Here is a 57,415-nt window from a genome sequence, read left to right as displayed (position 1 = left end):
TCAAAAAACAGAACTTAGTCTGAGACTAAATTCTGTTGATTTTATGCAGTTTTCTCAGAGTAACTTCTGGAAGAACGGGAACTAGAACTTACTTTGAGAATTTACCTTATTTTAGAGCTCTCTCAACACAATTTATAAAGCTGCTCTCATGCGGGCCTGTGCATTCTCAACATTTCTTACAGAACGAGGTAAAAATGCACGGATATCATCTTCCTTATAGCCAACTTGGAGTCTTTTCTCATCAATTAATATTGGACTTTTTAAAATGCGAGGATTAGAGGTAATCAAATCGATTACTTCGTTCACACTTAACTCCTCAATATCAAAATCTAAACTTTTTGCATAACGATTTTTCGATGAAACAATGCTTGCAATCCCATTTTCAGTCTTTGTTAAGATGTTAAGAATTTCTTCTTTTGTAATTGCCTCTTTTCCCAAATTGTGTTCATTATAGGATAGTTGATGTGCATTCAACCAATTCTTTGCTTTTTTACAAGAGGTACAACTAGATACTGTATAAATTTTTATCATGTAGTCACTCCTTTGCTACATTTTATTAAGCACATTATATTACATTATACCATATAAATACTCAGTCTGTAGACCTATTTTTTAGAAAAACTCAAAATTTATTGGCGAAAATTCGGAAATCCCAACTAAAATTCCTCAAAATATAGGTTTCTTTCGTGGTTATTCTCCTAAAAAAGAGAAAAGGGAGAAATCTTTTCCTCCCATTTCAACATCCTAGTCTTCTAACTCAATGCCACCATCTAGATCAAGTACAACATCTTGTATATCTTCAACAGCAATCGTCTTTTCTTCTGCTTCCACTACTTCTTGTTCTTCATCCGCTTCAATCAAACCATAGTGAATACGAATCTTACGGTCGATTTCATCAAAGATTGCTGGATTGTCTGCCAAGAATTTCTTAGCATTTTCAGAGCCTTGTCCGATTTTTTCTCCATTATAAGAATACCAGGCACCTGCTTTTTGAATAATACCAAGGTTGCTACCGATCTCGATCAATTCACCTGTGCGAGAAATTCCCTCTCCATACATGATTTCAACGACAGCTTCCTTAAACGGAGGAGCTACCTTATTCTTCACAATCTTGACCTTGGTTTCCTTACCAACGTTTTGATCTTTTTGATCACCAGTACCTTTGATCTGCGTATTTCCGCGGACATCCATACGAACAGATGCATAGAACTTAAGAGCACGTCCACCAGGTGTTGTTTCAGGGTTACCAAACATCACCCCAACTTTTTCACGTAACTGGTTGATAAAGATAGCAATTGTCTTGGTCTTGTTGATAGAAGCTGACAACTTACGCATAGCCTGACTCATCATGCGTGCTTGCAAACCTACGTGACTATCACCAATATCACCATCAATTTCTGCACGAGGTACAAGAGCTGCCACAGAGTCAACGACAACTAAGTCAACCGCGCCAGAGTCAATCAACTTGCCTGCAATCTCTAGACCTTGTTCCCCTGAGTCTGGTTGAGACAAAAGTAATTCATCAATATTTACCCCTAGGGCTGCTGCATAGGCTGGATCCAAAGCATGTTCTGCATCAATAAAGGCTGCAATTCCACCTTCTTTCTGTGCTTGAGCCACAGCATGAAGAGCAACTGTTGTCTTACCTGAACTTTCTGGACCATAAATTTCAATGATACGCCCCTTCGGATAGCCACCCGCTCCAAGCGCAATGTCGATTGACAAGCTACCTGAACTCATGACTTGAACTTTTTGCTCAGCACGCTCACCAAGACGCATGACAGCCCCCTTACCAAAATCTTTTTCAATTGATTTTAGGGCATCATCCAGCGCTTTTTTACGCTCATCGCCAAATTTCTTTGTAATATCTTCTAATTTTTTTCCTGGTTTCTTAGCCAATGATTTTCTCCTCTTTTCTTAGTCAAACTATTATAGCAAATATCTGCTATTTCACAAAGTGTTTCGTACAAAATCTAACGCCTGTAAACAAGCAAGTTGACGGAGGTATGGCCATGAATAACCTCCTAAATCTACCTCTTTTTTGGAAATACCCGAGGTACTGGCCAAGGCTAGATATACTTTAGCAAGTACGTTGTCTACTGTTGATTCTGGCTTGACCACCACCGACACTACTAGCCCTAAATCAGCTTGTAGTTCCTCCCGAATACGACTTGCTTCTTCTGATAACCTGCCCGATTCTGTCCCTAGCTGACCGATGACTTTCCCTCCGCTAAAATACGGCTGATCAGCCAAAGCCAGACTCAATTCTGCTTGTAATAAACCACCTGTTCCATGCTCTAGGATGCCCAAAGATTGTTTCTCTTCCTCTAAAAGAGTCGCTACGGTTTTAACCAAACTATTATCATCCCCATATGCATAGAAAAAATCTCTCAAATGGTCACGTTGCAATATCTCTTCTTCCAACTGATTCAAACGCACGTTCGCTTCTTCCTGACTATCTGCCTTCGTAGATAAACGAAGCGTCACCTCTCCAACTTTTGCATAAGGCGCAAGAGTCGGGTCTGTCTGCTTGTCAATCAAGTCAGCCAAAACAGTTACCAACTGGCTTTCGCCAATGCCAAAAAAGCGTAGGACACGCGAGTAAAGTTGCTGCTGAGATTGAGTCAAAAAAGGTAACAGACTCTCAGAAAACATAGCCTTGAGTTCACTTGGTGGTCCGGGCAAAACAATATAGGTCACACCATCTTGCTCAATCATACCACCAACAGCTAAACCAGCTGGGTTCTGTAGCGCCTGACTTCCCTCCACAATCTGTGCTTGACGCTCATTATTAGGTGTGCGAACTCGACCTGGTCGACTGGCAAAGAAACGGTCTAATTTTGCCATCGCTAGTTCGTCAACAACCAACTCCTTTTGCAAAAATGTTGCTAAAGTTTGCTTAGTCAAGTCGTCTTCAGTTGGACCTAAACCACCACATAAAATGATCAAGTCGCTCCGCTGACTGGCTACTTCCAGTACAGACAAAAGCCGCTGTTCATTATCTCCAACAGCTGTGTGGAAATAAACATCAATTCCCAGCTCTGCACATTTCTCCGAAAGGAACTGAGCATTGGTATTAACGATTTGGCCTGTCAAAATCTCCGTCCCAACGGCGATTAGTTCTGCTTTCATATTCCTCCTCTGTCTAGGGTGCGATTGCTCGCTCATCTAATTAGTTCGTAAGGGATTTCGAAAATCGCAAGATTCTTCGTGTTCATTCAACAGACCTGCTGCCTGCAAATAAGAATAAACACATACAGGACCTACAAATTTGAAACCTCGCTTTTTCAAATCTTTTGAAATTCGCTCAGACAAGTCGTTCTTGGTCGGCAATTCTCGGAAGGACTTGACAGGGTTGTCAATTGTTGCACCGTTCACCCATTCCCAAAGATACGTATCAAACGTACCGAATTCCTCCTGTACTCGAAGAAAAGCCTGGGCATTGGCGCGGGTAGCGTACAACTTAGCCTTGTGACGAATGATATCTGGATTGCTCAGAAGACCGTCTAACTCGCTATCGGTCATAGCCGCAACCTTTTGAATATCATAGTTGAAAAAAGCAGAGCGAAAAGCCTGGCGTTTGTTGAGAACAATTTCCCAGGAAAGTCCAGCTTGGTAGGATTCCAAGCAAAGCAACTCGAACAGGGCCTGCTCATCGTGAAGTGGCTTACCCCATTCATCATCATGGTAAGCAATATAAAGTGGATTATTTAGATTAACCCAAGCACAACGGGACATAGAAACTCCTTTTCACATACAGTTTACTTAATACTTTTAGCTACTTAATTCAGCAAGCATCGTACTGGTAGGGTAATCGAACACGGCTACGATACTTTGCAAAAAGATAAAGACTTCCTAGATGCCAAAGCATCTAGGAAGCTTTCCTATTTTGCTTTGTATCGCTTAACGCCTTAATATCCTATCACTTCATCAACATTTTGAGTGCTGACTTGATGTAGTTTTCGGCGGTGTCGTTGGTTCCTTCAAAGAATTTCTTGATTTTCTTGAGTTCAGCTGGGCGGTAACCGAGCGCTTCCATGGCTTCCATAGCTTCTTCGAGGGCGATATTTTCACTGGATGGTGCTACTTGTTGGACAGGACCAGCTTCTTCGCTGATAACAAACTTGCCTTCCAGATCCAAAATCATCTGCTGGGCTGTTTTCTTGCCAATCTTTGGAAACTTGGTCAGGTAGGTAATGTTTTTCTGCTCAATGGCACGAACAAGTCCATCATTATCATCGACAGCAATAATAGCCAGAGCCGTTGTTGGACCAATTCCTGATACTGAAATCAGACTCAGAAAGACGGATTTTTCATTCTCAGTCGCAAATCCGTAGAGCAAATGAGCATCTTCACGAATTACCTGATGAGTGTAGACAGTTACTTCTTGCTGGACTTGTCCTGAATAGGCGTAGGGATTCGCAACCTGCAAGATGTAGCCTACTCCATGCGTTTCTACCACAATATATTTTGCAGTTATTTTCGTTAAAATTCCTTTGATATAGTCGTACATATGATTCCTTCATTGATGATAATTTATGCCCCTTCATTGTATCATAAAAGCCTTGCTATTAATAGCGAGGCTAAAGATTCAATATCCTATGGAGAGGTTGCCTGCGCAATGAATGAGCATCGGATAACAAAGATTACCTGTTCTGTGATAGAGATAGCCCAGGTAAATACCCGAACAAATCTGGGGAATCGTACTGATAATTTCTGAATCATCCATAGATCGAGCATGACCTAAGCCAAAAATGAGACCTTGCAAGACAAAAGCCAACCATGGATTCAATATATTTTTCAGACTATCCTGTAAAAATTTCCGATAAAAAAGTTCTTCAACAATCGGACCGACGATTCCCACTATTAGCAAAAAGATCGGAAGTGGGACGATTTGGTTTATCTTATCAACTGCTGTAACATTGCCTATACCTTCTGAGATATGGAGTGATTTCATTAGCAAGTATTGGAGAAAACTTCCTCCATACATGACCAAAAAGTCTGCAATATAAAACAAAGGGAATTGATAAAGCAGTTTCCAGCTCCGCATTTTTCCAAAATCAGTCCAAATAAGCTCTTTATAGTAGTATATGCCAAGTGCAAATAGCAAGACAAAACTAGCAAGCTGGTAGTAAAGACTATAAGTCGGACTAAGCCCTAAATAACGGTGAAGCTTGACCAGCAGATTGAGTACGCCAAGAACAATAAATACAATAAACAGTCTATCCTTTCGGATCATACGATGACCTCGCTTTATAAAGATTTGGTCAACATGAATTCTTGGATAAGGAAACCGACAAGGAGAAAAACGATGAGGAAGGGGAACAAGAGCGTGGCATTACCACCGACAAATATACCAAGACTGAATAGTATTAGGAGAATCAGGTAATTTATCCAGACCCGCCTTTTCTTAGCCTTGACTTGTAAGCCAATCAGTTGGTCAAAAGATAGGTGATAACGTTGGGCAATGCTGACTAGACTGGCACTATCAGGTAAGGTGCGACCTTTTTCCCAGTTTAAGACTGTTTGCCGTGACACTCCGATTGCTTTTGCCAAGGTTTCTTGAGATTCCTGTCGTTTTGTTCGCTCCATGTGAATAAGCTGTCCAAGATGAGTCATGTTTCCTCCTTTACTTTACAAGTTGGCGGTAAAAATAGCTAGTTCAAATGCTTTTACACGGGTGTTAAATTCCTTAATACTTCCCCAATTCTCGCAAACTCGTGTGATTTTCTTGAATGCGACGGAACATTTTTTCCATGTCCGACTTGCTAAAATGCACTAAAACTGGACGACCGTGCGGGCAGTTATAGGGATTTTGGCAGTAAGACAATTGTCTCAATAAATCACGCGCCGAATAATCATCCAAAGCATGGTTGGCCTTGATTGACCGTTTACATGACATCATGATGGCCAGTTCTGCCCGATACTGCTTGATAGACACCTGATCCGTCAAGAGCAACATGTCACACATCTCATAGATGCCAGACTCAATCTCCTCTTCCTTCATCCAAATAGGATGTTCACGCAGAATAAATTGATTAGCTCCATATTCTTCTAAGTTGACACCAACTTGACGAAGAGCATCCATTTTGTGGACAAGGTTAAGGGCATCATTCTGCGGAAATTCAAAAATATACGGCACCAATAACTGTTGAGCTGAATTGTCAACCTGTCCAATTTTCTCACGATAGTATTCGTATTTGACCCTCTCTTGTGCTGCATGCTGGTCAATGATATAAAGTCCTGTCTTACCTTGCGCAAATAAATACGTCCCATGCATTTGACCAAAATATTCTAACTCTGGAAATGTCGATGTTTCCTCCCGGTCTAATTTATCTGCCAGTTTTGCCAATTCTTTTGCACTTAGATTAGGATGCTCCTGATCTCCTGATTCCACCGACTGACGTTCTGCAAATTGAACGGATGTCGGTTTATTTTCGACAGGCGACTCAACAATCTCTTGCCTATCCTCTTCGAGAGGTTTGACATCCTCAGCGACCACATCTGGTTTTAAGAAGAAGTCTTGCTTAATCGTATCATAATAGATTTTTGGCTCTTTGAGTGGTAAGGTGCCTTGCTCTACTTTTACTTTTGGTCGAGTACTTGACTTAGCTAAATTCTCAAGAGCATCTGGTATCAAGTCCTGCTCTTTAAGCGCTTGACTAATCGCCTCTCGAATCAAGGTCATAAGTTCTTTTTCCTTGGAGATGCGAACTTCCTGCTTGGTCGGATGCACATTGACATCAGCAAGATAAGGGTCAATTTCTATAGAAATGACTGCCAGCGGAAAGCGTCCAACCATCAACTTACTACCATAACCTTCCAAAATCGCTCGATTCAGCAAAAAATTCTTGATATAGCGACCATTGATGAAAATGGAAATGTAGTTGCGGTTGGCACGAGTCAACTCTGGCAAGGAAACGTAACCTGAAATCTGAAAATCCAGGTCTTCTGCCTCAATTTCAACCATTTTTTTGGCAGAAGCAATCCCATAAATCCCTGAAATTGCCTGACGAAGTTTCCCTGTCCCTGCAGTTCTAATTAATTCTCGTCCTTCGTTTACTAAGGCAAAAGCTATTTCCGGATGAGCTAGACTCAATCGATTTACAACATCAACAATATGTGATAATTCAGCCTGTTGACTGCGAACGTATTTGAGACGAGCAGGGGTATTGTAAAATAAATCCGAAACAGTAATCTGCGTACCAACTGGACGACTAACGGGCTCCTCTTTCTCGATGACACCACCTTTGGCCTCCAAATGAAGTCCGTGTGTAGAGTCTGCCGTAGCTGTCTCAATAACCATATGACTGACAGAAGCAATGGAAGGAAGAGCTTCTCCACGAAAACCGAGGGTACGAATACGAAACAAATCCGATTGACTTTTTATCTTACTGGTGGCGTGACGGCGGAGGGCAAGCGCTACTTCATCAGGGGCAATCCCCTCACCGTTATCCGTGATTTGAATCATTTTAAGGCCAGCCTCTTCAACACTAATTTCAATCTGACTAGCCCCTGCGTCAATGGAATTTTCCACCAACTCCTTAACCACACTGGCCGGTCGCTCAATGACCTCACCAGCCGCAATCTGGTTGGCTAGTATTTCTGGTAGTTCAATAATATGTGACATCATTTCTCCTACATTTCTTTAATAATTTTTCCCGAATGCTTATTTTTCCATTATACCACATATCCACTTTCCCTCCTTTTCCCAGATAGGCTAAAGAAAAAATGACTGCCTGAGCAATCATTCATTCTTTTGATATAAAGTAAAATGTGTAGTCGATTCTACGGGACTGTAATAAAGTTCAATATAATCTTTCATTTCATTCGACATAGCAATGCCTTTATTTACAACAATGTAAATTGCCTCATTTTTATTAAGATCATACATTAAATTATTTTTGTTTGTTTCATTATTTAGATATGGTTTAGCTGCTATAATTCTTGTGGATGATACACGTCGACTTTCTAAATAGATTGAGGCACTATTATCCCATGTAAATATTTTATCCGAAGATTTGGTTGTTTCTGCTATAATAGATGCAATTTGTTCTCTTTCAACCCTAACATCTTTCTGCAAATAATAGCTATAAAGTGGTTGTACAACCATTACAATTGAAATAAGAAGAGGCAAGAAAAAATGTTGCCTTAAATAGCTAGAAACTGTTTCAGTCTGTTCTGGTATGAGTTGTAATGCACCTAGTACAAAACCATAGGGTAAAAGTAGTAGTAACTGATTCCAATGAAAATCTGGAGACCCTATGATGAGAAGTAATTGTATTAAAAAAGTAAGTAATAAAATGGTTTTCATGTGAGTGTAACTTTTTTTCCAAAAGGAGAAAATTGTTTGCAAAATATTTTTCAAAAACCCTGAAAGAATCATGAAACACCCAACAATTACTAAAGTCCACCTTATGTCTTCATTGAAAAAATCTAACTGTAGATTATATAGAAAAGTCTGTTGGATAGCCGTTCCTAAAATTTGTGACTCAAAGGCGTAATATCCAACTAAATAAATGATAAAGAGAAAGCCAAATATTGTCGCTAAAAACTGATAGATTCCCCGTGACAATTGATGTTTTTGACTGTTGAATACCAGTAAAACTACTCCTGCTATCAACCAAAAAATCAAACTTTTCGGATAAATAAGAAATACTAGCGCCGCATCAGCTCCATATAAAATAAACCACTCATCCTTCATAGCATCATCAAAATAACGTATCAAAAACCAAATACTTGTTACTATAAAAGGAAGAGCAAACATACCAGCATACAGACCACCAAAATTGATCGTTAGTAATAGTAAATAAAACCAATTGCTATAACTCGTTGATAGTTTTTCTGACTGGGTAATGTATGCGATTATTTGATAAAAGTAAATTCCGGAGAGTACTAAAGCAATAAATTGTAACCCTACAAGTATCCATGTTGTTCCAAAAGAGCTCCCTAGAGAAACCAATAAGTAGTATAGTACCCCCTTAGTTCCAAAAAAATTCTCATATGGAATTTGTCCCATCTGCATAGCCATTCCAGCATATAGATTTTGACTTTGTAAATTATTTGCAAAGGAGGACAAAAATGGATTGGCGACGCTGGTCAAAGCTAAAACCAAACTCCAAATCACAACCAACCACATTTTAGGTCTCGGCAATTTCTTTCCTGTTTTTTCTTGAATATTTATCGATTCAATCCTATTCTTTCGTCTTTGCCTACGAGAAAGAGTTGAATTGACAGTTAAGTCATCAATTTCATTTTCGGTCATAATTCGCTCCTTGATTTCACTTCCTCCATTATAACAGAAAGCGCTTTGCATGTCATTTCTTATCGGGAGATCTAAACATATTCACTCCATGCTAATTCGCAAAAAATTAGGCTCTTTGGCGTTTTTTGTTCCTTTGAGAAGCTTTTTTCTACAATGTTCAACCGTTCTATTTGAAAAGTTGCTTATTTTATAAACTTCCGACGAACTTCCGATATAAAGTAAAGGGAACCTGTGATAATCAAAATCCCTTGCCCTTCAGATTGCCACTTCTCAATAAATTGTTGATAATCCGCAACAAAGTCTCGATCTTGTTGATTCTCCTCAGACAAGGCACCGTCATAAGCAAAGCTAGTCAAAATAAGGGGAACATGAGGCAGTCTTTTCTCTAACAATCCCAACATTTCTTTAAAGTCCTTACGCCGAAGGGCTGAAAAGAGAATAGTAACAGGTTCTTCTTGTTCTTGAATAAATTCAACCAGACATTCGATAGCGGGGACATTGTGGGCTCCGTCCAAATAGATTTTTGGCCCTTGAGCAACCAATTCCAAACGACCAGGCCAGCTGGTTTGGGCAAGGGCTTGTTGAATCAACTGAGGTTGAATGTCTTTTTGGATATTGGTCATATAGAGTAGAAAAGTTTGTAGGGCTACGGCCGCATTCTCTTCTTGGTGATGGCCAGCCAGACCCAGAACCAATTCTGACAGATCAATATCCGCATTGCTGAACTGTCTTGCTTTATAGGTGAATTCCTGACCAAATTGGTAGACAGGTGCTTGTTTGTCAAGGGCAATTTGGCGACAGATAGCTGTGGTTTCTGGAGAAAGTGGTCCAAGGACGACAGGCACGTTTTCTTTGATAATCCCTGCTTTCTGCTCTGCTATTTCCCTTAAAGTCGAGCCTAGTAAATCCTGATGGTCCATGCCGATGGAGGTGATAACGCTTAGAGCTGGTGCCACGACATTGGTCGTATCCAAAAGCCCTCCGATGCCCACCTCTACTAGTGCCACATCGGGTTGATGAGCTTCGAAATAGAGGAACATAATAAGCACCATGACCTCAAAATAGCGAAAAGGCTCATAACGAGTGGCGACTTCCTGCTCCAAATCGTAGACTTTCTGTAAATAGTGCTGAAAATCATGGTCTGAAATGGGCTGGCTGTCAATACAAATCCTGTCGTGTACACTCACCATGTGGGGGGATACAAAACTTCCGACACGCAAGCCATGTGCCTGAAATAGCTGGCGCATAAAGGCAATAGTCGATCCCTTGCCATTGGTTCCAGCGACATGAATGACCGGAACTGCAAACTGGAGATTCCCTAGCAGTTCTAGGGAATACTCAATCTTTTCCATCTTGTAATGAAAAACCTGACCTTGTTTGGTGTTTAACCAATTTTCTAACATAGCCACCTCCTACATACTGTCTAGTATAACAAAAAAGCTAACTACGTAGTTAGCTTTTTATGACATTTTTTACAATCCCCACCAGCCAAGCCAACCAGTACCAAACACACAGATTGATTTAAAAACTGTAATCACTAGCTATCTCCTTTAAACTTTTTTTTATTATAGTTTAATGGAAGCTAGGTAAAGTTAACAGGACATTTTTGTCCTAAAGTCGTGAATCCTCTTCCCAGTCTTCTTTAATTTTGTGAACTAGATGATCATTTCCAATGAGCTTCGCAAAAAGGGTAGCCTCTTTAAAGTAACTCTGTGCGGCATCTCGGTTCTTATTAACGTGGAGCTCGTATTTCCACTTCAATAAGTTTAAGATAGGTTTCTTTTGAAAATCTTGAGTTAAAACCATTATTTTATCTAAAGCATCAAAAAGAGACGGGATTTTCTCATAGTCTTCTCGATCTCCTAAAATCCCTATTGAGATTAATATAACATCCCTTAGAATAAATAACTCTTCTGAATCCATTACCTCCTGTTGATTAGGCAGATGGGTAACAAGTGAGGAAAAATAGTGATAGATTGTTGCGTCAGTTTCCCTATTTCTAATATGCTCAAGGTATAGTCGAATGATTAACAAGTCATTTATCGAATACTTTTCTTTACGATGAACTTGGTCAAAATAATCATCCAAAATCTCTTTTCCAAATTGATTAGACCGTGTTTCAAATACATCAATTGTCGACTGAAAAGCATCAATAGCTATTTGTTCTTCTTCTGGGAGCTCATCGTAATATTCATCATAAATGATTGTCAACATTTGATTACGTTGCTCTACCAAAAATTGGTCTCCATAGGTAGGAGTTCGTAATACCTCATATTTTAGACGCGAATAGCGTTCCGGAAGTTGAACATAATCCGGCATAAGCTCATATAAACCCATATTCAACCTGCTCGCTATAAAACCTATCTTTGAAAAAGTTGGTTTGCATTGTCCCGCTTCTATACGACTCAATTGACGAACAGATAATTCTAGTTCATCTTCACAGAATTCTTCACGCGTAATGGCTAATTTCTCCCGTAAATATCTCACACGTTGCCCAAATTCCTTATCGTTCACCCGCTATCCTCCTAAGTATTTTTTGTATATTATAACAAATTCGTTAATAAATTCACAATATATTTTTTTGCGCTTATAAATATGATACCGTTAACAATATGAATAGAACGAACAATGTGCACATAAAAATAGAGGCTGAGATATAAACTCCACCTCTAACTAAAATTTAGCTCCACAATCTCCTGTAAATTGGTGATCTTTTTGTTCTCTTTTATCCCGTCAATCTGCAAGTTGATACTGTGTATTCCCGCATGAATAGCTGTCTCCACATCAAGCAGACGGTCACCAATATAGTAAGTATGTTCCTTTTCCAGACCGTACTTGTCTATGAGAAATAGCAGAGCTTCTGGACTTGGTTTGCGAGCAAAACCAGAATCGCTGGTCAAGATTTCTGTGAAATGGTGACGGACACCCAAATCCTCCAAAACCTGAAAAGCATTGTCACTTTTGTGTGTATAAACGAAATTTTGAATTCCTTTCTCTGCTGTCCAATCCAGAATTTCACGCGCGTCAGCCATCAAGGGAATCTGTGTATTCTTTTCTTTCAAGGACGTCGCTCGTACACGGTTGAGTTCATCGCTATCCAGACCATACTTATCTGCATCACGCACCAGCAAGTCTTTAACAGAATAGCGGAGAATATATTTTCTCACCTCTTCACGGTCAAAAGGAAGTTCAAATTGCTCATAGGTTTCCTGAATTCCAGCCAAAATCGCTTCATACGAATCCAGAAGTGTTCCATCCAAATCCCAAATAAATGTCGGTGTCATCTTATCTCCATTCAAATGCTTGATAGGGCTTGTCCAATTGGTAGCCCATTTTTTCTGCGAGTTTCAAGGAAGTCAGAGTATGGGCATCCCAGCTAGGATAGAGACCACGCACTAGACAGACTAATATCAATTTGGCAACACAAACTGCTGCCAAACCCATCCTTCGATAGTCTTTTCTAGTATCAACCTCTATCTCAATCCCCCCTGAATAACTGGCATAAGACGAAGCACCAGAAACAACTTGCCCCTTGTGCACGATGACATAGCCTAGCCCCAACTCCAAAAACTGTGTCACATCCGCATAATTGCCAACCAAATCACGTGACCATTCCTCCTGTAAACAAGTCTGGTAAAGCTCTGAATGAATCGGATATAATTCAAAATCAGCTGACAAATTCTCTACCAAAGACTGTAAATACCCGAGGTCAAAGGCTGTATCTTTCTTCGTTGCATAACGGGTAAAGGCCCTAATCCTGTCTCCGTATGTCCCTTCAATCAAGTCAGACCAGGCTTGGGTTTGGGGGACTAAAATAATATCCTTTCCCTCACACATTTTTAGCAAGTCTAGATTTGGTTTTCCGGCCAAAAAACCAAAGAAGCTCTGCCGTCCATAAAGAGCTAGAGCTGACTGGGGCGACTGACTATCATCAACATAAACTTGCCCCATTGTGCCTTCTAAACAGGTCCAAATAAGGGTTTCAGGCCAGTCTCCAAATAAGCTAGCTACTCGTCTCATCTGCTCTGCCATTATTTTTCCCTATATGGATAGCCCAAATGCTCGTAGGCTTTGGCGGTCGCGACCCGCCCCGTCCGGGTCCGCATGAGGAAACCTTGCTGAATTAGGTAGGGTTCATACATATCTTCCACTGTTTCGCGCTCTTCAGCGATATTGACCGATAGGGTGTTGAGGCCGACAGGACCACCGTCATACATCTCAATCATGGTACGGAGAATCTTTTGATCCACATAGTCCAACCCCTCACGGTCCACATCTAACATCGTTAAAGCCTTATCAGTGATCGTTTCATCAATCAACCCATCTCCCATAATCTGGGCAAAATCCCGTACCCGCTTAAGAAGGCGATTAGCGATACGAGGGGTCCCCCTTGACCGACGAGCCAGCTCAATCGCTGCTTCGTGAGTAATCTCCATCTCAAAAATATCTGCTGTGCGTTCGACTATCTCAGTCAAATCAGCCAACTCATAATACTCCATGTGACTAGAAATACCAAAACGAGCCCGCAGTGGATTGGATAACATCCCTGCACGTGTGGTAGCACCAATCAAAGTAAAGGGTGGTAAGTCCAGGTGTACTGAGCGATTAGCTTCTCCAGATCCAATCATAATATCAATGTAAAAATCCTCCATGGCACTATAAAGAATTTCCTCAACCGCCATTGGCATACGATGAATTTCGTCGATAAAGAGAACATCTCCCGGTTCCAAATCATTGAGTAATGCAACCAAATCGCCAGCTTTCTCAATAACAGGACCGCTGGTCTGCTTGATATTAACTCCCAACTCATTGGCAATAACAAAAGCCATGGTGGTCTTACCCAACCCTGGAGGTCCAAAAAGAAGAGTATGGTCTAAGGCTTCATCCCGTAATTTGGCAGCTTCAATAAAAATCTTCAGCTGATCCTTGACCTTATCTTGTCCAATATATTCATTTAATTTTTGCGGACGTAAGGTACGCTCAACGTATTCCTCGTCCTGCATCGGTTCCATATCTAAAATTCTTGTCATACCTCTATTATAACATAGCAAATTGACTGATAGGAAAAACTTATATCCCTCTTTAAAAAAACAAAATTTTCAAGCAGAGGTATCTATGTTACTATTAATGAAATACTTCACAAAGGAGGTGCACATTCTGGATTGGACCTTTATTCGAGAATCTGTTCCACTCTATCAAGAGGCATTCATTCTAACGATCAGACTCGCATTCTTCGGGATTATAGGCGCTTTGGGCTTGGGTTTGATTATTAGTATCATCCGTTATTATCGTATTCCAGTTTTTCAACAGATTTCTACAGCTTATGTTGAATTGTCTCGAAATACCCCCTTGGTCATTCAACTTTTCTTCCTCTACTATGGTTTACCGCGATTAGGAATTGTACTTGATGCAGAAGTTTGTGCAATTGCTGGATTAATTTTTCTTGGTGGTTCTTACATGGCAGAATCTTTCCGCAGTGGCTTTGAAGCTATCAAGAAAAGTCAGATAGAAATCGGAGCTAGTTTGGGACTAACAAATTGGCAAATTTTCCTATATATTTTGCTACCTCAATCACTAGCTATCGCCTTGCCTTCATTTAGTGCTAATATTATCTTTCTCATCAAAGAAACTTCCGTCTTCTCCATTATTGCCTTGGCGGACCTCATGTATGTCGCTCAAGATTTGATTGGACTACAATACGAAACAGACGAAGCGCTCTTTCTCCTAGTGAGTTCCTATTTAATCATCTTGCTACCGCTTTCGCTCTTCTTCTATTATCTTGAAAGGAGGATTCGCCATGCAGGATATGGGCATTAAAGTCTTACTAGAGGGGAATAATTTACAACGGCTATTAGTCGGACTGAGTGTCACACTCTGGATTTCCTTTCTCTCTATCGGTATTTCCACCATTGCTGGACTAGTATTTGGCATCATCATGACTTCAAAAATTAAGCTGATTGTATGGATGTCACGGATTTATTTAGAAACCATTCGAATTGTACCCCAGCTGGTTCTACTCTTTCTTTTCTACTTTGGATTAGCACGGGGATTCAATATCAATATTTCAGGTGAATTGGCCGCGATTATTGTATTCTCACTATGGGGTACAGCTGAAATGGGAGATTTGGTCCGAGGAGCCATCACTTCTCTACCTAAACACCAATTCGACAGTGGGCTAGCTCTTGGTTTGAGTAAAGGGAGTCTTTATCGGTATGTGATTATTCCACAAGTTCTACGAAGACTACTCCCACAGGCAATTAACTTGGTCACCCGCATGATCAAAACCAGCTCTTTGGTTATCCTCATTGGCGTAGTAGAAGTCAATAAAATCGGACAACAGATTATTGATTTTTACAGGACTAGCTCCCCAAGCGTGTCCTTATGGATTTACGGTGTGATTTTCTGTATTTACTTTATGATTTGTTTCCCAATATCTGCATTTTCTCGCTATCTTGAATCGATTTGGAAGGAGTGAAGTCGTGAGCCATCCTGTCTTAGAATTACAAAATATTACTAAAAGCTTTGGTCAACAAACTATTCTCAATCATCTTTCCTTATCCGTTAAGGAAGGAGAAGTCGTCGTCATCCTAGGACCTTCTGGTTGTGGAAAGAGTACACTACTCCGTTGCATCAACAAACTTGAAGGCATTCAAGAGGGCGATATTTTATTAGATGGCCAATCTATTCTGTCTGGATCACTTTCTCTACAGGATATTCGTCAAAAAATTGGCATGGTCTTTCAAGATTATGAACTCTTTCCCCATATGGATGTCTTACAAAATCTGACCCTTGCTCCTGTCAAAGCCCTAAAACGCAACAAAGAAGAGGTCCAAGCAGAAGCCGAGACCTTGCTCAAACGGGTAGGACTAGAGCATAAAAAACATAGCTATGCCAGAGAATTATCTGGCGGGCAAAAGCAACGGGTAGCTATCATTCGTTCCCTCCTGATGCATCCTGAAATTTTATTATTTGATGAAGTCACTGCTTCTCTTGACCCAGAAATGGTTCGGGAAGTCTTGGTTCTTATCAATGATTTGGCAAAAGAAGGACGGACCATGCTGATTGTGACGCATGAAATGGAATTCGCACGCGCCATTGCTGATCGCATCATTTTCATGGACAAGGGAGAAATTATCGAAGAAAATACCGCTCAGAATTTCTTCCAACATCCACAAACACAACGGGCTCAAGCCTTTCTAACAACTTTTGACTTTAATCATTTTTAAAAGGAGAATTTTATGAAAATTTTTAAACCTATTTTTGCTATTTTTAGTGTCTTAGCTGCAGTTATTTTAGTTGCCTGCAGCAACGCAAGCGGTTCTTCAACTAGTTCCAGCAGTCCAACAAGCGGTGCAACCGCACGTACTCTTGAAGAAATCAAAGAAAGTGGAACAGTCAAAATCGGTGTTTTCAGTGACAAGAAACCATTTGGCTATGTGGATGCAAATGGTGAATACCAAGGATATGACGTCTATCTAGGCAACCGCTTGGCAAAAGAATTGGGCGTTGAGGTAGAGTACGTCCCTGTCGAAGCCGCAAACCGTGTGGAGTATCTCACTTCTGCCAAGGTTGACATCATCCTAGCCAACTTCACAGTAACAGATGAGCGAAAAGAACAAGTAGACTTCGCCCTTCCTTACATGAAAGTATCCCTCGGTATTGTATCTCCAAGCTCTGCTGTCATCACTGATCCAGAACAACTCAATGGTAAAACCCTCATCGTCAGCAAAGGTACCACAGCTGAACTTTATTTCGAAGAGAATTACCCAGAAGTCAAACTTCAAAAATACAACCAATACAGCGAAGCCTATGCTGCCCTCTTAGACGGACGTGGCGATGCCATGAGTACAGACAATACTGAAGTTCTCGCATGGGCCTTGGAAAACAAAGGTTTCGAGGTTGGTGTAAAAGCGCTAGGAGATGTAGACACTATCGCTCCTGCCGTCCAAAAAGGAAACACCGAATTACTTGATTTCATCAACCAAACAATTGAAAAACTTGGTGAGGAAGAATTCTTCCATAAAGCCTACCAAGAAACTCTTCAACCAGTGTATGGTGATGCTGCTCAAGCTGATGATCTTGTTGTAGAAGGTGGAGTTGTTAAATAATATTTGAAGAATAATAAGGTGCAGAGTTAGTCTGCATCTTTTTTTGATAAAAATGAAAACAGCCGACTTTTGCCGACTGCTCTCAGGAGATTATATGATACCTAGCTCTTGTCGCTTGCGACTTAGAGCTAGAGACACCTTTAGGTGAAAAGTATTTCTGTTATTTCTAGCTTGGATATAGTATAACTCGCCAAGCTTAAGGAAAACTAAAATGAATAGTTGAGCTTATTTTTTTTATTTACGCTCCTGTCTTATATCCTTTTCTAGTTTTTTATTTTAAGATACAGTCTGCTACTCTTCACTTTTCCATTTTTGAATCAATACACGATTAGTAAAATGCATTATACCAATTGCGACCAAAGCTTTTTCCTGCATTATAAATACTACCAAAAGCACGAGTTGCATAATCTACTAACTTATCAACATCAACTTTAAAATTATAACTACCGCCACTTACATAGTGTAAATCAGTATCACTTAGACATAGGAACTGATTTTCCAGTTTTCCAAAATTATTCATTGCTTATTTTCCTTTCTTACCTAAACATTGCATTGTAAACATAGCGACCAAAGTCTTTCCCAGCAGAATAAACTGGTCCTAACACCAGTGTTGCTAGGCAATATACAAGAATAACCCCTGCAACAAAAGTAACTATTTTTACAACAGGAGATTGTTGATCATAAAGCTGATTCAGCTTTTGAAACCCCAAATCAATCGACTGCAGCATATTCCCCATCTAGTAGCCTCTTCGTTTCGCTTTCGCTTCAAAAGCACCATCTAATGCTCCAAAAATATAGGTTCCAGCAATTGCAACACCACTTGCTATTGCAACTCCTAAAAAGATGCTACCTCCTGAAGATTCTTGTAGTTGTTCATCCATTACCAATGGATACTTCATTTCTAATTCACCAAACATCTATTTTTTCCTCCTTATTATTTGTAATATATCTGTGTTGGTTTTCAATCAGATTACAATTTGCTCTCTGAACTATCTTACTCGACAACTGGAGGCCCGTTAATTGACATTGAATTGATGAATTGTATTTTCAAGCAAATAGTTGGTATGTTACGCCCTTGCACATTACATACATACCTCAGTATATCCTTCCCCTCCTTTCCATTCATTGTGACATGTGAAGGATAGCTCCCTCACTTTACTTATTCGTAAACAAACCACAATTTTTCCTTAATATCATTTATTACTACTCAATGAGAATGAAATTCACTAACTTCAAAGCGCGGAATCTTTCACGACTAGTATAAAAAAGGGTATGTCTATCAATCTGATAGACATACCCTTCTTCTATTCCTTACCTAAAAATTCATCTATGAAATATTGAAAATACGTCTTCTTACCTGTAATCACGACAAACTGGCCTTCCATTCCATACCTCAATTGTTCAGCCATTTCTGTTGATATCCTGGTTTCTGCTTCAACTTTGAAAAAATTACCAGCTTCCGTTTGAATGGCAGTACTTGCAATTTCTGATATGTTGGACTGCAGTGCTAGTCGTTTCTCTCCCTTCCCTTGTAATGAAAACTGGATATTATCCTTTAATGAGATACTTGCAATATCTTTCGAAGGAATATATGCTGTAATCTTCATTTTCTTAGCTTCCGTTAGAACGGGATAAACATATGCAATAATTGTTCCTTCTGGAATCATCATTGAGCCCTCAACTTCTGTATTTAAATGAACAACCCCTGCCTGATCAGCAATAATTTTTGTCTTATCCATTGCTTGTTTTTGAACCGTAAGTGTTGCTTCTAGTTCTCTTAATTGAGAAGACAACAAGGTCATTTCCTGACCAACCTTGGTTAAATATTGAGCTTCCAATGATGCCGACTGACTATCCAAACTATTCGTATACGATTGTTGTACTCCTGCACCAGCATATTGCAATTTATAACTGGCCAGTTGAGTCTCTACTTGACTGATTTGATTATCGATTTGAGCGACGAATGATTCTTGACTGGCAACTGCATCCTCTGATTGTGCTAACTGATACTGTGCATAGATTGAATAGCCAACATTCTCCTCATCAATGACACCATCAGACTGAATGGCCCATTTCAATTCTCTATAGTCTGCTAAGGCTTTCTCCGTTTGATGCATTACTTTTTCCAATTCCAATTGTGATTGTTTTGCGGCTTGATTTTGAGATGCAATCGTTGCATTTTGTTGATCAATCGTACTTGCCAATGTTTCTAATTGATTGCAATAATCCTTAAACATTTGAGAATAACCATATTGATCTTCTTTCTCAAATTGATTACTTCCCGATTCCAAACTCTTCTTCAAGACATTGAGTTGAGAAATCTGATTTTTCAAAACAGCTATGTTTTCTTTGACCTTGTCTTCTTGGATTTGCTCATTCTCTGATTGATATTCTACTAATAAATCTCCAACTGAAATCTCTTGATTTTCGAATAAATGATTCCTCAGAATCTGATGATTACTGGTTGAGTGAATCTGTGCCAATCGTTGTACAGGTTCTACGGTTGCTCTTGTTGAAATGGTCATTTCTTTTTTAGCAACGATTGAAAAAAGAATGAGAAACAAAAACAATACACAACTAGGAATAATCACTCTACTGGCTACATTATGATAACGTCTGTTGTAAAATTCCGCACTTTCTAACAGATGATGGTCCATCTCTCACTCTCCTAACTATTTACTAAATATTCATAGAACCCTTGCTTGTCTAACAATTCCTTATGACTCCCTTGTTCTACAATTCTTCCCTTATCTAGCACAACAATATGTTCAGTACGCTCTGCAATGGTTAAACGATGAGCAATAAAAATCAGTGTTTTGTCCAATGACAATAGGTTGTCCACAATACGCTTCTCTGTCAAAATATCCAGACTACTGGTTGCCTCATCCAAAATCATAATAGGGGCATCCGTAAGAAGGGCACGCGCCAAGGCAATTCGCTGCCTTTGTCCACCGGAAATTCCAGCTCCATCAGAAGTCAATTCCGTTTGGTAATTCAGTGGCATTTTTTCAATATCTTCTCTAATACATGCCATTTCAACAGCCCACAAAATATCTTCTTGACTTGTTCCCTCTTTTGCACCTAGCAATAGATTTTCGAGAATTGTCCCATTAAAAACATAGGGTTGCTGTGGAAGATAATTGATATGCTGACGAAGTGTTTGCTTATCGATTTGATTAATGTTGACATTATTTAATCGAATCTCACCCTTGTAAGGATCATAAAAATCCACCATCATTTTAGCCAACGTCGTCTTCCCAGAACCAGAAACTCCAACAAAGGACACCTTTTCCCCTCGTTTAATTTTCAAATTAATATCTGTCAAAACATCCCTACCATAGCCATATTTATAATGCACTTTGTTGCATTCAATATCCCCCGAAAGTAACGAAAGGTCCGTCACAGATTTCTTTTCAGCAAATTCCGATTCAACCAAATAGACCTCGTTCAAGCGGGTATTGGCAACTTGAGCTGTCTGTAGTTTAGTTTGTAAATTGATGATATTTTCCAATGGATTCGTGAAATAGACCAATAAGGTATTGAAGGTAATCAGCTGCCCCAAAGTCATTTTCTGATCCATAATAAGACAAGCTCCTAACCAAAGAATAGCTACATTTAATACGAGTTGGGCCAAGCGCTTTAACACTTTTTGCTGCCCTTCGGCCTTGTTGTATGCAAATGATTTTTGTAAATAATCTACAAATTCTCTATCAATTTTCTGATAACGTTGTTTCTCACTTGTCAATGATTTTATGGTTTCAATACCATTGATATCTTCAATGATAGACGAAGAAAGAATTGCATTACTTTCCATCACTTCTTGATTCATCTTTTCAAATGGTTTCATAAACGCAAAAATGATTAGAGTATAGATTGGCAATGCCAATAAGGAAATAAAGAAAAGATAGACATTCTGACTAAATAGCACTACCGAAACAACCACAACAATCGATACATCTAAAAATATTGATAGTATGGTACTAGCTAAAGCATCAATAATAGAATTGGCATCTGTAAATCGTGAAACAATTTCCCCAGTTCGCCGAGTAGCAAAAAATGACATTGGTAGATGAAAAACATGTCTAATATAAGACAAAATCACATCAATAGAGAGTCGTTGCCCAAGAATAATTAATAAATACTCTTGGGCATAAGATAACAATTGTTGCAGGGCATAAACAACCACCAAACCGACTGAAATGACACCTAATGTTGTTTTCATCTGATTTGGAACATAAGTGTCAATAATGGATTGTAAATAATAGGAGCCCACAATGTTGATGAAAGTAACCAAGAGCGTTGCGAGAACAATATTTGTAATCAATCCCTTTTGTTTAGTCAACAATGGAATGAAAGAAAGTAACCCATGACTCTTCTCTTTATGAGGTTGATATTCCGGTTTGGGAGCCATGAATAGCGAAACTCCTGTCCACTCCTTTTCAAATTGTTCATGGGATAACTTTGTTAATTTCACTGATGGATCCGGGTCTGCAATATAGATATATTTCTTATCTGCCCCAATGACAACATAATAATGTAGTAACGTGCCATCTTTTACCACATGGGCAATGAAAGGATAGACCGCTTCCCTCATCGAAAACAAAGACATATCTGCCTTAATCGCACGCGTCTCAAACCCTAGCTCTTCAGCAACCTTTACTAAACCAAATGCTGTCGTGCCTTCCATAGTTGTCTTTGCCATTTCTCGCAAACTTGCTAAAGAATGATGAGAACGATAATATTCCAAGATCATAGCAAGCGCTGCTACACCACAGTCTCGTGTATCTACTTGTGCTCTATAATGACGTTTTCCAAATTTCATACCTATTCCCTTTTTCACCACAATTTTTGAGAAGAGCCTCCTCAATTAATTTATTCGTAAAAAAGAAAGTGGAAAATGAAACAAACACTACTAGTTTTATTTGCTGAACTAGGATTAAGCCCAACAGAAGCAATAATCAAGATGAGGATATATTCGTCTTTTGTAGTATCTTAGCCACTGACACATTTCCACCCTGGATTAATAACTTTGGGTGACCAATAACGTTATTGTCAACTAGTCAACTCATTTCTAATGTATGATTTTAAAAATAAAAATGAGAGGGAGCTGAGCAAAAAGTCCAAAATAAACAAAACTGCATGAAATCTTTCGCCTAAAAACGTTGATTTCATGCGGTTTATTATTTATAAAAGTTAAAAAATATTAGTTGGATTTCGAATTTTCCCAGCCCCTTCCTTGAAGTTTCGCTTTCTTCACAATGATGAGGAATAAACTTTTCAAACTGTAGAGAGATGAATCAGAATAAACCCTCAAAACTATTTATTTTCAATAATCCGTAAAAATCGCTCTACATAATGTGGATCCAAATCATTGTATTGACTACCTGCTGCCGAACTTTCTTTGGGAATTCCCAATTCCATCAGTCGCTGATCAAATTCTTCTAGCTCAATATAGGTGTCATCTGACACTAATTTCTGATTGACAGTCGGTTGCATGAACACTTTTTCTTCTCCATCTAAATCAATACAGTAGCTAAATGTTCCCTGTCGTTTAGTCTCATCTAGTGTAAACAACTTTGTCCCAAATCCTGTCCAGACCGACTTGACATCGCTGTAAACAAATTCTTTGGACGGAACAATCAGATTAATTTCAATGATACGATTATTAGTGACAGCTGTTGTTGTACTAATTAGCAGAACCATCAACAAGATACAACTTCCTATCAGAGCAAGTAGATATTTCCATGACAGCCTCAACAGTCTCACCAGTTTTCCAAAAAGTAATATAAGAGAAGTCATGACAAATAATATAAAAACCTTACTCAGACCAATCGAATACTCATAAAAGAGCCAATCACTTGGTAGAAAAAAAGTTTCTATCAACCAGCTAACAAAGATAAAGCAGGCAATCCCGACCACAAGGGAAACTAGTGCTATGGGAATCCACCAAACTTGACTGCGGTTTTTCTTACAAACCTTGTCCCGATTCTTCCACCAATTCACAAGATAATCTCTCCACAGGAGTGTTATCCAGGCGGAAGCAAAAAGCGAGAGAATAGATAGTAAGAGTAGGTTTTCTTGGCGGCCTTGTTGAATTCTTGTAAACAACCAAAGAATCGGACCGGATAATATGAACGTCTGCAAAAGAGTCATCCAAATACTCGGTAGCATGGCATATTCTATGTCTTTTTTCAACTCTTGGAAATCATCGCTTTCCACATAAGTAATAGAATTCTGTATTTCTTCAAGCCAACCATCATTCTTCCCCAAGTCTTTGACCACTTGGTCTAGCAAATCAATCTTATTCGTCAATCTTTCTTGCTTCTGAATGATGGCTTGCTTTTTTCTCAACAAAGCCGATTTCAACTCTTCTTCTGACCATGTAAAAGATTCTTCTAACTCTGATAAAGAAAAATCGAAATAGCGGAGCAACTTAATCAAACGAAGTTGCCGCACATTTTCCACTGAATAGTCACGATAATCGTTGACCGGATTTCTCTCCACAGAAATCAAACCCTTCTCCTCATACAGACGAATTGCCTTAGTTGACAGACCTGTCAACCTTTCCACATCTTTGACTCGCATCTTAATTCTCCATATTTGTTAATACATAAAGCATACACTATTCCCCTAGGGTTGAGTCAAGACTTTTCAGAAAAAAATAAGAACAGGAGCTATCCACTCCCGCTTTATTAACTTGCATTTGGTAAGTTTCTTAGAAAATCATTGTACAAATGGCTACGAGTCATTAGCTGTTGATGGTTCCCATAATCAGAAACCTGCCCATTTTTATCCAAGACGAGAATAGCGTCAGCTCCTTTTACAGTATGTAGGCGGTGAGCAATGGTCAATCGTGTCTTTCCAACTGTTAGACGATCAATCGCTTTGCTAATGATGTGTTCCGTCACATTATCTAAGCTTGCTGTTACTTCGTCTAAAAGATAGATAGGGTGCTCTAGTAACAAAGCTCTCGCAATATTTAAGCGTTGTTTCTGACCCTCTGACAGACCTGCACCATTTTCTAGAATCTGTGTATCTAAGCCTTGTTCCATCTCCGAAACTAACTTATTGAGACCCAACTCTTTTAAAATAAAGCAAATTCGTTCCTCCGATACAGCTTCATTTTTACCATATATAAGATTTTCCCTAATCGTTCCATGGAAAAGCGTATTGTCCTGTGGAATATAAGAAATCATGCTTCTCACTTGTTTTGCAGAAATTGACGATAGCGAGTGACCACCAATCAAAATATCTCCCTGGTAATCTTCATAAAACTTCATCAACAAAGAAAAAATCGTTGATTTCCCAGCACCACTTGGACCAACAACAGCCACATGCGAGCCCGCAGGGATTTCCACGGAAAGACCATTCAATACTTGATCTTCATTGTATGAGAAATGAACATCTTTCAATTGAATTGAAGCATCTTGAATCATCAATTCAGTTAATGGTTGTTCTTCCTTATTCTGTTCTAATAATTCTACCAGTCTCTTAGAAATCGCTTTAAATTCTGTCAATTCATTCAAAGATGAAACCATATCAATCACAGGTTCAATCAGTTGCATCATGTATAAAACAAAGGTTGTTAGTGTTGCTATTGTCATCATTCCGTTTGTTACTTCCATTCCTGCAACAAGTAACATTAAGATAATTAATCCCATCATTAAGCTACTAACTAGCGAATGTTGCACAACTGAATATTTTATTATGTTTTCAAAACTGAGAGCTAAACGGTCAAAAGCTCCTGTCATACTATGTAATTCAGATTCTTCTCCTTGAAAAGCCTTCATCAAACGGAAATGAGTAAATTTATGACTGATACGGCTAGAAATATCACCCAAACCCTTTTGATAATTTGAATAGCTGTTTTCTAATTTGTGGCTCATTGGCACCATTACTAAAGCTATAAGAGGCATCAGCAGTAGACTCATGAGAGTGAGAGAGGAACTAATAGTCCAAAGAAAATAAATAGAGCCTAGTAGAATAAGAACATTCATGAATAAGTTTGGAAGAACTACCGTTATAAAATTTAAAACAGCAGACATATCATTGGTTAGACGACTGGCAATGTCCCCTGATTGAAAGTGATCCAATGCAGAAACTTCCGAGTGTAACAAATCAGAATATATTGTTACTTGTACCTCCTTTATCGCCAAATTCCCAACCCTACAAATCAAATAGTTACCAAAAACTTTTATTACATTAATTAAGATAAAAAGTGAAAGGTAACCAATCAGTTTGATAGGATGTTCTAATAAATCAACAAGGAAGTGCTGATCTAGGAACTGTCCGATAACTTTTGGTACAAATAATCCCAAAATTACACCTGTTATACTTAATAAAATACCTAAAATGAATAGATTCTTTTTCAGATGACGATATATAAGCCTGCCTATTTTTTTCATAGTACTAAAATTCCAAATTTTTCATGCGAAATGCACCTGCAACATAAGAGAATAGACAATAAACAATGCCTACGCCCAATAACATTAAACAGCCGATGGTAATATTTGATTTTTCAAAGATAGTGACATAACCACTCGGAAAGAATGGGGCCAATGATGGAAAGAATATTGCGATACTCATTAATGCATTAAGGATTAACGCAATGATTAATGTAATACCGTTCCTGAAATATAGCGAACACACACTTGTCACAACCCCAACAATAACATATGACGAAATTACTGAGATTACTGAAAGAATAGAATAATTAAAATCTTGACTCCAAAAATTTAAACTCCCATACGGCAGATGTGCAACTTGAAGATAGTACACACCGAGCGAAATGATAAAGTACCCTATACTATAAATCAAAATTACTGTAAGCATACTTAATAATTTCATCAGTAGAATTTTAAATCTATTTATATCCTTATATAATAACAGTCTTTTTGATTGAACCTCTTGACGCATCATACTGATTGAAACAAAAGCTAATGCAATAGATGGGATGATCGAGTTGAACTGTAGATTAAATTGGCCATAATAAAAATCAAAAAATGCGATTTTAATATTTTCAGGCCCCGCAAAAGAGAACATTCTAGAATTCAACAATGTTGATATCAAATATAAAACTGGCGTTAAACAAAGTGACAGAAATATCTTGGTTTCTTTACGACTTAAAGTTGAGCGTAATTCTGGAAAAAACATCATATCTTTAGTCTCCCATCTCAAAATAATCTTTCAAATGGTTTTCTTTTATTTCAATTTTTTTAATGGCTTTTTGACTGGATAGTGTGTACATTAATTGATTCAAATAATCCGCCTCCGAATCGATTGTAACCTCAATTTTACCATCTTGGATACTTTCAAACAGTTCAATAGGTAATTGGACTTCTGATAAATCATCTTTCAATTGAATAATAACACTTGGAGCAGATTGAATCTGCATTTCCGTTTCAAGCCTGCCTCCTTCAATGTATACATAACGATTGCATAAAGCCTCTAATTCTCCTAATTGGTGACTAGAGATAATCATTGAAATATTTCGTTCTTGTGACCACTGTTTTAGTATCGAAATTAATTGATTTACTCCTAATGGATCTAGTCCAACAAATGGCTCATCAAGCAACAAGAATTCTGGCTCCGATACCAGGGCTATAGCCAAGGCTGTCCTTTGTTTCATTCCAAATGAAAAGCCTTTCGGTTTCCTATTTCTTGCTTCCCATAAATCAACTAAACGAAGTGTTTTCTCAATATTAGAATATTGTTCTTTTTTTCCATGAATATCTAGATAAAATTTCAAATTATCCATTACTGTCATTTCTGGATAAAAAACTGGTTCAATCATGATTCCAAAATTTGACAGAATATGCTTTGTCTGATGAATATTATGTCCAAAATACTCAATGCTCCCATCCGTAGGTCTTAGAGATTTTGCAATTAATTTCAATAAAGTAGACTTTCCTGCTCCGTTTTTCCCGATTAATCCTACAATATCTCCTTGATTAATCGTTAGATTCACATCTTTTAAAGAGTAGAAATCATTTCCTGAAAATCTTTTTGATAAATTCTCTATTTTTAACATACTATGCCTCCACTAGTGTTGTATTTCTATGCATCTGATAATAGTAATTTAATCCAAATATACTAAAATATAGAATTGTGGCAAAAATTAATTGAGAAGGATTAAGTAGAGAATTACTTACCTCCACTGTAAAATTACTTGTCTGTACTGTGTTTTGTAAAATATATTGTTGCCATTCTCCACTTTGTTCAGCAAAAATACCAAAAGAAATATAAAATAGTAGTGATAATAGTGGTACCATGATCAGTTTCTCTATGCCTGTATTCTTAGATTGTTTTATCAATTTATTCGTAACAACAACACTAACGATAAGTGGTAACACATATAGAAGACCAGCTAAAACAATTAGGGGCATATCGCTCAAAAATGTTATGGATATAAATACTAAAGCAGCATATAACATGGAAACAACAAACAACATAAATATTCTTCTCCTTAAATAATTTTCCCAACCACTACATTGTGTAACCAATGAATGGCAATAGAATATTGTAAACCAAATTTCAGACCTACCCTAGACAACAGATAACCTGCAGGTACTTTAATCATCGCATTTAACCAAAAATCTCCATTTATATGAAGTAATAACCCAAAAAGTAATGATGTCACTATAATAGTAAAAAACGTATGATATTCCTTAAATAAAATATGAAACGCGACATATCGAAATAAGTATTCCTCACAGATTGCAACAATCAGTGCTGTAAAAATTTCATCTGATTTAATAAAAATTGAATTCATCAGAAGAATGATAACGAGTATCAAAATAGACTGATTTTTGCTAAACGGAACCAATTCCTCTTCAAACTCGATTCCGATTTTCTTTGAAATAAAAGTGGGAATTAAAATAAATCCTGTACTCATTCCTACTAACTTAACAAATAAATGACCACTATCATTCTGTAGATTTTCCAACATTATTAATGCAACATTACCAATGTTTGCTATTAAACCAGCTAACATAATAAGAGCAACAACTATTATCAAATAAAATATTTTATTATTTTTAGCATGTGTATTCACAAACTATCTCCTAATATTCTATTTTTTCAAATGCCCTCATTCCTAAATAATAGAAAGCGCAACAATAGATACCACTAACAAAAATTAATCCAAATACAGCAAATAAGGTTGAGCTACCCAACTCAGCATACCCTGTTGGAAACAAGAATTTACCTAACGATAATTGAGGAGCTACATTTGAAAATAGCATAAATAGTACCCCACCAAGCACCGATGCTGCAACATTATACCGTATAGAAAGATTAGCTACTAAAAGAATAACAATAACATATACTGCTATTCGGGCTAAAATAATCAATAAATGATGTGATAGTGATTGGGGGGAACTTGGGAAGAAATGTCCTGAAATATAGTTATGAGGCAACATGAACACATAATAACAAATAAATGATGTGATAAATGTACCAATAGTAAAAATTCCTAAAATTTTCATCAGGTTATAGATCTTCGCTTTAAATATGAGTGGTTTTTCGATATCTTTAAATAAAAACAGACGTTTTGAAGAAATTTCATTTCTAAAGACACTCATCACACTGTAACTTAATAATAATGTTGGAATTGTGAGTTGCCACTGAGTATGCACGATTATCTGCCAAAACATGATAAACGAAATCTGTTCTCCTTCAGCGTAACTTGCAATACCAGCTTGAAAAATACTGACTAAAGCAGTTATCAACGGATATATCATACAAATTAAAAATAATACTATTTCTCTCTTACTTAAAATTGAACGAAAAACAGGTTTTAATAATTCCTTCATTTCTTTTCCTCTGTTTTTATAAACCAAGCTAGACGCGTAAATAGATACACGTCTAACTTCTTTTGTTTCCAAATTTTCACTTTATTTTATATGATTACCAATAGAATCTCTTGCCTTTGTACCCAAATTTTAAGAAACCAAAATTAAGTTCAAAACGAGAAGCAATTTTTCCAAACAATTTATGCATATTTATCTCCTATCTATTTTATTTATTATTTAATAAGACAAAATCAATCTTTCTATTCTAGTAAATTAATACATATATTCTTATTCGGTATCATCAGATTCATAACGATTTTAGAACATATATGTATTTCAGGTATTATTACCAATAGAAGACTTTACCGCGATAACCAAATTTCAAAAAACCTAGGTTTAATTCACAACGCCCCAATGTTTGACGAAAAAGTTTCTTCATATTCTTTCTCCTTTCATTTTTCCTACACTTGTTTATTCGTAAATCATTTGGAAAATGATTTATTTTTTCAAGTGTGTATCTCCTTGAGGGGTGTTTTCCCTCTCACTTACTTATTCGCAAAAATTTTACTTTTTGGAAAAATTTTTTATTTTTTTGAATAAGTTGTGAACTTGCTTCCTCCACACTTATCTGTTCGTAAACTTTTGTAAAAAATAATTTATTTTTACTCACGAATGATTGTATAGCGGAGGGAACTTGTTTTCCCCTTCACCTATTTATTCGCAAGTAAACAAAAAAATTCTCTGGAAAATCCAAAGAATTTTGATTTTTTTATAATCCAAGTCGAGCAAAGATATCATCCACCCGCTTAGCATAGTAGTCTGGGTTGAAGAGTTCATCGATTTCTTCCTGACTAAGTTTAGCTGTCACGCGCTCATCCGCTTCAAGAAGAGGCTTGAAGTCCACTTGATTGTCCCATGACTGTGCCGTTTTTGGTTGCACCAAGTCATAGGCTTCCTCACGGGTCATACCTTTCTCAATCAATTTGAGCATAACGCGCTGGCTGTAAATCAAGCCAAAAGTCGACTCCATATTACGTTTCATATTTTCAGGGAAGACCGTCAAATTCTTAACAATATTGCCAAAACGATTGAGCATGTAGTTAATAAGGATAGTCGTATCCGGCGTGATAATCCGCTCCGCTGACGAGTGGGAAATATCACGTTCGTGCCAGAGGGCCACATTCTCAAAAGCCGTTACTAAGTGACCACGCACCACACGAGCCAGACCGGTCATATTTTCAGAGCCGATCGGGTTGCGTTTATGAGGCATAGCAGAGCTGCCCTTTTGGCCTTTGGCGAAATACTCTTCGACTTCACGTTGTTCAGATTTTTGTAGTCCACGGATTTCTGTCGCCATACGCTCGATAGACGTTGCAATCAAGGCTAGGGCTGAGAAATATTCTGCGTGGAGGTCACGAGGAAGGACCTGAGTAGAAATTTCCTGCGGACGAATGCCCAATTTGCCACAAACATACTCTTCCACAAATGGAGGAATGTTAGCAAAGTTTCCAACCGCACCTGAAATTTTACCAGCCTCAACACCCTTGGCTGCCACATCAAAACGCTCCATGTTGCGTTTCATTTCACTGTACCAAGTTGCTAATTTAAGACCGAAGGTCGTTGGCTCCGCATGGACACCGTGAGTCCGACCCATCATAATGGTGTACTTGTGCTCACGAGCCTTGTCGGCGATGATATGGGTAAAGTTTTCAAGGTCACGACGGATAATGTCGTTGGCCTGCTTGTAAAGGTAGCCGTAAGCCGTGTCCACCACGTCGGTCGATGTCAGACCGTAATGGACCCACTTGCGTTCCTCACCAAGACTTTCCGAAACCGCTCGAGTGAAAGCCACCACATCGTGACGAGTTTCCTCTTCAATCTCTAAAATTCGGTCGATGTCAAAAGTCGCCTTCTCACGGATCAAAGCCACATCTTCCTTGGGAATCTCACCCAACTCAGCCCAAGCCTCATCAGCGAGGATTTCCACCTCCAACCAAGCCTTGTACTTGTTCTCTTCACTCCAAATAGCCGCCATCTCTGGGCGGGAATAACGATCAATCATTGTTTATGATACAGAGGGCGTTAAGAAAGCAAAAGAAAAATAGGAAACTGTCACTGTGTGCTAGCACACAAGACCATTTATCATTTTTCCGACGCTTTTAGACCGAGTTAAAATACTCGAACTTGCCCTCTCTCCTTTCTATCTTTAAATGTATTGGGTTTTTCTTGAATTTCAAAATCCCCTACAACTCTACCTCAACATCATCCGTCAACACCGTCACATGTCCCATTTTGCGATTGTGCTTCGCTTCTAGTTTACCATAAAAATGAAGATATGCGTTAGGATTTTCTTGAGAAAAGGCTTGTGCTGCTTCCATGTCTTGTCCGAGGACGTTGATCATTACGGCTGGAGAGAGCAGGCGGATAGGAGGGAGGGGTTGACCAAGGATACCCTGTATATGGGTATCAAACTGTGAAAAATCACAGGCTTCAATGGAATAATGTCCTGAATTATGTGGGCGAGGGGCGATTTCATTCACAAGAATTTCTTGCCCTGCCACAAACATTTCAACACAGAGGGTGCCTGCTAAATGGAGCTTGTCTGCGATTTGCAGGGCCATGATTTTGGCTTTTTCAGCTAGTTCATCTGAAATACGAGCAGGCACAATGGTCTTGTAAAGAATATTATTGCGGTGGATATTTTCCTGTACAGGAAAGACGGTGTAGTCGGAGCCATTGCCAGACACAAGGACTGAGATTTCCAGGTCGAAATTCACAAACTCTTCCAAAACACACTCGGCAGAGTTGGCTAACTGACTAGCCTCTACCAAGTCCGCCTCTTCTCGAATGACCTTCTGACCGTGTCCATCATAGCCCCCAGTGGCTGTCTTCAAGACGTAGTTTTTGCTGAGGTCCAGACCTTCTAGGTCTAGGCTAGAGGTAACCACTTTGTAAGGGGCGACTTGCACGCCAGCTTTTTTTGCTAAAAAATCCTTCTCAAAAATGCGGTTTTGGGAAATGCGGAGCAGGTCTGTCCCTTGAGGGAGCTGGCCGTCCTTGATGACCGCGTCCAGTCCGTCGGCATCGACATTTTCAAACTCGTAGGTCAGGATATCGCACCGCTCCGCCAACTGTTTGAGGGCCGCCACATCGTGATAGGGAGCGACGATGACCTCGCTAACCTTGGAAGCTGGGCAGTCCGCCGAGGGATCCAGCGTGATGACCTTGTGACCCATGTAAATGGCAGAAATAGCCATCATCTGCCCCAGCTGACCGCCGCCAATAATACCTATCGTTTTAGATGAGTTCATCTGACATAGCCTCCGCAATTTTTTCTTGTTCCTTGGCAAAGTCTACCAGCTGAGTTGCAATGGTTTGGTCTTCAATAGAGAGAATGCGAAGAGCTGTCAGAGCTGCATTGGTCGCACCTGCTTCACCAATAGCCATGGTTGCAACAGGCACACCGCCTGGCATTTGCACGATAGAATAGAGGGAATCCACTCCGCTGAGGGCACGGGATTGGACAGGGACGCCGATGACGGGCAGGGTGGTCTTGGCTGCTACCATACCTGGCAAATGAGCCGCACCGCCCGCTCCTGCGATAATAACCTTGACACCACGGCCACGCGCTTCCTCGGCGTGACGGAACATGAGGTCGGGCGTGCGGTGGGCAGAGACCACTTTCTTTTCATAGGCTACGCCAAATTTATCCAGCACATCGGCTGCTTTTTTCATGGTTTTCCAGTCAGAACTAGAACCCATAATGATGGAAATGATTGGTTTCATGATGTTACCTCGTTTATATCTTCTGCGTCTACTACCTGATAGCCTCTTTCTTTCAAGGCTTGAGCAAATAAACCACTGCCTACAATTTTCTGACCTGAAAACGTGCCATCATAAATCTGATTAACACCACAGGACGGACTTCTAGATTGTAGAATTGCCAGTTCTATCTCTTGCCCTTCCAGTCTTTCAAGCGTCTGGGCGATGCCTAGTTGAAATGCTTTGTCATAAGATGTTCCGTCCGCATCTCGGACACTTCCGTCAACAATCTCTACTGGCTTTCTCGGAATCGGCAAACCACCCGCAACCTCTGGACAAACCGATAGAACTTGCTTATCCGATACAAAATCAATAACTGCTTGATTGTAATTGTTTCCGCCGTTGTACTTGCAATTTTCTCCGAGAAGACAGGCGCTAACTAGAACACAGGCTTGCCTATTTTCCAAGCGCTTTTCCTCCAATATCTGTCCGATAAAAGAGGCCTGTCGTATCTTGTTTCTTCAGCTCCGAGTAAATTTTTTCCTGGGCTTCTTGGACGGTGTCTGCTGTGGTGACTAACATATAGACCCGACCGCCGTTTGATAGCAGTGCTCTGCTATTTTCCGCAAAACGAGCTCCTGCATAGTAGGTCGTGATTTCGCCCTTTGTCTTTTCTGGCAAGGTCACGCCTTTTTCGTAGTCCAGAGGATAACCGTTTGAAGCCACCACTACCCCAAGCGTCACGCCACTATCTAGCCAAGTCAGCTGTGTCGTGCGTTTGTGGAGGATATCGTCAATGTTCTGAGCAAAGTCAGAGGTCAAGCGAGGTAGGATAATCTGAGTTTCTGGGTCGCCAAATCGAGCGTTGAACTCAATGACTTTAGGACCTTGATCGGTCAGAATCAAGCCAGCATAGAGCACGCCCAGATAAGACCGCCCTTCCGCTATCATGCCTTCAAGAATGGGCTTGACAATAGTGTCAACCGCGGTCTCTACCACGCTTTGAGGCAGGTGGGGAACAGGAGCGTAAGCCCCCATTCCGCCTGTGTTAGGACCTTGGTCGCCGTCAAAGGCACGCTTGTGGTCCTGGGCTGTTGGCAGGATATAGAACTGGTCGCCGTTGACCAAGGCAAAGAGCGAGAACTCCTCACCCTCCAAAAACTCCTCGATGACTACGCGGGCACCCGAGTCACCGAACTTGTTGTCCAAGAGCATCTCCCGTGCCGCTTCGACCGCCTGCTCGACGGTTTCCGCCACGACCACACCCTTGCCCAGTGCCAATCCGTCCGCCTTGACCACGATTGGTGCACCCTGCTCTTCGATGTAGGCTTTGGCTTCTTCGAAGTTAGAAAAAGTGCCAAAGGCTGCTGTTGGAATGCCGTATTTGACCATGATTTGTTTGGCAAAGTCTTTTGACCACTCTAGCTCCGCGGCGAGACGACTCGGACCAAATGCCTTTAACCCAGCCTGTTCAAAATCATCAACGATACCTGCTGCCAGAGCATCATCTGGACCAACAAAAGTCCATGCAATATCATTTTCCTTTGCAAAGTTAATTAATGCAGAATGTTCGGAAATACCGATATTCACTAATTCAATCCCATCTAAAGTCATTCCATCATTTCCAGGAGCAACAAAGACCTGTTCTACCTGATCAGATGCCAACAACTTCTTTGCAATCGCATGTTCACGACCACCAGACCCAACAACCAAAAGTTTCATTTTTTATACCTCAAAAACGGATTTTCTATAAACAGTATAGCAAAAACAGACGGATTTTAATAGAAAAAACAGGGTAACGTTCGGGAATGGAAAAAGCTCACACAAGGTGAGCAAATTTCTCAATGTCTAAAATGTCTGACTCCTGTAAAGACCATGGACAAGCCGTACTTGTTGGCCATGTCAATGGAATCCTGGTCACGGACGGATCCACCAGGCTGAATGATGGCCTTAATACCTGCTGCAGCAATCTCTTCCACGTTATCTGCAAATGGGAAAAATGCATCCGATGCTAAAACAGCACCATCCAAACGGTCCTTAGCTTGCTCGATAGCAATGCGGACGGAAGCTACACGGTTGGTTTGCCCCGGTCCCACCCCCAAGGTCATCTTGTCATTGGTGATGATGATTCCGTTGGATTTGACATACTTAGAAGACTTCCAGGCGAACTCCATAGCTGCCCACTCTTGCTCGGACGGTTGACGCTCAGTCACAACCTGCCAGTCCGCTGGGTTTTCCACCACCACGTCCTGATTCTGCACCAAGAGACCACCAACAACGCCTGTGAACTCCTTTTCTACTTCACTAGCATCTTGAGCATCAAAAGCCAATTCTAAAATGCGAAGATTTTTCTTTTTATTGGTCAAAATTGCTAACGCTTCTGCCGAGTAGCTCGGTGCGATGATGATCTCTAAGAAAATCGGATGCATCTTTTCAGCAGTCGCAGCGTCTACTTCTCTGTTGAGTACAACGATTCCTCCGAAAATCGATACTGGATCAGCCTCATAGGCATAATCCCACGCCTTTTCAATAGTATCTGCTTGTCCGATACCACATGGATTCATATGTTTAAGAGCTACAACAGTTGGACGGTCCTTGAAATCACGGATAATACGAATAGCGGCATCCGCATCACGAATGTTATTGAAGGATAGTTCCTTCCCGTTTAACTGCTTAGCAGATGCAATGGAATATGCAGTCGGAAGTGCGTTTTGGTAGAAATCCGCATTTTGTTGTGGATTTTCTCCATAGCGCATTGGCTGATTAAGGTCATAAGTAAGAGTAAGTTTCTCAGGTTTCTCTTCACCTACTTGCTTAGTAAAATAATCTGCTATTAGGGCATCATAAGCTGCGGTATGACGAAAGACCTTCGCTGCTAATCGCTGACGCGTTGAGTAGCTAGTTTCCCCCTGCTCTGCTATTTCTCCTAAAACTGTTGGATAGTCTGCCGGGTCTACCACAACTGTCACACTGGCATGGTTCTTGGCTGCCGAACGAAGCATAGAGGGACCACCAATATCAATGTTCTCCACTGCCAAATCATAGGTTACATCCGGGCGAAGAATTGTTTCTTTGAATGGATAAAGGTTGACTACCACCAAATCAATCAAGCCAATTTCATGGTCGCTAGCAGCTTGCAAATGGCTGTCCAAATCCCGACGCGCCAACAAACCACCGTGAATTTTCGGATGAAGAGTCTTGACACGACCATCCATCATCTCTGGAAAACCTGTCACATCATCAATGGCAATAGTGGGAATACCCGCCTGATCCAATGTAACTTTTGTGCCTCCAGTTGAGATAATCTCCCAACCAAAACTGTTTAATTCCTTAGCAAATTCAACGATACCATTCTTATCAGATACGCTAATTAACGCACGCTTTGTCATGTTTACTCCTTCTTCTACACTTTTACTATTTGATTTGAGTCATTAAAAATCCTGATAAAATCAAGGATAATCCATAGGCCAATATCAAACGTGCTGGATTTTCTAAGTTTGCAAAAATAAAGCTATTAAATAGCAGAGCAGCTAAAACAAATACCAAAACAAATGAGATTATTTTCTTTATCATAACTCTATCCTTTCTACCCCCAGCTCTTCTAAAACTGTTGGATAAAGCTGATATTCTGCGGCGTGAATCCGTTCCTCAAACTGCTCCAAATGATCATCAGCCAACCTAGGTACACGGACTTGTTTAATAATTTGACCTGTATCGACACCACTGTCGACCCAGTGAACCGTCACACCACTCTCTGGAACGTCAGCTTTCCAGGCATCTTCAATCCCATGGGCTCCTGGAAATTCTGGCAGATAAGCCGGATGAATATTGATAATCCGTCCCTCATACTTAGCAAGCAATGTAGGGCCAACAATCTTCATATAGCCAGCTAAAACAACCAGATCAATCTGGTGTTTGTCCAATAAGTCAATAAGTGCTTTTTCATATGCCTGTTTATCAGCAAACTCCTTCAGTTCAAAAGCATAGGCTGGAACTCCTAATGTTTCAGCTCTCTTTAAAACGAAAGCATCTCTATGATCTGAAAAAACAAAATGTACCTTGAATTGTTCAGCTATAACTTGAAAATTGGAACCATTACCAGAGGCAAAAATTGCTATTCGCTTCATTTGATTATCACACTCTTGTCTTCTTTGATTACAATACGACCAATTTCATAAACTTCTTCATTGACTGATTCTCGAACCTTGTCAACCTTTTCAGGACTGACTGCTAACACCAAACCAATCCCCATGTTGAAGATTTCAAACATTTCTTCGTGTTTGATTTTGCCATATGTTTCAAGGGCAGTGAAGATAGGAAGGACCGGAATCTTATCTTCTTCAATCTCTGCCGCTAAATCATCTGAAAACATACGAGGGATATTTTCAACAAATCCACCGCCAGTGATATGAGCGATACCATTTACAAGTTCATTTTTTACCAATGGTAGTACTTGTTGGACATAAATACGCGTTGGTTCTAGTAAGACATCCTTAAGAGCTTTGCCATTGAGCTCTGGCAACAGAGCGTCACCATCAAGATCCGCAAAAACACGGCGAACCAATGAATAACCATTAGAGTGGATGCCACTTGAAGCTAAGCCGAGTAAGATATCACCTTCTTTGACCTTACTTCCGTCAATAATTTGTGATTTCTCAGCGATTCCGACTGCAAAACCGGCTAAATCATAATCATCTTTGCCGTACATGCCAGGCATTTCAGCAGTTTCACCACCAATCAACCCACACCCTGCTTGGACACAGCCTTCTGCAACACCCGCCACTACTTGTTCCAATTTAGCTGGCTCATTTTTCCCTGTCGCAATATAGTCAAGAAAATAAAGCGGTTCTGCACCTGCTGCAATAATATCATTGACACACATCGCAACACAATCTTGGCCAATTGTGTCATGTTTGTCATATTGAATTGCAAGCATAAGCTTAGTACCAACACCATCAGTTCCTGATACTAAAACAGGCTCTTTTACATCTAATTTGGTTAAGTCAAACATACCACCAAAACCACCTAGTGCCCCCATGACACCCAATCGTTCTGTCCGAGCAACGTGTTTTTTGATACGTTCAACTACTTCATAACCCGCTTCGACATCCACTCCTGACTGAGCATAAGCATTTTTATTCGTCATTCTATTTCCTTTCCTCTAAAAACTTTACAGTTGATTGACAAGGTTTACAAGGTTGTCAATATTGATTGACACTTATTTATCTCTTTTGACATTCTCTATGTAGAAACTAGTTTTCTCTTCTAAGCTTCGAAGATATTCTTCCTCATAGTCATAAAGGGGCGTTGGAAATTCTCCATCAAAATACGCCACACAGAGCCCACCCTTTGGTGCATCTGTTTTTATACCAATCGAGTCTATCAAACCATCTAATGACAGATAGGTAAGGCTATCAGCTCCTATAATTTCACAAACCTCATCTACAGAATGATTGGCTGAAATCAGTTCTCTACGTGTTTGAATATCAATTCCATAAAAACATGGATACTTCAGTTCAGGACTACCGATAGCAACATGGACTTCTTTCGCACCAGCATCACGTAACAGTTGGACAATACGACGACTCGTTGTTCCTCGAACAATTGAATCGTCAATCATAACCACGCGCTTATCCTTAACAACACTGGAAACAGCTGATAACTTCATGCGAACACCCTGTTCCCGTAATTCCTGTGTAGGCTGGATAAAGGTCCTTTGAATGTACTGATTTTTTATCAGCCCCATCTCATTTGGCAAACCGGACTCCTCTGCAAAACCCATTGCAGCTGAAAGTGATGAATTTGGCACACCAACAACAATATCTGCTTCGTGTTGAAATTCTTGAGCCAAACGGCGCCCCATATTTTTTCGGGCAGTATGAACATTTATCCCATGAATGACAGAATCTGGACGCGCAAAGTAGATATATTCCATCGAACAGACTGCAAGTTGTGTATCCGTCGTATAGGTATCATAGCGAATTCCTGAATCATCAATAATGACCATCTCTCCCGGCTCAACATCACGAACCCATTCTGCTCCAACAACTTCAAACGCACATGTCTCGCTGGCAACGACCCAAGCCCCGTTCTTCATCTTTCCAATAGATAATGGACGAAAACCGTTTGGATCCAAGGCTGCAACCATTTTATCTTCTAACATAATCAAGTAGGCAAATCCACCCTTGACAGTATTAAGAGCTTCCTTGATTTTACCCATCAGGTCTGGATTATGACTGCGACGAATCAAATGCATCAAAATTTCAGTATCAGATGAACTTGAAAAAATCGAACCATTTTTTTCTAATTCTGCCTTTAAACTAACTGCATTAGTCAAATTGCCATTATGAGCTAGTCCAACTTGCATATCTGAAAAATCAAAGAGAAAAGGTTGAATGTTATGGATAGAAGCTGAACCTGACGTGGCATAGCGAACATGACCTATCGCTGCTCTCCCAGTGAGACGTTCTAGGTCTTCTGACTTTTTAAAAACATCCGCAATCAACCCTGTATCCCGATGACGACGTAAATGTCCTTCATCATTTGCTAAAATCCCTGCGCCTTCTTGACCTCGGTGCTGCAAACTATGGAGTCCAAAATATGTGACCTGAGCAGCTTGCGGATGACCCCAAATCCCAAAGACTCCGCATTCTTCATTAAGTGATTTAACTTCGTACATGTTATTCCCTTTATTATGTTTATTCAACCAGAATGATGACTGAACTTTCTTATTCTGTAAAATAGCGAACCGCTGATGCAAATAAGCCCTGGTCTTTATTCCCCGGAATATTTTGGAAGAGACCAGTTTCATAACGCTCTGAATGTCCCATTTTCCCAATGATTTGACCATTGGCACTAGTAATTCCTTCTATCGCATGATATGAGCCATTTGGATTGTATTTTGAATCCATACTTGGTTGACCAGTGAAATCCACGTATTGACTGAAAATTTGGCCATTGTTGCGCAAAACTTCAAATTCTTCATCAGTAACTACAAATTTCCCTTCACCATGAGAAACTGGAATAGCGTGAATATCTCCAACTTGAACTCCTGATAACCATGGAGAATTTACATTAGCAATGCGTGTCTCAACCATTTTTGCAACGTGCTGGTTAGCATCGTTATAGAAGAGAGTTGGACTGGTTTCCACTACTTCTTCAAAATTCCCATAAGGTAATAAGCCTGATTTAACAAGGGCTTGGAAACCATTACAGATTCCGATAATGAGACCACCTTTTTCGATAAACTGGTCAATAGCTGAACGGACCTTGGCATTTCGCAAGATAGTCACGATAAATTTAGCAGAACCATCTGGCTCATCGGCTGCTGAAAAACCACCTGCAAAGAAAAGAATATTAGCCTTGTCAATATTGTCCACCATTGTGTCAACGGAATGTTCGATACTCTTTCCATCTAAGGTTACAAATGGCACTAGATTTACCTGGGCACCAGCTTGTTCAAACGCCTTGGCTGAGTCATACTCAGAGTTAGTTCCTGGGAAAACTGGAATGTACACCAGTGGAACATCAACTTTTTTCTTGGCTCTACGAATCGTTGTTTTCGCAATGGCTGGAACATCCTCTATAGAAGTGTTTTGTTTAAATTCTGTCGGATAGACCTCTTCAAGTTTTCCTTCAAAAGCAGCTTGTACATCTTGTCCAAATAACTTGACACCATTGACAACAAGTGTAAACTCTTCAGTTGTCTGTCCAATTTTCACTGCTCCTGATATTTCTTCAGTAGAAGTAAAGACAAAACCACCTAATTGACCTGTCAGACATGTTTCTACGGTTTCTAATTCAATTGTCGCACCAATCTGATTTCCAAAGGTCATAAGAGCTATACTTTCTAAAACACCACCATACTTAACAGCACTTGCTGCTGTAATCGCATAAGTATTCTGCCATTTTTCAAAAGTCTCAAAGTTTGACTTGATGAATGTAAAATCTATGTCTTCCGATAAAATTTGACCTGGAAGATAATAGATATTCTCACTGGTTGTTTTGAACTCAGGAGAAAGAACCTTGCGACTATCTGCAGTGGTTACACCAAAAGCAACTAGTGTCGGAGGAACCGTTAGTTCTTCAAAAGTACCAGACATAGAGTCCTTACCCCCAATAGATGGTAAACCTAGCTGAATTTGAGCCTCAATTGAGCCAAGTAAAGCCGCTACAGGCTGTCCAAACCGTTCCGCCTGTTTATCCATTCTTTGGAAATACTCTTGATAAGAGAAACGGGCCTTAGACCAGTTTGCACCTGTTGCAACCAAACGAGCTGTTGCTTCAATCACCGCATACGCTGCACCATGATATGGAGACCACTCTGCTAAATATGGATGGTAACCTTGCGCCATAACCGAAGCTGTTGTCGTCACACCATCTTGGACAGGTAACTTTTGAACGGAACTTTCTGTCGGCGTCAACTGATAACGCCCACCAAGCGGATGATTCACTGTTGAACGACCAACTGAAGAGTCAAAAATAGTCTGCAATCCTTTTTGGCTAGCATGGTTGAGGTCTGAAAGAATTGTCTTCAAATCCTCTTCTAGGGTTTCAGGTGATGTCTGACGTAATTCGGGAAGGTTGACAGCATTGTCAACTACTTTTGCATCAACTACTACACGAACACCATTTGTATCAAGGAAAGAACGTTCCAAATCAACAATCGTTTGGCCATTCCAAGTCATGACTAGATTTGGTTTATCCGTCACTTTAGCTACTACAACAGCATGGATATTTTCTTCACGACAGGCTTCGATAAAAGTTTCTACATCCTCTGGACGAACGACTACACTCATCCGCTCTTGTGATTCTGAAATGGCAATCTCAGTTCCATTCAAACCTGCATACTTGAGTGGCACCTTATCTAAATCTATTTCCAAACCATCTGCTAACTCACCAATCGCTACACAGACACCTCCTGCACCAAAGTCATTCGACTTTTTAATCAGTCGTGTCACTTGTCCATTTCGGAATAAACGCTGAATTTTACGTTCTTCAATAGCATTTCCCTTTTGAACTTCTGCACCAGCTGTTTCGACCGATTCGACAGTCTGAACCTTAGACGAACCTGTTGCTCCACCGATACCATCTCGTCCAGTTTTACCACCAAGTAAGATGACCACATCACCAGCCACCGGTTTTTCACGGACTACATTTTCTTTCGGAGCAGCTCCAATTACCGCTCCAAGTTCCATACGTTTGGCAACGAAACCTGGGTGGAAGTATTCACGGACATAGGTCGTCGCAAGACCAATTTGGTTGCCGTAAGAAGAATAGCCATGTGCAGCTGTTTTTGAAATGATTTGTTGTGGTAATTTCCCATCACGTGTTGCAGTTAATGGTTGAGTGATATCTCCTGCACCTGAAATCCGCATTGCTTGATAGACATAAGACCGACCTGACAACGGATCACGGATAGCACCACCAATACAAGTTGCTGCCCCACCAAATGGTTCAATTTCTGTTGGGTGATTATGTGTTTCATTTTTGAACATGAGAAGCCAAGGTTCCTTCACTCCATCCACGTCCACTTCAATTTCTACTGAACAAGCGTTAATCTCATCAGAAACTTCCATATCATCCAACCGACCATTCACACGCTCATAGCGACCAAAAATAGTAGCCATATCCATTAAAGTTTGAGGCTTATCTGATCGACCTAGTTCTGAACGCATCGCAATGTATTTGTCATATGTCGCCTGCAATTGCTTTTGGAATTTTGAAGCTGAAAAATCAATCGTTCTGAGTTCTGTTTCAAATGTCGTATGCCGGCAGTGATCACTCCAATAAGTATCTAAGACTTTGAGCTCTGTTTCAGTTGGAACTCGACCGATTGATTTGAAATAGTCTTGGATAAATAATAAATCCTCCACTTCCATGGCCAAACCAACTTCACGCTTATACATCGCAAAGTCTTCAGCACTATAGTTTGCAAAAAATTCCAAATTTGGAATAGAGCTATCTGAAACAGAAAATTCCTGTTCCAGCAAAGGTGATTCCATATCTTTGAAACGAGAATCAACAGGATTAAGAAGATAATTCTTAATTGCAGCCAATTCTTCTTCTAGTACATTTCCATTTAAGATAAAAAGCTGACCAGTATGAACACGTACATTTTGACGGCTACCCAATAAAAGGAGAGCCTCTTGACTACTAGCTGCACGTTGATCAAATTGACCAGGGAGAGCCTCAATGGCAAAATAGACTGAGCTTTCTAAACCCAGTTCTTCTTCCAACAACGCCTTATCTGTTACCTGTTCCATGAAGATATGCTTAATCGCTTGTTCAAGCAATTCTTCCTCTAAATTGAAAATATCATATACCTGTACTAATCGAAGACTGGATAGACTAGTCAACTGCAAATTGTGAACCAATTCTTCGAGAAGAGCTTCTGCCTTAATTTGAAAATCTGCTTTTTTTTCAACAAAAATACGTTTTGCCATATTCAAGATACCAAGTCCGACAAGAAAAGCTGTCTTACACTTAGAAATCACCAAATACATTTAGTGGATTCTCAGTCTAATCATATTTTTCCGGACGGTTTCAATCCCTTTCTAAAATCCCCTATTTCACGCTCTGCAATTTTTCTAAAACAATCTCATAAACATCGGTCAACTCTCCAAGACCACGACGGAACACATCTTTATCAAGATGGTTTCCATCCACATCCCACAGACGACAATTATCCGGTGAAAATTCATCAGCCAATACAATTTGTCCTCTTTTATCAAATCCAAATTCCAATTTGAAATCTACCAACGTTAAACCAATCTGAGCGAACAGCTCTTTCAAGAGAACGTTGATTCGGCGAGTTTCTTCTTTAATATAAGCAATATCCTCTTGGCTAGCTATATTGAGAAACGTAACATGTTCATCATTAATAAAAGGGTCATCCAGCTCATCTTTTTTATAGTAAAACTCAACAATAGGATGAGTTAACTCAATACCTTCTTCCACACCAAAACGTTTTGAAAATGATCCAGCTGTAATATTACGCAATACCACCTCAAGAGGAATGATATCCACCTTCGCATTTAATTGTTCCGTATCTGATAAACGCTTGATATAATGCGTTTTTACACCAGCCTCATTTAACTTTTCAAAAATAAGCGAAGAAATCAGATTATTAAGCCGACCCTTCCCAGCAATCTGTTCTTTCTTACCACCATTAAAAGCCGTTGCCTGATCCTTGTACACTGCAACAATTTGATTATCATTACTTGTAGCAAAAATATCTTTAGCTTTTCCTGAATAGATAAGGTCTGTTTTCATAAAAATGTTCGCCTTTCACAAATTATTCTAACCTTTTTGTTTATTTTATCACAGCTTGTTCGTATATTCAAGAAATACCTTAATCTTCCTGTAAAAGTAAAGAAAAACGCCCGTAAACTACGAACGTTTTTGTGTTTCTTTATAAACAAAATCAACAATATCAGAAAGGGTTTCAAAGCGCTCAATTGCAGCATCTGGAATATCAATTCCAAACTCATCCTCCAAATTTAGCACAAATTCCATAATTTCAACAGAATCTGCAGCAATATTATCAGCCAAAGTCGACTCAGGTTGAACATTGAAATCCTCACCTTTTTCATCTTGAATCAATTCAACAACCCGCTGATAGACTTGTTCTCTATTCATTGTCTTCCTCCACTACAGAAAATTTGGCAACTGATTTGTCCACAATACCAGCTTCCAAAATCGAACGCGTCTGTTTAAGAGTGTAGAAAATTGATTGAGCATCGCTGGATCCATGGGCCTTGATAACTGGGGCTTTTAGACCAAGCAAGACAGCACCACCTGCAGTTTTATAGTCCATCGCCCCCAAGGCCTTTTTCAAGGTTGGCTTAACAAGTAGACCACCAATTTTAGCACGCAGACCACCATTCTTGATTGAGCCAGTCAACTGACTAACGATGGATTTTGCAGTCCCTTCAACTGTTTTCAGCACAGCGTTTCCCGTGAAACCATCCGTCACGACCACATCCGCCACACTGTTGAGCAACTCACGCGCTTCCACATTGCCAATAAAGTTAATCGACTTGTCTTCCGCCAAGAGTTTATAAGCCTCTTGGTGAACTGGCGTGCCCTTGGTATCTTCCGTACCGTTGTTCAAAAGTCCGACACGAGGTTGTTTGACTCCACGCACGTGCTCCGCGTAAAATGAGCCAAGAATACCATACTGATAGAGGTGATGAGCTGTATTTTCAGCATTTGCCCCCAAGTCCATCATATCAAATCCCTTACCGTCCATAGTCGGCAAGGTAGACATAAGACCAGGACGGTCGATGTTCTTGATGCGACCGACGACAAAGACGCCTGCCGCCAAAAGAGCACCTGTATTTCCAGCTGACAAGACCGCATCTGCCTGACCATCCTTGACAGCCTTGGTCGCTAGGACCATAGAAGCCTCTTTCTTACGACGAATAGCCTTGACCGGCTCGTCATCTGAATTGATTTTCTCAGTCGTATGGACGATACTGACACGTTCTGTCGCTGTCAAATACTGCTTGATTTTAGCCTCATCACCATAAAGTTGAATGTCAATGTCTGGAAAGGCAGCCAAGGCTTGATTGACACCTTCTACCACTGCCTGAGGGGCGTGGTCCCCACCCATAGCATCTACTGCAATACGTTTCATCTATCTAGTTCCTTCACTTTAGTCTTAGAGATATTATAGCACGATTTCAACTTTTTTCCTATTATTGAAAATAGCAGAGCAAATAAAACACCCCCTTCTCTCAGCAAGAAAAGGGATAACACCTTAAAACTCCATCTTTTTAAAATACTTCAATGTCAGATAGGCTAATACCGTCGAATAAACCAAGGTAACCAAAACAGATGTTCCTAATGTTGAAAACAGGCTTGCTCCTTCATACAAGGCATTAATATTACCAGTTGGAAAGAAACTAGCCAAACCAAATACACCTAAAATACTTGACCCAAGTGAGTAACCAAAGGCAACTGCCATAGTCGCTCCGACCCCTGAGTACAAGGAAACACAAGCAGCCAGTAAGACACAGACCAACATATCTAGCATACCACCAAGGATACTTTGTGCAAATCCTGCATTTTCTGTCGCATTCAAATGATCCCAGAAAGTCAAGGTCGCATAGTCCAAATGACCAATACGTGTGTAGTAATAAACTACCATCACCAATAGAAAGATTCCTGTATAGATGAGGACAATCGTCACCAGACTCAAGACCTTGGCCCAAAAGATGTCCTGACGCTTGATATCCTTATAGAGAAACATGGTATGGCTATCTGCCTCACCCTTGAAGACCGTATAAGTTAGATAAAAAAGGGCTAAAATCGGGAGAACAAAGTCACATGCAGATTGAAAGATTAAACTAGTTAGAGCAACGAATGATAAAAGATAGCCATTCGTCACATGTGGTACCATAAAGTTAGAACCTTTTGGTAAAAAGGTTGAAGCCAGAAAAAGGGTCGGAAAGAGGAAGGCAAAGGCAAGGAAAATCTTGGTTTCCTTCCTCTTCCAGACACTGGCAAAAACAGGTTTAAAAATTGCTAACATACTATTCACCTCGACTAAAAATTTCTTTCAAGTGGTTTTCTTTTACATGAAGCTTGCTGATCAAGTTTTGACTAGCTAGGTAGGCTAGGACAGCATTGAGTTCTCCGCTATTTGCCTGGGTAGAAATCTCTAGGACATCCCCATCCAGAGTAATCGCTTCTGTCAGATAGGCTGAGAGAGCTTCCTTATCTGCTCTGCCATTGACCTCTACCAAGACGCTTGGAGCTGACTGCCCAGCAAACTCATCTGCCAACTGACCTTTTTCGATATAGACATAGCGCTCACAGAGAGCTTCCAACTCGCCAAGCTGGTGACTAGAAATCAACATAGAGATATTACGTTCCTGTGACCAAGACTTGAGAATATCAATCAACTGTTGGACACCGACAGGGTCCAAGCCCACAAAAGGCTCATCTAAGATAAGAAAGTCTGGCTCTGCTACCATCGCGATAGCCAAAGCCGTCCGCTGTTTCATACCAAATGAGAATCCTTTTGGTTTACGATTGCGCGCCTCCCACAAGTCTAAGAGCTTGAGGGTCTTTTCTATATTTGGAAACATCTCTGTCCTACCATGCAAAGTCAGGTAAAACTTCAAATTATCAATAACCGACATCTCTGGATAGAAAACAGGGTCAATCATAATCCCAAAATCCTTGAGCAAGTTATCTGCCGTATGAATATCCACACCATTATAGGTAATGGTTCCTGTTGTCGGCTTGAGGGATTTAGCCATCAATTTCATAAGAGTCGATTTTCCAGCACCGTTTTTACCGATCAGGCCGACGATTTCACCTTTTTTAATCTCCAAACTCACATCTTTCAATGAGTAAAAGTCATTTCCAGCAAATTGTTTTGATAGGTTCTTAATTGTAAGCATTATTATTCTCTCTTTCTTAGGTATCTTTTAATATTCAATTTTTTCAAAATTCTTGCGTGCCGAACGATAGGCCAATCCAAAATATAGCAGGATCAAGCCTAGACTAATAGCAAGGGCAAGTCCAAATGGAAACTGTCCAGCCAGTTTGGTCGCATAGGTTGGTGGGAAAGCATAGCGAAAACCATTTAAGAGTGGGCCTACTTGAGCAAAGAGGTTAAAAAGTACCCCAGTCAAGACAGCCAGTAGGGTTGTTCGCTTGATGGATACTGCCGCTACCAGACTGATTAAAATCAGATTTAAGCCAATCATCGTCAAGATATAGAGCCAACTATAAGCAGCTTGATGAGCAGGAAGCCAGTGGAAACCATACTGGGGTGCAATGGTAAGGACATAGGTCAGGCTAGCGATAAGGACTGTCCCTAAGAAATAAATCACATAGACAGCAAAGAGACTGAGCAACTTGGCATGAAGAATACTGGATTTCTTGATATCCTTGTAAAGAAACAGGATTCCTGAACCAATCTCATCACGAAAGACCGACGATACGATAAAGCCCATGATTAAGGCAGGCAAGACCATCTGGAATTGCAACTCCAAAGCCGACACGATAAAGGAAAGCCAACTACTTGTCACATCTGTGTTGATTTGAGCATCTCCTATCCCAGACAAGCTAGTTACCAACAAGGGCAAGAAGGCAAAGGCTAAAAGAATATTCACATCACGTCTTTTAAAAACGGATTGAAATACTGAAGGAAACAGATTCATAATTTAACTCCTTAGGACTTGATTTGTTTTACAAAAAGAGTATAACCCAAAAGAGCAATAAAAAATGACCACTCTAATGAATGGTCGTTTATTTGTCATGAACGGTAAATGTTATGTTTCAGCCGTCTGTGGCACATGTAGTTCTTGACGGAATCGAAAAGCCTGACTAGTCGTCACCAGTCTAATAGATGGATAGTGTGACAGGATTTTCTGCACATTAGCCAAACCAATCCCTCGCCCCTCTCCCTTACTGGATTTTCCATAAGAAAAGATAGATTTTGTTTGAAGCCGTTCTTCCGCTGTGCTATTTTCAATGATAAGGATTTTTTCACCTTGGTCTTCAAAATAAGCCACAAGCAGACTCTTCTCAGCTGACAGACTGGCTGCCTCTATGGCATTGTCTAAAAAGATTGATAAGATAGTCACCATATCCAGCAATTCGATTCCTACTGGAGCAGTGCTGGCTTCTTCTATCTCAACGGTCAGCTGAATCCCCCGACTTTGAGTTTCCATCAGCTTAGCAGATAAAATACTTTTCATCGCAGTATTATCCAGATGAGCTAGATTTCCAATATCATAGGCATCTTGATAAAATTTCTGGTCTGTCCCTGCTAAAACCGTTTGATAGATAGCCTTGATTTCACTGACATCTTCCTGCTTGATAGCTTCATTGAGACTGACCAAGATATTGGTATAATCATGTCGAAAACTTCTAATGTCCTTATACAGGCTTTCCACATGCTGACTGTAGTCTTCTAAAGAAGATAATTGAGTATCCTTGGCCTCCTGCAATTCCTCAGTCAACTGCTCTTTTAGCTTGGTATTGAGGAAAAAGAGACTACCGATAAAGTAGGCAAAGTAAATCTTAATAAAATCTAGATAAACCTGACTGTCCCCTATACTAATAGCTACTGAAAAGTCCATTTCGCCTACTGATTGCCCAAAAACAAGTAACGCATGCACCACAACAACATAGAAGAGCATAGAATAAATTAGGTTCTTGAGACTCTTTTTAAACTTAGGGTAAGCAAAAACCTTCTTCATGTGCTGAAAATCAATTCCCAGCAAACGGATAAAGGTCCGATAAAAAGGAATAAAGAGCAAAAGGACCACTACCACAAAGAGAATATCTAACCATTCCAAACCTGTCTGCCATAGTTGAAAGGTTGTCCACTTAAGCTGGTAAATCCCAAAGGTTCGCTGAAATAAATCAACCAAGACAAAAGGTGCCAAACCGTAGAACAAGGATTGAGACCAAGTCCAAGACCGATGAAACACCAAGAGATAGACCAGGAAATAAAAGGGTTCAAGGTAGGGAATACTGTCTGGAAAAAGGATGAATAATCCCGAAAATAGACCTGAGAAAACAAGCAATCGCCACCATTTCAAGCTCAGCTGACTCAACTGGTTAAACACTCCAAGCTTGATAAACCAGTCGGTGAAGGACACTAGAAAAATGAGAACAATCGCTATCATTTACCCACCCTCTCCAGCAAACCTTTCAGTTTCATTCGAGAGACCAAGCAAGATTCCTCCTGTTCAAAATACACCATCCTCTCCACAGCATCCACACGAAGAATATTAGCAGGGTTGACCACATAAGCCCGATGGCTCTGGTACAATCGTTCATCCGTTTTAGCAATATCCGACACCTTGCCATAAAACTCTGTATGACCTGACTTGGTTGTCAAGACAACCTTATGAGGCGTTGAAGAGGTTTCAAAATACAAAATATCTGAAAAAGGAACTTGAATCTGAGAAAACTCACTCTTGAAAACAAAAGCATCATCGCTCACCGTCTGGCTGATATGATGGTAAGCATGTTGGAGAACATCTGCCACTGCTTCCTTAAAGGCAGGCTCATCCAACCCCTTATCAATAAAATCAAGAGCTGACACACGGTATTTATAGGTCAAAGGCATAAATTCCGAATGCGTCGTCACAAAAACAATCACAGCATGCGGATCACGCGCTCTTATCTCCCGCGCAATCTCCATCCCTTTCTTCTCCTCCCCTCTAATCTCAATATCTAGGAAAAAGAGCTGATGATTTCCAGTCTCTGTCACAGCCTCTAATAACTGTTGTGGCTTACCAAACACTTCCAATGTCTTGTAGGTAACGTCACTCGTTTTTACAACTTCCTCAATCGCCTGCTCCAACCTAGCTTGTTGCATAAAATCATCTTCCAAGATAAAAATCCGTAACATCTCATCCCCCATTCATGACAAAATAAAGACTGTTCATGACAGCTCCACCCCATTTTCTCTAAAATCTCCTATACTAAGATATATCAAAGAAAGGAAAGGAACCTACATGATTTATATCCTAAAACCATTCTTCTATCCAAACACGATAGAAAGGATTTTAAACCAACTTGGGCGTCCCTTCCAAGTCAAACACAAGGAAGATTTTCTAGTCGCCCATCAAATTAACTACTATTTTATCATAAATACCCCTCAAAACATATTCTGGGATGGAATGAAGGTAGCAAAAACCATTCGCCAGAGAGATGACACTGGACAGCTCATCTTGATTGATGAAGAGCCTGACTACCAAGTCTGCTTCCGAAGCCACCTCTCCTTCCTAGCTGTCCTGACACCACACCAAGCCCAAACAGAATTAAGGGAATACCTACAAAACAGCCCTCTCCATTGAGAAGGCTGTTCTTATTCTTCTGACTTCATAATCTGCCCCCAAGAAGACAAATCATCTATAAATTTCTTTGATTTTAAGTGAATTCCCACATATTCTTCATACAACTGGTCAATAAAAAGACGTAATTTTCGCTTCATCTCAGGCTTGATGGAGATGGTTTCCAGCTCATCAAAGGAAATAGCCTGAAATTGATCAAGTAAATAGGGAACATTAGGATCCAGATAAGCCCGTCGTTCATCTTGTTGATAGTGTTGCGGACATAAGACCCCGCTGTACTTGTAGGAATAGTCAAAAGGCTGACCTACCCGATGACAGAAAGCACACTCATGAAAATTCAAACTAACACCAAATCGACCCAATAGCTGAATTTCAAAGATATTGGTTAAAATTTCATAATCCAGACCCGACTCCATCAAGTCCAAGGTTTTGACCAAAAAAGCAAAAAGAGCTGGATCATAAACCTTGTCCTGCAAGGCCGCATCTGCCAAAGCTAATATATAGGTGGCATAGCTGAGCTTGAAAATATCACCGTTAATTGATTTAAATGGCTGTACCTGATGAAAATCTTCTATATAAGACAAACCATCATCATTAATTTTGACAATAAAATCCGCATGTATCAACGGCTGAATAGATGCTACCAGCTTTGATTTAGAAGCATGTTTTACAAAAAACATTCGCTTGCCAGACTTCTCAGTAAAGATTTTGACCAGTTTATCATCTTCTCGGAAATCTTGATTATAAAGGACGATTCCTCTGGTTTCAATTCGTTCCATTTTCTTTAAGATATTCTTTCAAACGAGCCATAGCTGTTTGAATTGTTTCCATACTTGCCGCATAAGAAATACGTACATACCCTTCCCCGTATTTACCGAAAGCTGCACCTGGAATAAAGGCAACTGCTTTTTTCTTAGCAAAATCCTGTAAAAAACTAAATGAATCCTGATTGTATTCCGCAGGTATTTTGGCAAAGATATAAAAAGCACCATCAGGTTTGATAATCTTAAAGCCCAAGTCAGTCATCTTTTCGATGATATAATCCCGACGCTTGACATATTCCGCCCGCATCGGTAGGGCATCATCCTTACCATTTTTTAAGGCCTCCACTGCACCATATTGCATAGCTGTCGCTGCGGCTGTTACTAGATACTGGTGACTTTTAATTATTTGAGCAATAATCGGAGCTTGACTCATAATCAAGCCAATCCGCCATCCCGTCATAGCATGAGATTTAGAAAGTCCTTGAATCAAAATGGTTTGCTCTGGTAAAAATTCTGCAATTGATGTATGTTGCTGACCAGTATAAGTCAACTCTGCATAAACCTCATCAGACAAAACAAAAATTGGATACTTCCGAATGACATCAGCAAAAGCCTGAATTTGCTCCCGTGAGTAAGTCACACCCGTTGGATTGGCAGGATAGTTAAGAATGACAGCTTTTAGCTTATCCCCCTGCTCAATAATCGCCTCTTCCAACATCTCAGGTGTCAATACAAAATCATTAGCAGTCGTATCGATTTCAACGATGTCTGCCCCTACCATATTAACAATAGGTTCATAACCAGGGTAGGCAGGAGCAGGCAGGAGAACAGTATCACCAGCCTCCAAAATAGCCACTAAACTAGCTGATAAAGCCTCGGTCGCACCGATCGTTGATAAAACCTCAGTATTTGGATTGTAAGTTAAATTGTATTTTTCAGCTACAAATTCAGCCGCAGCTTCACGCAAATCCAGCAGTCCAGCCATACCTGTATAGTGACTTTGGTTCGCATCAATTGCCGCTTTTGCTGCCTCTTTTACATGATCCGGTGTTGTAAAATCTGGCTCTCCCAAGGTCAGTTTTAAAATCCCAGGCACATCAGAAATTGACTGATCAAATTGACGAATCATTGATACCTCAATTCGATTTAAATTTTTATTGAAACGATTTAATAAATCCATACTGTCACCTCAAAAACATATAGAACTATTATAATATAATTTCCAAATAAATGTAAAAAAGAAGAGTCATTTAACTCTTCTTATACGTATTAACCACGACTTGTTTCAAACAAAGGTGACAGTGGACGTTTTTCATGAATACGAATAATAGCTTCTGCCAATAATTCAGCTGTCGAAATGTGTTCAATCTTGTCAATCAAGCGATCCTCAGCAATCTCTATTGTATCCAAAACAACTAATTTCTTAATAGCTGATTTACTAATGTTATCCATCGCTGGTCCTGATAAAACCGGGTGAGTACAAGAAGCATAGACAGCTGTTGCACCCGCTTCTGCTAACGCATCTGCAGCATGACAAATCGTACCTGCTGTATCAATCATATCATCAATTAAAATACAGGTTTTCCCTTTAACATCACCAATAATATTCATAACTTCTGATGTATTCATCTTATCAACGCTACGACGTTTATCAATGATTGCAATCGGTGTCTTTAAGAATTGAGCTAATTTACGAGCACGAGTCACACCACCATGGTCTGGAGATACAACCACATAGCCATCTCCTACCATACCACGACGCTCAAAATAATCACCAATTAAAGGAGCTCCCATCAAATGATCAACAGGAATATCAAAGAAACCTTGAATTTGCGCGGCATGTAAATCAATTGTTAACAAGCGATCAACTCCGGCTGTCTGTAACATATTTGCAACCAATTTAGAAGTGATTGGCTCACGTGCACGTGCTTTACGGTCTTGACGTGCATAACCATAGTAAGGCATAACAACGTTTACTGATTCTGCAGATGCACGTTTTAGAGCATCTACCATAATCAAAATTTCCATTAAGTTATCATTGACTGGTGAGCTAGTTGATTGAAGAATGTACACATGAGTACCACGGATAGACTCTTCAATATTGACTTGAATCTCACCATCTGAAAATTGACGAACACTTGATTTGCCCAAAGGAATCCCTATGATGTGTGACACTTTCTCTGCTAACTTTTGATTAGATGATAGTGCGAACAATTTTAAGTCAGTAAATGACATGACTGCCTCCTATATTTTTCTACCTTTATTATTTTAACGTTTTTTACACCATTTTTCAATTAAAAATAGAGCGCATTCACATTGCACTCTATTAAAATTCAATTAATATGGAGGATAGACGTAATAGACAGCTCCCTCTGACGTAGTAGTGGGATTAAACCAGCCACGATGGTTACCAATATAACGACGGCCCATATAGTTAGACTCTGACACTTGAATGTTTGTAGAACTTTCAACAGCTGTAACCAAGGCCACATGACCATATGTTCCACCGACCCAAACAGCAACTGCACCAACTTGTGGAGTTGTTCCAACACTGAAGCCTTCTGCACGAGCTGATGCAACCCACTGATTAGCATTTCCCCAATAAGGACCAACCCATGATACTTGTGATTTAACACCCCATGTACATTCACCTATAGGATAAGATGAAGCATCGTATCTTGCATTATTAGATGCAGCAGATGAACCGCTCGAAGTTGTAGTTGAAGATGAAGTTGTAGACGTAGTAGATGAAGAACTTGCTGTGGCAACTGGTTGCTGTACTGCAACTTCAGCTTGACTTTGCTCAGAAACTGATGCTGTTTCTGTAACAGTTGATTCCACAACAGGAGTTGAAACTGATGCCACTTGTTGTTGTACGGCAGCCTGTTGTTGTGCTGCTTGTTGTTGTGCCAAAGCAGCTTGTTGTGCTTCATATGCAGCTTGACGTGCAGCAGCTTGACGTGCAGCTTCTTCCGCCGCAGCTTTTTCAGCCAACAATGCTGACTTCTCACCTTCAGCAGTTGCTTTTTCAGCCGCAAGATTCAACTGAGCAGCTTTTAATTCAGCTTGACGTACCTCTAAAACTTGTGCATCATCTTCTAATTTTTGACGATTCGCAGCCAAGGTATTGATAGCTTCTTGGTTTGCTTTTTGTTTTTCAACAATTACTTCTTTATCTGTTTTTTGTTGTTCTAACATACGATTGTTAGCAGCAACGATTTCACGCATCGCATTAACGCGAGAAACAGCATCAACAATTGATTTTGAATCTAAAATAGTATTAATATAACTTGAAGCTGAAGCATCCACCTGTGCACTACGTGCTTGCTCTTTTAAAGCACCGTCACGAGAAACAATATCTGCAGATAAACGTTCAATTTCAGCCGCCAATGACGCAGACTCGCTTTCTAAACGAGTATTCTCTTCATTCAATTTAGCCTGCTCAGCCACAATTTCGTCAACCTGACCTTGAATTTCATCAACTTGTTGTTGCGCAGCAGCTTGTTGAGCAGTTAGACTACTAATCTCTTGGTTTTTAGCCTCAATCTGACTGTCAATATCATTCGCGCTAATCACAGCCACATAACTAACATTCGATAAAACAACGGTACTCAACATCAATGTAGCTAAGATTTTTTTCTTCATACTAAGTTTGACTCCTCTTTCATTTTCTGACTCTATCATTTTAACAAAAAAAAAGCGTAATAATATTACGCAATTATTACATTTTTATGTCTTATATGTAATGTCAAAAAACCGCTGAAACACAGGTCTTAAGACACAAAATATACCTGTATTCACAAGTAAACTCGGTAACAAATTATAGAATGTAAAAATAAAAATAGATAAGTTTGTTAAGTGAAAAATTCTTGCAAAAATATAGCTAACAAACTCAAAATAAAAGATCATCAGTAAGAAAACCAAAAGATCTAAAATCCAACTTCGATTAAAAGATCTATAAAAATGATAAACAATAAATAATAACAAGGGTAATATTGTAGTTGCTATGCCAAGTATATTAAGGTAATATTGATCATAAATAACACCCAATAAAAAAAACATAGTCACTGAAGAAGGTAAGGGAACAACATCAATCATGTATAGGCCAACTAACAATAAAAGGTGACTTGAAATAGAAAAACTACTAATAGATGCTACAGAAAAAATTGTCGAAAGTTGACTATCTATCAAAAACATCAAAAATAAAAGAGGAAATGCCAAAAAGCGCAAGGAATCAAATTTCATATCAATTCTCCACTAATAAAACCGTATAAATTTCAGAAAAATCTGTAGTAGGTTCAATATACACTTCACGATTCAAATTGTTACTTGTAGTTGATACAGATTTCACTTTACCAACTTGAATATTTGACGGAGTTGTTCCAGCTAAATCACTTGTTACAACATTGCTTCCAGCTTCAATTTCATTCAAAGAATTCAACTGATTGACTACAAAAGTATTAGAATCTGAATCATAACCAGATAAAATACCATAAATTTCACCAGAATTAGTAGAGATCTTCACAGGAACTTTAGTAAAATCATCTGAGTTAGTCAATAGTTTAACATTGGACGAAGATGAATCAACATTAGTCACAATCCCAGCTAAACCACCGTTCGCAACAACTAACATATTCTCAACAACACCCTGATTCGTACCAGCATCAATAATTAATTGTTCAGTCCAAGTAACTGGATTTCGAACCAAAACAAAACTGGAAATAAAAGATTTTTCAGGAAATGCAGCTACAATTCCCAAATCATTTCGAAGAGAAGCATTCTCTAAGCGCAATGATTTATTTTCCTCATCAATAGCATCGAAACTCGCAATTGTTTTCTTCAATTCCTTGTTCTCTTCAAAAGTTGCTAAAATCTCCTCCATTTTGGACTTTTGAGACGATAAAAATGAGACACTAGGCGCCAACATACGCTCAATTGGACTAACCAACCCAGAAACAAAACTAGAAAGTATTGGAATATCATTACCACCAGAAATTGTAACAAACAACAAAGAAAAGGAAACAAGTAAGAAAATAAAGAAAGCTATAATAATTTTAGATAATTTATTCACAACGCAACCCTCGCCTAAACAATACAATAAAACGAGAATATCCAAAGATAATCTCGTTTACTTACGGAGAATAAGGGATTCGAACCCTTGCGCCAGTTACCCGACCTAACGATTTAGCAAACCGTCCTCTTCAGCCTCTTGAGTAATTCTCCATATTAATTTTTAAATGGGCACGAGTGGAATCGAACCACCGACCTCACGCTTATCAGGCGTGCGCTCTAACCATCTGAGCTACGCGCCCAAGAAAATGAATACTTGGACTCAGCCATGTAATGGCGCGAGACGGAATCGAACCGCCGACACATGGAGCTTCAATCCATTGCTCTACCAACTGAGCTACCGAGCCATAATCCACAATATAAATAGAATTGCGGGAGCAGGATTTGAACCTACGACCTTCGGGTTATGAGCCCGACGAGCTACCTAGCTGCTCCATCCCGCGATAGTAAGTAAAGGAGGATGTGGGATTCGAACCCACGCACGCTTTTACACGCCTGACGGTTTTCAAGACCGTTCCCTTCAGCCGGACTTGGGTAATCCTCCAAATGGACCTTGTAGGACTTGAACCTACGACCGCTCGGTTATGAGCCGAGAGCTCTAACCAGCTGAGCTAAAGGTCCAGCAACAAGTTAATAGCGGCGAAGGGGATCGAACCCCCGACCTCCCGGGTATGAACCGGACGCTCTAGCCAGCTGAGCTACACCGCCAAATATTGAATCGGGAAGACAGGATTCGAACCTGCGACACCTTGGTCCCAAACCAAGTACTCTACCAAGCTGAGCTACTTCCCGATATCATTAAAAATAAAGCTCCCCTAACGTC

General features: G+C 39.8%; 56 protein-coding genes and 8 tRNA genes. 5 read left to right on the top strand and 59 right to left on the bottom strand.

Annotation, left to right across the window (positions count from 1 at the left end):
* Positions 1-132: 132 nt before the first annotated feature.
* The 14 genes from spx to ruvB form a co-directional block, all read right to left on the bottom strand.
* On the bottom strand, positions 133-531 hold the full coding sequence (spx, locus tag K6V43_RS04810; RefSeq protein ID WP_024392835.1) for a transcriptional regulator Spx: 399 nt from the start codon (positions 529-531) through the stop codon (positions 133-135).
* 213 nt (positions 532-744) lie between these two features.
* Positions 745-1,899 (bottom strand): recombinase RecA, encoded by a 1,155-nt coding sequence (gene recA / locus K6V43_RS04805; RefSeq protein ID WP_024392836.1) that lies wholly within the window; start codon positions 1,897-1,899, stop codon positions 745-747.
* Between the two features lie 51 nt (positions 1,900-1,950).
* Positions 1,951-3,132, bottom strand: a complete 1,182-nt coding sequence (locus K6V43_RS04800; RefSeq protein ID WP_222382004.1) for a competence/damage-inducible protein A — start codon at positions 3,130-3,132, stop codon at positions 1,951-1,953.
* A gap of 36 nt (positions 3,133-3,168) precedes the next feature.
* A complete protein-coding gene (locus K6V43_RS04795; RefSeq protein ID WP_222382002.1) occupies positions 3,169-3,738 on the bottom strand; it encodes a DNA-3-methyladenine glycosylase I in 570 nt (189 codons plus the stop codon).
* A gap of 184 nt (positions 3,739-3,922) precedes the next feature.
* On the bottom strand, positions 3,923-4,513 hold the full coding sequence (ruvA, locus tag K6V43_RS04790) for a Holliday junction branch migration protein RuvA (RefSeq protein WP_222382000.1): 591 nt from the start codon (positions 4,511-4,513) through the stop codon (positions 3,923-3,925).
* 78 nt (positions 4,514-4,591) lie between these two features.
* Positions 4,592-5,239, bottom strand: a complete 648-nt coding sequence (locus tag K6V43_RS04785; protein WP_222381998.1) for a CPBP family intramembrane glutamic endopeptidase — start codon at positions 5,237-5,239, stop codon at positions 4,592-4,594.
* A gap of 14 nt (positions 5,240-5,253) precedes the next feature.
* The gene (locus K6V43_RS04780; protein WP_222381996.1) at positions 5,254-5,619 is read right to left on the bottom strand and encodes a helix-turn-helix domain-containing protein; all 366 of its coding nucleotides are present in this window, start codon (positions 5,617-5,619) and stop codon (positions 5,254-5,256) included.
* A 73-nt stretch (positions 5,620-5,692) separates the two neighbouring features.
* Positions 5,693-7,630, bottom strand: a complete 1,938-nt coding sequence (gene mutL / locus K6V43_RS04775; RefSeq protein WP_222381993.1) for a DNA mismatch repair endonuclease MutL — start codon at positions 7,628-7,630, stop codon at positions 5,693-5,695.
* A gap of 117 nt (positions 7,631-7,747) precedes the next feature.
* Positions 7,748-9,265 carry a quinol oxidase gene (locus tag K6V43_RS04770; RefSeq protein ID WP_222381991.1) on the bottom strand — a complete coding sequence of 506 codons (1,518 nt, stop codon included), beginning with the start codon at positions 9,263-9,265 and terminating at the stop codon, positions 7,748-7,750.
* Positions 9,266-9,447: 182 nt separating this feature from the next.
* On the bottom strand, positions 9,448-10,668 hold the full coding sequence (locus K6V43_RS04765) for a bifunctional folylpolyglutamate synthase/dihydrofolate synthase (RefSeq protein WP_222381989.1): 1,221 nt from the start codon (positions 10,666-10,668) through the stop codon (positions 9,448-9,450).
* 208 nt (positions 10,669-10,876) lie between these two features.
* Positions 10,877-11,779: a transcriptional regulator gene (locus K6V43_RS04760; RefSeq protein ID WP_222381986.1), complete on the bottom strand. Its 903-nt coding sequence runs from the start codon at positions 11,777-11,779 to the stop codon at positions 10,877-10,879.
* Between the two features lie 155 nt (positions 11,780-11,934).
* Positions 11,935-12,549 (bottom strand): HAD-IA family hydrolase, encoded by a 615-nt coding sequence (locus K6V43_RS04755; RefSeq protein ID WP_024397550.1) that lies wholly within the window; start codon positions 12,547-12,549, stop codon positions 11,935-11,937.
* Position 12,550: 1 nt separating this feature from the next.
* Entirely contained in the window at positions 12,551-13,297 is a 747-nt protein-coding gene (locus tag K6V43_RS04750) for a GNAT family N-acetyltransferase (protein ID WP_222381984.1), read from the bottom strand.
* Positions 13,297-14,295 (bottom strand): Holliday junction branch migration DNA helicase RuvB, encoded by a 999-nt coding sequence (gene ruvB, locus K6V43_RS04745; RefSeq protein WP_105126703.1) that lies wholly within the window; start codon positions 14,293-14,295, stop codon positions 13,297-13,299. The genes K6V43_RS04750 and ruvB overlap by 1 nt, the downstream gene beginning before the upstream one ends.
* Before the next feature lie 97 nt (positions 14,296-14,392).
* Here ruvB and K6V43_RS04740 point away from each other — a divergent pair, with 97 nt between their 5' ends.
* From K6V43_RS04740 to K6V43_RS04725, 4 genes are read left to right on the top strand one after another with little or no spacing between them, the layout of a single operon-like run.
* Positions 14,393-15,082 (top strand): amino acid ABC transporter permease, encoded by a 690-nt coding sequence (locus K6V43_RS04740; protein ID WP_438672046.1) that lies wholly within the window; start codon positions 14,393-14,395, stop codon positions 15,080-15,082.
* Positions 15,063-15,740 carry an amino acid ABC transporter permease gene (locus K6V43_RS04735; RefSeq protein WP_222381982.1) on the top strand — a complete coding sequence of 226 codons (678 nt, stop codon included), beginning with the start codon at positions 15,063-15,065 and terminating at the stop codon, positions 15,738-15,740. Before K6V43_RS04740 ends, K6V43_RS04735 begins: the two co-directional genes overlap by 20 nt.
* A 4-nt stretch (positions 15,741-15,744) precedes the next feature.
* Positions 15,745-16,491, top strand: a complete 747-nt coding sequence (locus K6V43_RS04730) for an amino acid ABC transporter ATP-binding protein (protein ID WP_222381980.1) — start codon at positions 15,745-15,747, stop codon at positions 16,489-16,491.
* A gap of 12 nt (positions 16,492-16,503) precedes the next feature.
* On the top strand, positions 16,504-17,373 hold the full coding sequence (locus K6V43_RS04725; RefSeq protein ID WP_222381977.1) for a cysteine ABC transporter substrate-binding protein: 870 nt from the start codon (positions 16,504-16,506) through the stop codon (positions 17,371-17,373).
* Between the two features lie 328 nt (positions 17,374-17,701).
* On the opposite strand, the gene K6V43_RS04720 is transcribed toward K6V43_RS04725, so the two are convergent.
* The 31 genes from K6V43_RS04720 to K6V43_RS04570 all read right to left on the bottom strand — a co-directional run bounded on the left by K6V43_RS04720 (position 17,702) and on the right by K6V43_RS04570 (position 50,313).
* Positions 17,702-17,893 carry a hypothetical protein gene (locus tag K6V43_RS04720; RefSeq protein ID WP_024397557.1) on the bottom strand — a complete coding sequence of 64 codons (192 nt, stop codon included), beginning with the start codon at positions 17,891-17,893 and terminating at the stop codon, positions 17,702-17,704.
* Positions 17,894-17,909: 16 nt separating this feature from the next.
* Positions 17,910-18,110 (bottom strand): hypothetical protein, encoded by a 201-nt coding sequence (locus K6V43_RS04715; RefSeq protein ID WP_024397558.1) that lies wholly within the window; start codon positions 18,108-18,110, stop codon positions 17,910-17,912.
* Positions 18,111-18,290, bottom strand: a complete 180-nt coding sequence (locus tag K6V43_RS04710; protein ID WP_024397559.1) for a hypothetical protein — start codon at positions 18,288-18,290, stop codon at positions 18,111-18,113.
* A 387-nt stretch (positions 18,291-18,677) separates the two neighbouring features.
* On the bottom strand, positions 18,678-20,030 hold the full coding sequence (locus K6V43_RS04705) for a bacteriocin secretion accessory protein (RefSeq protein WP_222381975.1): 1,353 nt from the start codon (positions 20,028-20,030) through the stop codon (positions 18,678-18,680).
* Between the two features lie 11 nt (positions 20,031-20,041).
* The gene (comA, locus tag K6V43_RS04700; RefSeq protein WP_222381974.1) at positions 20,042-22,195 is read right to left on the bottom strand and encodes a peptide cleavage/export ABC transporter ComA; all 2,154 of its coding nucleotides are present in this window, start codon (positions 22,193-22,195) and stop codon (positions 20,042-20,044) included.
* Positions 22,196-22,689: 494 nt separating this feature from the next.
* On the bottom strand, positions 22,690-23,958 hold the full coding sequence (locus K6V43_RS04695) for a MerR family transcriptional regulator (RefSeq protein WP_222381971.1): 1,269 nt from the start codon (positions 23,956-23,958) through the stop codon (positions 22,690-22,692).
* Between the two features lie 107 nt (positions 23,959-24,065).
* On the bottom strand, positions 24,066-25,778 hold the full coding sequence (locus K6V43_RS04690; RefSeq protein ID WP_222381968.1) for an ABC transporter ATP-binding protein: 1,713 nt from the start codon (positions 25,776-25,778) through the stop codon (positions 24,066-24,068).
* Between the two features lie 4 nt (positions 25,779-25,782).
* Positions 25,783-26,529, bottom strand: a complete 747-nt coding sequence (locus tag K6V43_RS04685) for a hypothetical protein (RefSeq protein ID WP_172006752.1) — start codon at positions 26,527-26,529, stop codon at positions 25,783-25,785.
* A 4-nt stretch (positions 26,530-26,533) separates the two neighbouring features.
* Positions 26,534-27,403: an ABC transporter ATP-binding protein gene (locus tag K6V43_RS04680; protein ID WP_130555476.1), complete on the bottom strand. Its 870-nt coding sequence runs from the start codon at positions 27,401-27,403 to the stop codon at positions 26,534-26,536.
* Position 27,404: 1 nt separating this feature from the next.
* Entirely contained in the window at positions 27,405-27,824 is a 420-nt protein-coding gene (locus tag K6V43_RS04675) for an Msa family membrane protein (protein ID WP_172006753.1), read from the bottom strand.
* Positions 27,825-27,838: 14 nt separating this feature from the next.
* A complete protein-coding gene (locus K6V43_RS11635; RefSeq protein WP_172006754.1) occupies positions 27,839-28,426 on the bottom strand; it encodes a CPBP family intramembrane glutamic endopeptidase in 588 nt (195 codons plus the stop codon).
* A gap of 10 nt (positions 28,427-28,436) precedes the next feature.
* Complete coding sequence (locus K6V43_RS04665; RefSeq protein ID WP_222381965.1) at positions 28,437-29,186, bottom strand: amino acid transporter; 750 nt, start codon at positions 29,184-29,186, stop codon at positions 28,437-28,439.
* A gap of 748 nt (positions 29,187-29,934) precedes the next feature.
* A complete protein-coding gene (gene purB / locus K6V43_RS04660; protein ID WP_024405018.1) occupies positions 29,935-31,227 on the bottom strand; it encodes an adenylosuccinate lyase in 1,293 nt (430 codons plus the stop codon).
* Positions 31,228-31,408: 181 nt separating this feature from the next.
* Positions 31,409-32,476 (bottom strand): 5-(carboxyamino)imidazole ribonucleotide synthase, encoded by a 1,068-nt coding sequence (gene purK, locus K6V43_RS04655; protein WP_222381962.1) that lies wholly within the window; start codon positions 32,474-32,476, stop codon positions 31,409-31,411.
* Positions 32,463-32,951, bottom strand: coding sequence for a 5-(carboxyamino)imidazole ribonucleotide mutase (gene purE / locus K6V43_RS04650; protein WP_222381960.1), 489 nt, complete (start codon positions 32,949-32,951; stop codon positions 32,463-32,465). The genes purK and purE overlap by 14 nt, the downstream gene beginning before the upstream one ends.
* A complete protein-coding gene (locus K6V43_RS04645; protein WP_024405021.1) occupies positions 32,948-33,394 on the bottom strand; it encodes a 2-thiouracil desulfurase family protein in 447 nt (148 codons plus the stop codon). Before K6V43_RS04645 ends, purE begins: the two co-directional genes overlap by 4 nt.
* Positions 33,384-34,649, bottom strand: coding sequence for a phosphoribosylamine--glycine ligase (purD, locus tag K6V43_RS04640; RefSeq protein ID WP_222381958.1), 1,266 nt, complete (start codon positions 34,647-34,649; stop codon positions 33,384-33,386). Before purD ends, K6V43_RS04645 begins: the two co-directional genes overlap by 11 nt.
* 119 nt (positions 34,650-34,768) lie before the next feature.
* On the bottom strand, positions 34,769-36,316 hold the full coding sequence (purH, locus tag K6V43_RS04635) for a bifunctional phosphoribosylaminoimidazolecarboxamide formyltransferase/IMP cyclohydrolase (RefSeq protein WP_222381956.1): 1,548 nt from the start codon (positions 36,314-36,316) through the stop codon (positions 34,769-34,771).
* Positions 36,317-36,341: 25 nt separating this feature from the next.
* A complete protein-coding gene (locus K6V43_RS04630) occupies positions 36,342-36,500 on the bottom strand; it encodes a phosphoribosylaminoimidazolecarboxamide formyltransferase (protein WP_105127391.1) in 159 nt (52 codons plus the stop codon).
* Positions 36,497-37,054: a phosphoribosylglycinamide formyltransferase gene (gene purN, locus K6V43_RS04625; protein ID WP_024405024.1), complete on the bottom strand. Its 558-nt coding sequence runs from the start codon at positions 37,052-37,054 to the stop codon at positions 36,497-36,499. Before purN ends, K6V43_RS04630 begins: the two co-directional genes overlap by 4 nt.
* Complete coding sequence (gene purM / locus K6V43_RS04620; RefSeq protein ID WP_222381954.1) at positions 37,051-38,073, bottom strand: phosphoribosylformylglycinamidine cyclo-ligase; 1,023 nt, start codon at positions 38,071-38,073, stop codon at positions 37,051-37,053. The genes purN and purM overlap by 4 nt, the downstream gene beginning before the upstream one ends.
* Positions 38,074-38,145: 72 nt before the next feature.
* Entirely contained in the window at positions 38,146-39,606 is a 1,461-nt protein-coding gene (purF, locus tag K6V43_RS04615; protein WP_024392871.1) for an amidophosphoribosyltransferase, read from the bottom strand.
* Positions 39,607-39,655: 49 nt separating this feature from the next.
* Entirely contained in the window at positions 39,656-43,372 is a 3,717-nt protein-coding gene (locus K6V43_RS04610; RefSeq protein ID WP_160864440.1) for a phosphoribosylformylglycinamidine synthase, read from the bottom strand.
* A 121-nt stretch (positions 43,373-43,493) separates the two neighbouring features.
* Positions 43,494-44,201 carry a phosphoribosylaminoimidazolesuccinocarboxamide synthase gene (purC, locus tag K6V43_RS04605; RefSeq protein WP_222381951.1) on the bottom strand — a complete coding sequence of 236 codons (708 nt, stop codon included), beginning with the start codon at positions 44,199-44,201 and terminating at the stop codon, positions 43,494-43,496.
* A gap of 117 nt (positions 44,202-44,318) precedes the next feature.
* Positions 44,319-44,567, bottom strand: a complete 249-nt coding sequence (locus tag K6V43_RS04600; protein ID WP_024405027.1) for a phosphopantetheine-binding protein — start codon at positions 44,565-44,567, stop codon at positions 44,319-44,321.
* Positions 44,560-45,567, bottom strand: a complete 1,008-nt coding sequence (gene plsX / locus K6V43_RS04595) for a phosphate acyltransferase PlsX (protein ID WP_222381948.1) — start codon at positions 45,565-45,567, stop codon at positions 44,560-44,562. Before plsX ends, K6V43_RS04600 begins: the two co-directional genes overlap by 8 nt.
* 123 nt (positions 45,568-45,690) lie before the next feature.
* Positions 45,691-46,464, bottom strand: a complete 774-nt coding sequence (locus tag K6V43_RS04590; protein ID WP_222381945.1) for a hypothetical protein — start codon at positions 46,462-46,464, stop codon at positions 45,691-45,693.
* A 1-nt stretch (position 46,465) separates the two neighbouring features.
* Positions 46,466-47,341: an ABC transporter ATP-binding protein gene (locus K6V43_RS04585; protein WP_222381943.1), complete on the bottom strand. Its 876-nt coding sequence runs from the start codon at positions 47,339-47,341 to the stop codon at positions 46,466-46,468.
* Positions 47,342-47,368: 27 nt separating this feature from the next.
* On the bottom strand, positions 47,369-48,106 hold the full coding sequence (locus tag K6V43_RS04580) for a hypothetical protein (protein ID WP_222381941.1): 738 nt from the start codon (positions 48,104-48,106) through the stop codon (positions 47,369-47,371).
* A gap of 111 nt (positions 48,107-48,217) precedes the next feature.
* Positions 48,218-49,582 carry a GHKL domain-containing protein gene (locus tag K6V43_RS04575; RefSeq protein ID WP_222381939.1) on the bottom strand — a complete coding sequence of 455 codons (1,365 nt, stop codon included), beginning with the start codon at positions 49,580-49,582 and terminating at the stop codon, positions 48,218-48,220.
* The gene (locus tag K6V43_RS04570) at positions 49,579-50,313 is read right to left on the bottom strand and encodes a response regulator transcription factor (RefSeq protein WP_222381937.1); all 735 of its coding nucleotides are present in this window, start codon (positions 50,311-50,313) and stop codon (positions 49,579-49,581) included. The genes K6V43_RS04575 and K6V43_RS04570 overlap by 4 nt, the downstream gene beginning before the upstream one ends.
* A 106-nt stretch (positions 50,314-50,419) precedes the next feature.
* Here K6V43_RS04570 and K6V43_RS04565 point away from each other — a divergent pair, with 106 nt between their 5' ends.
* On the top strand, positions 50,420-50,761 hold the full coding sequence (locus tag K6V43_RS04565) for a hypothetical protein (RefSeq protein WP_222381935.1): 342 nt from the start codon (positions 50,420-50,422) through the stop codon (positions 50,759-50,761).
* A gap of 11 nt (positions 50,762-50,772) precedes the next feature.
* Here the strand turns inward: K6V43_RS04565 and recO are convergent, their stop codons facing one another.
* The 14 genes from recO to K6V43_RS04495 form a co-directional block, all read right to left on the bottom strand.
* The gene (recO, locus tag K6V43_RS04560) at positions 50,773-51,537 is read right to left on the bottom strand and encodes a DNA repair protein RecO (RefSeq protein ID WP_222381933.1); all 765 of its coding nucleotides are present in this window, start codon (positions 51,535-51,537) and stop codon (positions 50,773-50,775) included.
* Positions 51,524-52,702 carry a pyridoxal phosphate-dependent aminotransferase gene (locus K6V43_RS04555; RefSeq protein WP_222381931.1) on the bottom strand — a complete coding sequence of 393 codons (1,179 nt, stop codon included), beginning with the start codon at positions 52,700-52,702 and terminating at the stop codon, positions 51,524-51,526. Before K6V43_RS04555 ends, recO begins: the two co-directional genes overlap by 14 nt.
* Positions 52,703-52,791: 89 nt before the next feature.
* Positions 52,792-53,757 carry a ribose-phosphate diphosphokinase gene (locus K6V43_RS04550; RefSeq protein WP_172055140.1) on the bottom strand — a complete coding sequence of 322 codons (966 nt, stop codon included), beginning with the start codon at positions 53,755-53,757 and terminating at the stop codon, positions 52,792-52,794.
* Positions 53,758-53,859: 102 nt separating this feature from the next.
* On the bottom strand, positions 53,860-55,167 hold the full coding sequence (gene pcsB, locus K6V43_RS04545; protein ID WP_222381928.1) for a peptidoglycan hydrolase PcsB: 1,308 nt from the start codon (positions 55,165-55,167) through the stop codon (positions 53,860-53,862).
* An 84-nt stretch (positions 55,168-55,251) separates the two neighbouring features.
* Complete coding sequence (gene mreD, locus K6V43_RS04540) at positions 55,252-55,767, bottom strand: rod shape-determining protein MreD (RefSeq protein ID WP_024405038.1); 516 nt, start codon at positions 55,765-55,767, stop codon at positions 55,252-55,254.
* Between the two features lies 1 nt (position 55,768).
* A complete protein-coding gene (gene mreC, locus K6V43_RS04535; RefSeq protein WP_172006778.1) occupies positions 55,769-56,593 on the bottom strand; it encodes a rod shape-determining protein MreC in 825 nt (274 codons plus the stop codon).
* 64 nt (positions 56,594-56,657) lie between these two features.
* Positions 56,658-56,745: transfer RNA gene (locus K6V43_RS04530), tRNA-Ser, on the bottom strand.
* Positions 56,746-56,760: 15 nt separating this feature from the next.
* Positions 56,761-56,834, bottom strand: a tRNA-Ile gene (locus tag K6V43_RS04525).
* Between the two features lie 32 nt (positions 56,835-56,866).
* Positions 56,867-56,939, bottom strand: a tRNA-Phe gene (locus K6V43_RS04520).
* Positions 56,940-56,961: 22 nt separating this feature from the next.
* A tRNA-Met gene (locus K6V43_RS04515) sits at positions 56,962-57,035 on the bottom strand.
* Positions 57,036-57,046: 11 nt separating this feature from the next.
* Positions 57,047-57,136: transfer RNA gene (locus K6V43_RS04510), tRNA-Ser, on the bottom strand.
* Positions 57,137-57,139: 3 nt separating this feature from the next.
* Positions 57,140-57,213, bottom strand: a tRNA-Ile gene (locus K6V43_RS04505).
* A 13-nt stretch (positions 57,214-57,226) separates the two neighbouring features.
* Positions 57,227-57,300, bottom strand: a tRNA-Met gene (locus tag K6V43_RS04500).
* A 10-nt stretch (positions 57,301-57,310) separates the two neighbouring features.
* A tRNA-Pro gene (locus K6V43_RS04495) sits at positions 57,311-57,384 on the bottom strand.
* Positions 57,385-57,415 lie beyond the last annotated feature (31 nt).

The sequence above is a fragment of the Streptococcus suis genome (assembly GCF_019794615.1).
GTDB lineage: Bacteria > Bacillota > Bacilli > Lactobacillales > Streptococcaceae > Streptococcus > Streptococcus suis_AI.
Note: the sequence above shows the minus strand (reverse complement) of the source record. Positions and strands in the feature narration are given on the sequence as shown.

Excerpts from the sequence above, each read along its gene's own strand:
- purC (WP_222381951.1), bottom strand. The coding sequence starts at position 44,201 with ATGAAAACAGACCTTATCTATTCAGGAAAAGCTAAAGATATTTTTGCT.
- K6V43_RS04575 (WP_222381939.1), bottom strand. The coding sequence starts at position 49,582 with ATGATAGCGATTGTTCTCATTTTTCTAGTGTCCTTCACCGACTGGTTT.
- K6V43_RS04680 (WP_130555476.1), bottom strand. The coding sequence starts at position 27,403 with ATGTTAAAAATAGAGAATTTATCAAAAAGATTTTCAGGAAATGATTTC.
- K6V43_RS04750 (WP_222381984.1), bottom strand. The coding sequence starts at position 13,297 with ATGGCAGAGCAGATGAGACGAGTAGCTAGCTTATTTGGAGACTGGCCT.
- K6V43_RS04675 (WP_172006753.1), bottom strand. The coding sequence starts at position 27,824 with ATGTTGTTTGTTGTTTCCATGTTATATGCTGCTTTAGTATTTATATCC.
- K6V43_RS04710 (WP_024397559.1), bottom strand. The coding sequence starts at position 18,290 with ATGTTTGGTGAATTAGAAATGAAGTATCCATTGGTAATGGATGAACAA.
- purM (WP_222381954.1), bottom strand. The coding sequence starts at position 38,073 with ATGACGAATAAAAATGCTTATGCTCAGTCAGGAGTGGATGTCGAAGCG.
- K6V43_RS04585 (WP_222381943.1), bottom strand. The coding sequence starts at position 47,341 with ATGCTTACAATTAAGAACCTATCAAAACAATTTGCTGGAAATGACTTT.
- K6V43_RS04630 (WP_105127391.1), bottom strand. The coding sequence starts at position 36,500 with ATGATAAAGAAAATAATCTCATTTGTTTTGGTATTTGTTTTAGCTGCT.
- K6V43_RS04565 (WP_222381935.1), top strand. The coding sequence starts at position 50,420 with ATGATTTATATCCTAAAACCATTCTTCTATCCAAACACGATAGAAAGG.
- purH (WP_222381956.1), bottom strand. The coding sequence starts at position 36,316 with ATGACAAAGCGTGCGTTAATTAGCGTATCTGATAAGAATGGTATCGTT.
- K6V43_RS04580 (WP_222381941.1), bottom strand. The coding sequence starts at position 48,106 with ATGAATCTGTTTCCTTCAGTATTTCAATCCGTTTTTAAAAGACGTGAT.
- spx (WP_024392835.1), bottom strand. The coding sequence starts at position 531 with ATGATAAAAATTTATACAGTATCTAGTTGTACCTCTTGTAAAAAAGCA.
- purB (WP_024405018.1), bottom strand. The coding sequence starts at position 31,227 with ATGATTGATCGTTATTCCCGCCCAGAGATGGCGGCTATTTGGAGTGAA.
- K6V43_RS04610 (WP_160864440.1), bottom strand. The coding sequence starts at position 43,372 with ATGGCAAAACGTATTTTTGTTGAAAAAAAAGCAGATTTTCAAATTAAG.
- K6V43_RS04725 (WP_222381977.1), top strand. The coding sequence starts at position 16,504 with ATGAAAATTTTTAAACCTATTTTTGCTATTTTTAGTGTCTTAGCTGCA.
- purK (WP_222381962.1), bottom strand. The coding sequence starts at position 32,476 with ATGAACTCATCTAAAACGATAGGTATTATTGGCGGCGGTCAGCTGGGG.
- K6V43_RS04570 (WP_222381937.1), bottom strand. The coding sequence starts at position 50,313 with ATGTTACGGATTTTTATCTTGGAAGATGATTTTATGCAACAAGCTAGG.
- mreD (WP_024405038.1), bottom strand. The coding sequence starts at position 55,767 with ATGAAATTTGATTCCTTGCGCTTTTTGGCATTTCCTCTTTTATTTTTG.
- K6V43_RS04720 (WP_024397557.1), bottom strand. The coding sequence starts at position 17,893 with ATGAATAATTTTGGAAAACTGGAAAATCAGTTCCTATGTCTAAGTGAT.
- K6V43_RS04735 (WP_222381982.1), top strand. The coding sequence starts at position 15,063 with ATGCAGGATATGGGCATTAAAGTCTTACTAGAGGGGAATAATTTACAA.
- ruvB (WP_105126703.1), bottom strand. The coding sequence starts at position 14,295 with ATGACAAGAATTTTAGATATGGAACCGATGCAGGACGAGGAATACGTT.
- plsX (WP_222381948.1), bottom strand. The coding sequence starts at position 45,567 with ATGAAACGTATTGCAGTAGATGCTATGGGTGGGGACCACGCCCCTCAG.
- K6V43_RS04755 (WP_024397550.1), bottom strand. The coding sequence starts at position 12,549 with ATGACACCGACATTTATTTGGGATTTGGATGGAACACTTCTGGATTCG.
- K6V43_RS04550 (WP_172055140.1), bottom strand. The coding sequence starts at position 53,757 with ATGTCATTTACTGACTTAAAATTGTTCGCACTATCATCTAATCAAAAG.
- K6V43_RS04600 (WP_024405027.1), bottom strand. The coding sequence starts at position 44,567 with ATGAATAGAGAACAAGTCTATCAGCGGGTTGTTGAATTGATTCAAGAT.
- K6V43_RS04770 (WP_222381991.1), bottom strand. The coding sequence starts at position 9,265 with ATGACCGAAAATGAAATTGATGACTTAACTGTCAATTCAACTCTTTCT.
- K6V43_RS04555 (WP_222381931.1), bottom strand. The coding sequence starts at position 52,702 with ATGGATTTATTAAATCGTTTCAATAAAAATTTAAATCGAATTGAGGTA.
- K6V43_RS04800 (WP_222382004.1), bottom strand. The coding sequence starts at position 3,132 with ATGAAAGCAGAACTAATCGCCGTTGGGACGGAGATTTTGACAGGCCAA.
- K6V43_RS04740 (WP_438672046.1), top strand. The coding sequence starts at position 14,393 with ATGAAATACTTCACAAAGGAGGTGCACATTCTGGATTGGACCTTTATT.
- recO (WP_222381933.1), bottom strand. The coding sequence starts at position 51,537 with ATGGAACGAATTGAAACCAGAGGAATCGTCCTTTATAATCAAGATTTC.
- K6V43_RS04795 (WP_222382002.1), bottom strand. The coding sequence starts at position 3,738 with ATGTCCCGTTGTGCTTGGGTTAATCTAAATAATCCACTTTATATTGCT.
- K6V43_RS04685 (WP_172006752.1), bottom strand. The coding sequence starts at position 26,529 with ATGATGTTTTTTCCAGAATTACGCTCAACTTTAAGTCGTAAAGAAACC.
- purD (WP_222381958.1), bottom strand. The coding sequence starts at position 34,649 with ATGAAACTTTTGGTTGTTGGGTCTGGTGGTCGTGAACATGCGATTGCA.
- purF (WP_024392871.1), bottom strand. The coding sequence starts at position 39,606 with ATGTACGAAGTTAAATCACTTAATGAAGAATGCGGAGTCTTTGGGATT.
- mutL (WP_222381993.1), bottom strand. The coding sequence starts at position 7,630 with ATGTCACATATTATTGAACTACCAGAAATACTAGCCAACCAGATTGCG.
- K6V43_RS04715 (WP_024397558.1), bottom strand. The coding sequence starts at position 18,110 with ATGGGGAATATGCTGCAGTCGATTGATTTGGGGTTTCAAAAGCTGAAT.
- K6V43_RS04690 (WP_222381968.1), bottom strand. The coding sequence starts at position 25,778 with ATGAAAAAAATAGGCAGGCTTATATATCGTCATCTGAAAAAGAATCTA.
- K6V43_RS04785 (WP_222381998.1), bottom strand. The coding sequence starts at position 5,239 with ATGATCCGAAAGGATAGACTGTTTATTGTATTTATTGTTCTTGGCGTA.
- K6V43_RS04765 (WP_222381989.1), bottom strand. The coding sequence starts at position 10,668 with ATGTTAGAAAATTGGTTAAACACCAAACAAGGTCAGGTTTTTCATTAC.
- pcsB (WP_222381928.1), bottom strand. The coding sequence starts at position 55,167 with ATGAAGAAAAAAATCTTAGCTACATTGATGTTGAGTACCGTTGTTTTA.
- ruvA (WP_222382000.1), bottom strand. The coding sequence starts at position 4,513 with ATGTACGACTATATCAAAGGAATTTTAACGAAAATAACTGCAAAATAT.
- comA (WP_222381974.1), bottom strand. The coding sequence starts at position 22,195 with ATGAAATTTGGAAAACGTCATTATAGAGCACAAGTAGATACACGAGAC.
- purE (WP_222381960.1), bottom strand. The coding sequence starts at position 32,951 with ATGAAACCAATCATTTCCATCATTATGGGTTCTAGTTCTGACTGGAAA.
- K6V43_RS04665 (WP_222381965.1), bottom strand. The coding sequence starts at position 29,186 with ATGAAGGAATTATTAAAACCTGTTTTTCGTTCAATTTTAAGTAAGAGA.
- K6V43_RS04705 (WP_222381975.1), bottom strand. The coding sequence starts at position 20,030 with ATGGACCATCATCTGTTAGAAAGTGCGGAATTTTACAACAGACGTTAT.
- purN (WP_024405024.1), bottom strand. The coding sequence starts at position 37,054 with ATGAAGCGAATAGCAATTTTTGCCTCTGGTAATGGTTCCAATTTTCAA.
- K6V43_RS04590 (WP_222381945.1), bottom strand. The coding sequence starts at position 46,464 with ATGTTAGCAATTTTTAAACCTGTTTTTGCCAGTGTCTGGAAGAGGAAG.
- K6V43_RS04780 (WP_222381996.1), bottom strand. The coding sequence starts at position 5,619 with ATGACTCATCTTGGACAGCTTATTCACATGGAGCGAACAAAACGACAG.
- K6V43_RS04695 (WP_222381971.1), bottom strand. The coding sequence starts at position 23,958 with ATGCGAGTCAAAGATGTGGAAAGGTTGACAGGTCTGTCAACTAAGGCA.